The 57,671-nt window shown below is 40.7% G+C and carries 54 protein-coding genes (2 of these 54 cut by a window edge); 31 read left to right on the forward strand and 23 right to left on the reverse strand.

Annotated features, from left to right (window positions below; translation table 11 throughout):
- Positions 1 to 941 carry the 3' end of an ankyrin repeat domain-containing protein gene (locus AC1EU2_RS11845; protein ID WP_480298485.1) on the forward strand. 1,300 nt of this gene lie to the left of the window's left edge, so 941 of the gene's 2,241 nt are visible here — the last part of the coding sequence; its start codon lies beyond the left edge, outside the window; the stop codon is at positions 939 to 941.
- Positions 942 to 983: 42 nt separating this feature from the next.
- Here AC1EU2_RS11845 and mog read toward each other — a convergent pair whose 3' ends face one another.
- Positions 984 to 1,517, reverse strand: coding sequence for a molybdopterin adenylyltransferase (gene mog / locus AC1EU2_RS11850; RefSeq protein WP_480298486.1), 534 nt, complete (start codon positions 1,515 to 1,517; stop codon positions 984 to 986).
- Between the two features lie 91 nt (positions 1,518 to 1,608).
- Between mog and AC1EU2_RS11855 the strand changes: the two genes are divergently transcribed.
- Positions 1,609 to 1,989 carry a DUF1294 domain-containing protein gene (locus AC1EU2_RS11855; RefSeq protein WP_480298487.1) on the forward strand — a complete coding sequence of 127 codons (381 nt, stop codon included), beginning with the start codon at positions 1,609 to 1,611 and terminating at the stop codon, positions 1,987 to 1,989.
- Here the strand turns inward: AC1EU2_RS11855 and AC1EU2_RS11860 are convergent.
- Entirely contained in the window at positions 1,986 to 2,519 is a 534-nt protein-coding gene (locus AC1EU2_RS11860; RefSeq protein WP_480298488.1) for an SRPBCC domain-containing protein, read from the reverse strand. The genes AC1EU2_RS11855 and AC1EU2_RS11860 overlap by 4 nt on opposite strands.
- A complete protein-coding gene (locus AC1EU2_RS11865; protein WP_480298489.1) occupies positions 2,503 to 2,868 on the reverse strand; it encodes a winged helix-turn-helix domain-containing protein in 366 nt (121 codons plus the stop codon). The genes AC1EU2_RS11860 and AC1EU2_RS11865 overlap by 17 nt, the downstream gene beginning before the upstream one ends.
- A gap of 162 nt (positions 2,869 to 3,030) precedes the next feature.
- Here AC1EU2_RS11865 and AC1EU2_RS11870 point away from each other — a divergent pair, with 162 nt between their 5' ends.
- A complete protein-coding gene (locus tag AC1EU2_RS11870; RefSeq protein ID WP_480298573.1) occupies positions 3,031 to 4,932 on the forward strand; it encodes an alkaline phosphatase D family protein in 1,902 nt (633 codons plus the stop codon).
- Here AC1EU2_RS11870 and AC1EU2_RS11875 read toward each other — a convergent pair.
- The gene (locus AC1EU2_RS11875) at positions 4,929 to 5,924 is read right to left on the reverse strand and encodes a tetratricopeptide repeat protein (RefSeq protein WP_480298490.1); all 996 of its coding nucleotides are present in this window, start codon (positions 5,922 to 5,924) and stop codon (positions 4,929 to 4,931) included. The genes AC1EU2_RS11870 and AC1EU2_RS11875 overlap by 4 nt on opposite strands.
- Before the next feature lie 147 nt (positions 5,925 to 6,071).
- On the opposite strand from AC1EU2_RS11875, the gene AC1EU2_RS11880 reads away from it, so the two are divergent.
- The gene (locus AC1EU2_RS11880) at positions 6,072 to 6,389 is read left to right on the forward strand and encodes a hypothetical protein (RefSeq protein WP_480298491.1); all 318 of its coding nucleotides are present in this window, start codon (positions 6,072 to 6,074) and stop codon (positions 6,387 to 6,389) included.
- A 166-nt stretch (positions 6,390 to 6,555) separates the two neighbouring features.
- A complete protein-coding gene (locus AC1EU2_RS11885; protein WP_480298492.1) occupies positions 6,556 to 8,022 on the forward strand; it encodes a catalase in 1,467 nt (488 codons plus the stop codon).
- 73 nt (positions 8,023 to 8,095) lie between these two features.
- Here AC1EU2_RS11885 and AC1EU2_RS11890 read toward each other — a convergent pair whose 3' ends face one another.
- Complete coding sequence (locus AC1EU2_RS11890) at positions 8,096 to 10,006, reverse strand: methyl-accepting chemotaxis protein (protein WP_480298493.1); 1,911 nt, start codon at positions 10,004 to 10,006, stop codon at positions 8,096 to 8,098.
- Positions 10,007 to 10,327: 321 nt separating this feature from the next.
- On the opposite strand from AC1EU2_RS11890, the gene AC1EU2_RS11895 reads away from it, so the two are divergent.
- From AC1EU2_RS11895 to mutM, 5 genes are all read left to right on the forward strand, one after another.
- Positions 10,328 to 11,983 carry an AMP-binding protein gene (locus tag AC1EU2_RS11895; protein WP_480298494.1) on the forward strand — a complete coding sequence of 552 codons (1,656 nt, stop codon included), beginning with the start codon at positions 10,328 to 10,330 and terminating at the stop codon, positions 11,981 to 11,983.
- A 136-nt stretch (positions 11,984 to 12,119) separates the two neighbouring features.
- Positions 12,120 to 12,983 (forward strand): hypothetical protein, encoded by an 864-nt coding sequence (locus AC1EU2_RS11900; RefSeq protein ID WP_480298495.1) that lies wholly within the window; start codon positions 12,120 to 12,122, stop codon positions 12,981 to 12,983.
- Positions 12,984 to 13,470: 487 nt separating this feature from the next.
- Positions 13,471 to 14,019 (forward strand): molybdenum cofactor guanylyltransferase MobA, encoded by a 549-nt coding sequence (gene mobA / locus AC1EU2_RS11905; RefSeq protein WP_480298496.1) that lies wholly within the window; start codon positions 13,471 to 13,473, stop codon positions 14,017 to 14,019.
- 163 nt (positions 14,020 to 14,182) lie between these two features.
- A complete protein-coding gene (locus AC1EU2_RS11910; protein ID WP_480298497.1) occupies positions 14,183 to 14,635 on the forward strand; it encodes a hypothetical protein in 453 nt (150 codons plus the stop codon).
- A 135-nt stretch (positions 14,636 to 14,770) separates the two neighbouring features.
- Positions 14,771 to 15,586 (forward strand): bifunctional DNA-formamidopyrimidine glycosylase/DNA-(apurinic or apyrimidinic site) lyase, encoded by an 816-nt coding sequence (gene mutM / locus AC1EU2_RS11915; RefSeq protein WP_480298498.1) that lies wholly within the window; start codon positions 14,771 to 14,773, stop codon positions 15,584 to 15,586.
- A gap of 56 nt (positions 15,587 to 15,642) precedes the next feature.
- Here mutM and AC1EU2_RS11920 read toward each other — a convergent pair whose 3' ends face one another.
- From AC1EU2_RS11920 to AC1EU2_RS11930, 3 genes are all read right to left on the reverse strand, one after another.
- Positions 15,643 to 16,665: a hypothetical protein gene (locus tag AC1EU2_RS11920; RefSeq protein WP_480298499.1), complete on the reverse strand. Its 1,023-nt coding sequence runs from the start codon at positions 16,663 to 16,665 to the stop codon at positions 15,643 to 15,645.
- 398 nt (positions 16,666 to 17,063) lie between these two features.
- A complete protein-coding gene (gene coaD / locus AC1EU2_RS11925; protein ID WP_480298500.1) occupies positions 17,064 to 17,555 on the reverse strand; it encodes a pantetheine-phosphate adenylyltransferase in 492 nt (163 codons plus the stop codon).
- A complete protein-coding gene (locus AC1EU2_RS11930; protein WP_480298501.1) occupies positions 17,552 to 18,811 on the reverse strand; it encodes a mechanosensitive ion channel family protein in 1,260 nt (419 codons plus the stop codon). The genes coaD and AC1EU2_RS11930 overlap by 4 nt, the downstream gene beginning before the upstream one ends.
- Before the next feature lie 96 nt (positions 18,812 to 18,907).
- Between AC1EU2_RS11930 and AC1EU2_RS11935 the strand changes: the two genes are divergently transcribed.
- A complete protein-coding gene (locus AC1EU2_RS11935) occupies positions 18,908 to 19,309 on the forward strand; it encodes a TlpA family protein disulfide reductase (RefSeq protein ID WP_480298502.1) in 402 nt (133 codons plus the stop codon).
- Here the strand turns inward: AC1EU2_RS11935 and AC1EU2_RS11940 are convergent.
- Both AC1EU2_RS11940 and rhlB read right to left on the reverse strand, forming a co-directional pair.
- Positions 19,286 to 20,206, reverse strand: coding sequence for a Ppx/GppA phosphatase family protein (locus tag AC1EU2_RS11940; RefSeq protein ID WP_480298503.1), 921 nt, complete (start codon positions 20,204 to 20,206; stop codon positions 19,286 to 19,288). The two genes, AC1EU2_RS11935 and AC1EU2_RS11940, sit on opposite strands and share 24 nt — an antisense overlap.
- A complete protein-coding gene (gene rhlB / locus AC1EU2_RS11945) occupies positions 20,203 to 21,504 on the reverse strand; it encodes an ATP-dependent RNA helicase RhlB (RefSeq protein ID WP_480298504.1) in 1,302 nt (433 codons plus the stop codon). Before rhlB ends, AC1EU2_RS11940 begins: the two co-directional genes overlap by 4 nt.
- A gap of 272 nt (positions 21,505 to 21,776) precedes the next feature.
- Here rhlB and trxA point away from each other — a divergent pair, with 272 nt between their 5' ends.
- Together trxA and rho are read left to right on the forward strand one after the other, a co-directional pair.
- On the forward strand, positions 21,777 to 22,103 hold the full coding sequence (trxA, locus tag AC1EU2_RS11950; RefSeq protein ID WP_129945044.1) for a thioredoxin TrxA: 327 nt from the start codon (positions 21,777 to 21,779) through the stop codon (positions 22,101 to 22,103).
- A 222-nt stretch (positions 22,104 to 22,325) separates the two neighbouring features.
- Positions 22,326 to 23,591, forward strand: coding sequence for a transcription termination factor Rho (rho, locus tag AC1EU2_RS11955; RefSeq protein ID WP_480298505.1), 1,266 nt, complete (start codon positions 22,326 to 22,328; stop codon positions 23,589 to 23,591).
- Between the two features lie 71 nt (positions 23,592 to 23,662).
- Here rho and AC1EU2_RS11960 read toward each other — a convergent pair whose 3' ends face one another.
- Positions 23,663 to 24,100, reverse strand: coding sequence for a nucleoside deaminase (locus tag AC1EU2_RS11960; protein ID WP_480298506.1), 438 nt, complete (start codon positions 24,098 to 24,100; stop codon positions 23,663 to 23,665).
- A gap of 215 nt (positions 24,101 to 24,315) precedes the next feature.
- Here AC1EU2_RS11960 and prmA point away from each other — a divergent pair, with 215 nt between their 5' ends.
- The 6 genes from prmA to AC1EU2_RS11990 all read left to right on the forward strand — a co-directional run bounded on the left by prmA (position 24,316) and on the right by AC1EU2_RS11990 (position 31,548).
- A complete protein-coding gene (prmA, locus tag AC1EU2_RS11965) occupies positions 24,316 to 25,197 on the forward strand; it encodes a 50S ribosomal protein L11 methyltransferase (protein ID WP_480298507.1) in 882 nt (293 codons plus the stop codon).
- A 203-nt stretch (positions 25,198 to 25,400) separates the two neighbouring features.
- The gene (gene dusB / locus AC1EU2_RS11970; protein ID WP_480298508.1) at positions 25,401 to 26,363 is read left to right on the forward strand and encodes a tRNA dihydrouridine synthase DusB; all 963 of its coding nucleotides are present in this window, start codon (positions 25,401 to 25,403) and stop codon (positions 26,361 to 26,363) included.
- 23 nt (positions 26,364 to 26,386) lie between these two features.
- Positions 26,387 to 26,692: a DNA-binding transcriptional regulator Fis gene (gene fis, locus AC1EU2_RS11975; RefSeq protein ID WP_129945755.1), complete on the forward strand. Its 306-nt coding sequence runs from the start codon at positions 26,387 to 26,389 to the stop codon at positions 26,690 to 26,692.
- A 647-nt stretch (positions 26,693 to 27,339) separates the two neighbouring features.
- Entirely contained in the window at positions 27,340 to 28,983 is a 1,644-nt protein-coding gene (locus tag AC1EU2_RS11980; RefSeq protein WP_480298509.1) for a glycosyl hydrolase family 18 protein, read from the forward strand.
- 33 nt (positions 28,984 to 29,016) lie between these two features.
- The gene (locus AC1EU2_RS11985) at positions 29,017 to 30,240 is read left to right on the forward strand and encodes a Kelch repeat-containing protein (RefSeq protein ID WP_480298510.1); all 1,224 of its coding nucleotides are present in this window, start codon (positions 29,017 to 29,019) and stop codon (positions 30,238 to 30,240) included.
- Positions 30,241 to 30,273: 33 nt separating this feature from the next.
- Complete coding sequence (locus AC1EU2_RS11990; protein WP_480298511.1) at positions 30,274 to 31,548, forward strand: CinA family nicotinamide mononucleotide deamidase-related protein; 1,275 nt, start codon at positions 30,274 to 30,276, stop codon at positions 31,546 to 31,548.
- A gap of 52 nt (positions 31,549 to 31,600) precedes the next feature.
- On the opposite strand, the gene ppc is transcribed toward AC1EU2_RS11990, so the two are convergent.
- The 3 genes from ppc to AC1EU2_RS12005 all read right to left on the reverse strand — a co-directional run bounded on the left by ppc (position 31,601) and on the right by AC1EU2_RS12005 (position 35,311).
- A complete protein-coding gene (ppc, locus tag AC1EU2_RS11995; RefSeq protein ID WP_480298512.1) occupies positions 31,601 to 34,252 on the reverse strand; it encodes a phosphoenolpyruvate carboxylase in 2,652 nt (883 codons plus the stop codon).
- Between the two features lie 87 nt (positions 34,253 to 34,339).
- Positions 34,340 to 34,801 (reverse strand): GNAT family N-acetyltransferase, encoded by a 462-nt coding sequence (locus AC1EU2_RS12000; RefSeq protein ID WP_480298513.1) that lies wholly within the window; start codon positions 34,799 to 34,801, stop codon positions 34,340 to 34,342.
- Between the two features lie 171 nt (positions 34,802 to 34,972).
- The gene (locus AC1EU2_RS12005) at positions 34,973 to 35,311 is read right to left on the reverse strand and encodes a hypothetical protein (RefSeq protein ID WP_480298514.1); all 339 of its coding nucleotides are present in this window, start codon (positions 35,309 to 35,311) and stop codon (positions 34,973 to 34,975) included.
- A gap of 299 nt (positions 35,312 to 35,610) precedes the next feature.
- Between AC1EU2_RS12005 and AC1EU2_RS12010 the strand changes: the two genes are divergently transcribed.
- The gene (locus tag AC1EU2_RS12010; RefSeq protein WP_480298515.1) at positions 35,611 to 36,822 is read left to right on the forward strand and encodes a cyclic di-GMP phosphodiesterase; all 1,212 of its coding nucleotides are present in this window, start codon (positions 35,611 to 35,613) and stop codon (positions 36,820 to 36,822) included.
- Here AC1EU2_RS12010 and AC1EU2_RS12015 read toward each other — a convergent pair.
- Together AC1EU2_RS12015 and AC1EU2_RS12020 are read right to left on the reverse strand one after the other, a co-directional pair.
- The gene (locus AC1EU2_RS12015; RefSeq protein ID WP_480298516.1) at positions 36,816 to 38,186 is read right to left on the reverse strand and encodes an ATP-binding protein; all 1,371 of its coding nucleotides are present in this window, start codon (positions 38,184 to 38,186) and stop codon (positions 36,816 to 36,818) included. The genes AC1EU2_RS12010 and AC1EU2_RS12015 overlap by 7 nt on opposite strands.
- A 25-nt stretch (positions 38,187 to 38,211) precedes the next feature.
- The gene (locus tag AC1EU2_RS12020; RefSeq protein ID WP_480298517.1) at positions 38,212 to 38,904 is read right to left on the reverse strand and encodes a response regulator; all 693 of its coding nucleotides are present in this window, start codon (positions 38,902 to 38,904) and stop codon (positions 38,212 to 38,214) included.
- A 172-nt stretch (positions 38,905 to 39,076) separates the two neighbouring features.
- Here AC1EU2_RS12020 and AC1EU2_RS12025 point away from each other — a divergent pair, with 172 nt between their 5' ends.
- On the forward strand, positions 39,077 to 39,526 hold the full coding sequence (locus tag AC1EU2_RS12025) for a Spy/CpxP family protein refolding chaperone (RefSeq protein ID WP_480298518.1): 450 nt from the start codon (positions 39,077 to 39,079) through the stop codon (positions 39,524 to 39,526).
- A 76-nt stretch (positions 39,527 to 39,602) separates the two neighbouring features.
- Positions 39,603 to 40,472, forward strand: coding sequence for a cation efflux pump FieF (fieF, locus tag AC1EU2_RS12030; protein WP_480298519.1), 870 nt, complete (start codon positions 39,603 to 39,605; stop codon positions 40,470 to 40,472).
- Here fieF and AC1EU2_RS12035 read toward each other — a convergent pair.
- Positions 40,450 to 41,526, reverse strand: coding sequence for an FUSC family protein (locus AC1EU2_RS12035; protein ID WP_480298520.1), 1,077 nt, complete (start codon positions 41,524 to 41,526; stop codon positions 40,450 to 40,452). The two genes, fieF and AC1EU2_RS12035, sit on opposite strands and share 23 nt — an antisense overlap.
- A 100-nt stretch (positions 41,527 to 41,626) precedes the next feature.
- Here AC1EU2_RS12035 and AC1EU2_RS12040 point away from each other — a divergent pair, with 100 nt between their 5' ends.
- Both AC1EU2_RS12040 and glpG read left to right on the forward strand, forming a co-directional pair.
- Positions 41,627 to 42,376 (forward strand): alpha/beta hydrolase, encoded by a 750-nt coding sequence (locus AC1EU2_RS12040; protein ID WP_480298521.1) that lies wholly within the window; start codon positions 41,627 to 41,629, stop codon positions 42,374 to 42,376.
- Positions 42,367 to 43,215 (forward strand): rhomboid family intramembrane serine protease GlpG, encoded by an 849-nt coding sequence (gene glpG / locus AC1EU2_RS12045; protein WP_480298522.1) that lies wholly within the window; start codon positions 42,367 to 42,369, stop codon positions 43,213 to 43,215. The genes AC1EU2_RS12040 and glpG overlap by 10 nt, the downstream gene beginning before the upstream one ends.
- On the opposite strand, the gene elbB is transcribed toward glpG, so the two are convergent.
- The gene (gene elbB, locus AC1EU2_RS12050) at positions 43,212 to 43,865 is read right to left on the reverse strand and encodes an isoprenoid biosynthesis glyoxalase ElbB (RefSeq protein WP_480298523.1); all 654 of its coding nucleotides are present in this window, start codon (positions 43,863 to 43,865) and stop codon (positions 43,212 to 43,214) included. The genes glpG and elbB overlap by 4 nt on opposite strands.
- 382 nt (positions 43,866 to 44,247) lie before the next feature.
- Between elbB and polA the strand changes: the two genes are divergently transcribed.
- The 3 genes from polA (at position 44,248) to AC1EU2_RS12065 (ending at position 49,500) form a co-directional block, all read left to right on the forward strand.
- Positions 44,248 to 47,007 (forward strand): DNA polymerase I, encoded by a 2,760-nt coding sequence (gene polA, locus AC1EU2_RS12055; protein ID WP_480298524.1) that lies wholly within the window; start codon positions 44,248 to 44,250, stop codon positions 47,005 to 47,007.
- Positions 47,008 to 47,101: 94 nt separating this feature from the next.
- Positions 47,102 to 48,229 (forward strand): glutamate 5-kinase, encoded by a 1,128-nt coding sequence (proB, locus tag AC1EU2_RS12060; protein ID WP_480298525.1) that lies wholly within the window; start codon positions 47,102 to 47,104, stop codon positions 48,227 to 48,229.
- 11 nt (positions 48,230 to 48,240) lie between these two features.
- A complete protein-coding gene (locus AC1EU2_RS12065; RefSeq protein ID WP_480298526.1) occupies positions 48,241 to 49,500 on the forward strand; it encodes a glutamate-5-semialdehyde dehydrogenase in 1,260 nt (419 codons plus the stop codon).
- A gap of 597 nt (positions 49,501 to 50,097) precedes the next feature.
- Here AC1EU2_RS12065 and yihA read toward each other — a convergent pair.
- Positions 50,098 to 50,748, reverse strand: a complete 651-nt coding sequence (gene yihA / locus AC1EU2_RS12070) for a ribosome biogenesis GTP-binding protein YihA/YsxC (protein WP_480298527.1) — start codon at positions 50,746 to 50,748, stop codon at positions 50,098 to 50,100.
- A 167-nt stretch (positions 50,749 to 50,915) separates the two neighbouring features.
- Here yihA and AC1EU2_RS12075 point away from each other — a divergent pair, with 167 nt between their 5' ends.
- The 3 genes from AC1EU2_RS12075 (at position 50,916) to AC1EU2_RS12085 (ending at position 53,278) form a co-directional block, all read left to right on the forward strand.
- Positions 50,916 to 51,542: a c-type cytochrome gene (locus AC1EU2_RS12075; RefSeq protein ID WP_129945028.1), complete on the forward strand. Its 627-nt coding sequence runs from the start codon at positions 50,916 to 50,918 to the stop codon at positions 51,540 to 51,542.
- A 732-nt stretch (positions 51,543 to 52,274) separates the two neighbouring features.
- Positions 52,275 to 52,805 carry a Der GTPase-activating protein YihI gene (yihI, locus tag AC1EU2_RS12080; protein ID WP_480298528.1) on the forward strand — a complete coding sequence of 177 codons (531 nt, stop codon included), beginning with the start codon at positions 52,275 to 52,277 and terminating at the stop codon, positions 52,803 to 52,805.
- Positions 52,806 to 52,807: 2 nt separating this feature from the next.
- Positions 52,808 to 53,278 carry a DUF2489 domain-containing protein gene (locus AC1EU2_RS12085; RefSeq protein ID WP_480298529.1) on the forward strand — a complete coding sequence of 157 codons (471 nt, stop codon included), beginning with the start codon at positions 52,808 to 52,810 and terminating at the stop codon, positions 53,276 to 53,278.
- Between the two features lie 37 nt (positions 53,279 to 53,315).
- On the opposite strand, the gene AC1EU2_RS12090 is transcribed toward AC1EU2_RS12085, so the two are convergent.
- Positions 53,316 to 54,590, reverse strand: a complete 1,275-nt coding sequence (locus AC1EU2_RS12090) for a metal-dependent hydrolase family protein (RefSeq protein ID WP_480298530.1) — start codon at positions 54,588 to 54,590, stop codon at positions 53,316 to 53,318.
- A 190-nt stretch (positions 54,591 to 54,780) separates the two neighbouring features.
- On the opposite strand from AC1EU2_RS12090, the gene hemN reads away from it, so the two are divergent.
- Entirely contained in the window at positions 54,781 to 56,157 is a 1,377-nt protein-coding gene (gene hemN / locus AC1EU2_RS12095) for an oxygen-independent coproporphyrinogen III oxidase (RefSeq protein WP_480298531.1), read from the forward strand.
- 22 nt (positions 56,158 to 56,179) lie between these two features.
- Here hemN and AC1EU2_RS12100 read toward each other — a convergent pair whose 3' ends face one another.
- The 3 genes in view from AC1EU2_RS12100 to AC1EU2_RS12110 are tightly spaced (at most 52 nt apart) and all read right to left on the reverse strand, a layout consistent with a single transcriptional unit that may run on beyond the window.
- The gene (locus AC1EU2_RS12100) at positions 56,180 to 56,893 is read right to left on the reverse strand and encodes a cytochrome b/b6 domain-containing protein (RefSeq protein WP_480298532.1); all 714 of its coding nucleotides are present in this window, start codon (positions 56,891 to 56,893) and stop codon (positions 56,180 to 56,182) included.
- Between the two features lie 52 nt (positions 56,894 to 56,945).
- On the reverse strand, positions 56,946 to 57,638 hold the full coding sequence (locus AC1EU2_RS12105; RefSeq protein ID WP_480298533.1) for an ABC transporter ATP-binding protein: 693 nt from the start codon (positions 57,636 to 57,638) through the stop codon (positions 56,946 to 56,948).
- Positions 57,638 to 57,671, reverse strand: the 3' portion of a protein-coding gene (locus AC1EU2_RS12110; protein WP_480298534.1) for an ABC transporter permease. The gene runs 1,604 nt beyond the window's last position; only the last 34 of its 1,638 coding nucleotides appear in the window; its start codon lies off the right edge, out of view — the gene reads right to left on this strand; the stop codon is at positions 57,638 to 57,640. The genes AC1EU2_RS12105 and AC1EU2_RS12110 overlap by 1 nt, the downstream gene beginning before the upstream one ends.

A 57,671-nucleotide genomic window follows, 5' to 3' on the forward strand; every position in this document is an offset into this window, starting at 1 on the left:
GCGGTTTTGTATACATACCCTTTTTAACAGCTAAGCTTTTAGAAAACGAAACGACTCAAAAACTCAAAAATAAAGTGCAACAAGACGTAGCTATTTTAGGTTATTTATCTCCAGAAAAAATTAAAACGCTTACACCTTTGCTTGACCAGAAAGCATTATTAAATCAAGCTATTCGCAGATTTAAAGAGATCAGCTTGGACACTTTCAAAATTCTCGCTGAATTTGACGTTGATCTATTTAATACCATGAACACTCTACTCGTGGAGAAAGAAGACGGCTCAATCTCAAAAACCTCACTTATGTATGGTTTAATTACTCGATGCCCTGCGGAGGTTATAAAACTCTTTCTCAAAGATAAAAGTACTTTAGAACGCTCAACATCCCCAAGATCTGAGCTTGCTTCCTATAGAGCGCCCGTTTTATGTATGTTAGTAGGAATTGCTCCTCAGCTAGCTATCGAATTGATTAAAAAATACTCCCTAAATACAAACATAAAAGGTGCATTTGGTTCTCCACTTACTTTCTATGCAGCATATAATGAAACATCTGAAGCCCTCAAATTTTTATTACAAAATAGCACAACAGATTTAACAGCCACTTGCGATAATGGAAAAACAATACTCCACCAAGTAGCTTCATCAGGTTCCGTTAAGCTGACTAAATATTTAGTAGAACATCATGATGAGCTCGTATTATTAAAAGATGACTTAGGTAATACCCCTGCAACATTGATAAAAGCAGAAATATCAAAATGCGATACCCTAACAAGAAGCCAGAAACTGCAAGAGTGCCTTGACATCTTATTAGCAGAAGAAAGAAGAATGACCTCCGCATCATCAAATAAACGAACCAAGAGTAACGACATTCAGATGAAAAGTGTCACCCCAAAGAAAGAAAACGATAAAGAAGATAAAGAAGATAAATGGGTGGTAGTTTTTTAAGTACGCAATTTCAATTATTAACAATTACGCACTTAACACACTCTATTTAGCCTTAGGCCTAAATGGCTTAATCACACTTTCATCACACTCTAAAAATGGACCTTCCATTAAATCAATGCAATAAGGAATCGCTGGAAACACTGCGTCCAAACATTCACGAATAGACTTCGGTTTACCCGGTAAATTAACAATCAACGAACTGCCACGCAGGCCGGCTGTTTGGCGAGATAAAATCGCTGTAGGGACAAATTTTAATGATTCTTGGCGCATCAATTCACCAAAGCCAGGCATCATGCGATCGCATACAGCTTCAGTCGCTTCAGGGGTTACGTCTCGCTTAGCAGGGCCGGTTCCACCAGTTGTCACAACTAATGAACACAGCTCATTGTCTACCATGTCTTTTAGTGTCGACTCAATCAAGTCCTGTTCATCTGGGATCACTTGGTACACAGGCTCCCATTCGGAGGTGAGGTAATCATTTAGCGTATCAATGATTGCATGACCAGATAAATCTTCATATTCACCACGACTGGCGCGATCGCTTACGGTAACAATACCAATTTTTGCAACTGTCATAATAGGTTCTGCCTACTGCAATTTATTCATGGCTGTAGCATAATCGGCTTTCTATAAACTTTGCAATCGTTGCACTTGATTTAAGACAAGTATGAGCCGAACTGAACACTCTATTTCTTTATTTACTGCCTATAGCTTCATTCTTATTTTCAGTGTTGGCCTGTGCTTCAATCTTATTTCGAAAAAATTATTACTTTGGTATGGCTTGTTGTCAGTCATTTCATTCGCATTTTACTCATGGGATAAAATCCAAGCTAAAAAAGACGGCTGGCGAGTACCTGAAAAACATTTACACGTATTAAGCCTGATTGGAGGTTGGTTTGGAGCGCTGCTTGCGCAGCATTGGTTTAGGCATAAAACCAGTAAAGTGAGCTTCCGACGATTGTTTTGGCTCACGACTCTGATGAATATTGCCGGACTCATTTGGGTTCACTCCCGGCATTTCCAATGGTTGTTAACTGCCTATTTTTAAAAGTTTAGTGGTTCATCTTTTCGCTCAAAACCCCAATGCTCACTTAAGCATTTTTTCGGTGTCATAAATGCCGTCATTGAAATCATAGTTAAAATAAAACGATGCTTGAATGACGGTTTTCCCGTTTCAATAATATCTTTGAGCGTTTGCGTAATGAATTCGCCACCTTGCGCCATGTAATCTGCCGTTTTGGTTCCAACTGGCACACCTTCGTTAATGAGAGTTAACTCGGTTCCTGTCTCAACCTCTTTCAATTCATAGGTGACCTTACAATATGGATCATCTAAATTAGTAAACTTAAAGCTGTGACTGTATCGATAAGGTGGATTCCAATCTATTACTTCACCCACAACGGACGTGTATTTTCCACTGCGCATTCGTATTGGGTTACCCGGCTCCATCGAGGGAGTATCAAGCCGAGCATTAAAGAAGTGGGCACACAAACCTTCACGTTTCGTCAGCTCGTCCCATACCGTCTGAATAGGTGCTTTTATCACAACCTTAAACATTTGCTTAGGCAATCTTTCCATGGTGTTCCTCGTCATTTTGTTGAGTTTGTTCTTCTAATTGATTTTGCTCTACATAATCTTTGAAACTGTTCAACGGTGCTGAAAAAAACTGACTGTATTGATCGGTCCAACGATCATAGATGGTTTGAATTGGCATTACGTTAAAATAGTGCAGCTTGGTTCGCCCCGACTTTTCGATAAGTAACAACTGTGCCTTTTGCAGTATTTTTATGTGCTTTGCAACGGCGATACGGCTGCTCTCAAACAGGGCTGCAATCTCACCCGATGAGCAACCTGGAGTCCGATGTACAAAATCTATGATTTGACGCCGATGAGGGTGTGCTAACGCTTGGAATATTTCATCGATCATTACAACCTCATTGTGAAACCTATTGGTTACATATGATAACAATCGTTATCGTAATGATCAAATAGCAAAAATGTTACTTAACATTTACAAATATGATTTTCGTTTAGGAATTGATATATGATGCTATTTAAAAATAATAAGTGATTGTAAAAAACTATGGATATGCAGCGTAACGCTCAATTGGCAACCATTCTATGTGGTCCTGTTTTAAGGCATTGTGAGCAACAACAATTGACTATTTGGTTTGTGAGTAGCACCCTGCTCAATGAGCTAAGTTTACAGCTGCGCTTCGACAATCAGGTTGAAACTATCCAACTTAACGATGAACATCTTGGCCACATTAAACTTGGCGATCATGCGCATCAATATCTACTGTCAGTACCGATATCGGTCTTGCTTCCGCAAAATCAGAGTATTAGCTATGAGCTTTTTACCGCTAAAGGTGAACCTATATTTAGTGCGATATCAGACATCACTTATGATCGATATGAAACACCAAACTTTGTATTAAAATCAACGGTTGATCATTTACTTCATGGCTCTTGCCGCAATCCACACCATCCAAGTAAGGATGCACTTGTTATTGCAGATGCCCAGTTAGCGGAAGAACTTGAGCCAAATGACCGTGCCGCACTGTTAATGATGAGTGGCGATCAAGTTTATATCGATGACATCGCTGGCCCAATGCTTTACGCCATAAAACAAGTCATCGATAAGCTCGGGCTCGTTCAAGAACATTTTCCAGATGCCAACGTCTCCTCAAGTGAAGACATTCGCTATGGCAGTAGCTTAATGTATCAGCGGGACAGCAAACTTCTGCCCCACAATGAGTTTCCGATAGGGTTTCATATCTTACGCTGGTATCACAAGCAACCCACCTTTACCTCTCGTTTATCCCATAACCATTTGGTTAGTTTGGGGGAAGTGATTGCTCTGTATTTATTAATATGGTCACCAGAACTTTGGAAGCAAATACATATTCCAGAGACACTTGATGGGTTATCTCCTAAACACCAGCAACAGTGGATAAAAGAACGTGATGCTATCTTAAAATTTAAGGCCGGATTACCTCGAGTTAGACGCTTATTAGCGCACATACCTACTTATATGATTTTTGACGATCATGATGTCACTGACGATTGGAATTTAAGTGCAAAATGGGAGGTTGCAGCTTATGAGAATCCATTCTCCAAACGCATTATTGGTAATGCGTTAATTGGTTATACTCTTTTTCAAGGTATGGGTAATGCACCAAATAAATTTAATGCTTTAACGACTGACATTACTGACTTTTTTACTGCTCCCAATAGCCAAAAACAAGATGCACTGATTGAAAAATTATTACGATTTGAAGATTGGCATTATCATTTAGACACATCGCCTAGAATTGTGGTGTTAGATACTCGAACTCGCCGCTGGCGAAGTGAAATTAACTTAGCGAAACCATCAGGGCTGATGGATTGGGAAGCCTTAATGGAAATGCAGCAGTTAATGATTGGGCAAGACAAAGTGATTATTATCTCTGCAGCCCCCATGTTCGGCGTTAAGTTAATCGAAACCATTCAACGCATCGCAACCTATTGCGGGTTGTCATTGCTGGTTGATGCTGAAAATTGGATGGCTCATCAAGGTGCTGCCACCAGCTTGCTCAGTATTTTCAGCCATCGAAAAACACCACAAGAATTCATCATTTTGTCGGGTGATGTACATTACTCCTTCGCCTATGACATCAATGTACGTTTTCGCCACTGTAGCCCGAATATTTATCAAATTTGTTGCAGCGGTATTAAAAATCAATTTCCTGAAAAATTGCTTCCGATATTCAACCGCCTTAATGGTTGGTTGTTTGGTCATTTCTCACCACTTAACCTATTAACGAAGCGCAAACGGATGTCAATTCGTGGTCGTCGGCCGAATGGCCACAGAAGTAATCGCTTGGTCAATAACAGCGGTATTGGTGTGGTTAGAATTGCTGATAACGGTGCGCCATCAGAAATAAGCGTCATGCACAGCGATGGTTCAAAAACGACATTTGAACCACCACGGAATACTTATTGGGATTAAATTCGTCCCTTTTTAATAATGCGCTTCGCTTGTTTTCTTAATTTGCTATCATCACTGCTGGCTCTTGCTTGCTTCGCCAACGCTATCGCTTGCTTTTTTTGCCCCATAAGCAGGCGTATTTGTGCTTCACGTAGCACAGGCCATTGCTCATAATTGGATATCAGCTTTTCAGGTGCATTCTTGAAGTTATCAAGTGCTACGAGTGCTTTTTCTAAGTTTGACTTCGTTTTTACGCTGTTTTTTGCCAAGGCATAATGCAGCATAAACCACTCATTTTTTTGCGCTTCATCTTCAGGCACTGACCAAGACAACGCATCCACTAAGTGCTGATGATTATCTTGATAACGCTCTTGCCTGTCATAAAAAAACGCTGCTTGCACGGCCAGTTCGTGATTTTTAGGGTAAGCCTGCTGCATTTGTTTGAACTTTTCTTCAGCTTTCTCAGGTTTATCTGCAGCTAGGTAACCTTGAGCAACCATCATTCCAGCTTCAAATGGGTGATGCTTTTCTAATGCAATCGACATTTCTATGGCTTTTTCCACGTCGCCACCAACGAAGCCTGGCGCATTTCGGTAAAAACCAATGAGCCCTCTATTTGCTTCTAAATCATCAGGCAATAATTTGTGGGCTTTTTTAAAAGCCTCAAGACTGTCTTCGGCATAACCTGCTGCCGTGAAAATACTGGCGTCCATCGCTTGGCTAGCAAACACATTGCCTTTTTGCATCCACTCTTTGGCTAACGCTTCACTATTCTTTGGATCTATTTCAGCAATACGGCGATCCAACAATACAATGGCATCATCAAAATCTTCGAGGCGCACCATAGATAACGCTTTATATTTAGCGATATCATGAGGAGCAAAGTCATCCACTTCCTCGATGATTTTAGCGTACTTGTTCTCTTCAAATAATTGTTTTACTTGCGCCTCGTTCAAGTCATTCGCCATGATTGAACTACTGAGTAGCAATGCACTAAACCCTAACCATTTCATATTCAACATCCTGTTTGTAAACGTTTTGTAAATGCATAAGTGATATGATGACAAGATATAACCAAAGTTCAATCACTTATCAGAATATTCTCCTGAATTTCGGCATATACTACACTTAGGACACGGTATTTCTCAGGGTATGAGCACATGAATCGCCAAGCTTTCGCTGACTTTTGCTTTCGTCAGTTAGTTGAACTCTTTAAAGAGTCTCAACAAAACCTTTGTAACGAACGTAAGAAACATCATATTGAAGGCCTACTTCATGCTGGCGTATTAATGAATGTATTCACAAATGGTCAAGCTCAATTGATGATGGAACAGGCCCATGTCGAAGTATTTGGTGAAACCATCGAAGAACGCCAACACAATAAGACAGCGTTAAAACAAGCCATTGCGGATGGAAATGATGACTATATCGATATTCCAGCGTTTATTCGTCAAGGTGGTGGTAGTAACCTAAATTAGTTCAATGAATAATCTTTAATAGAAAAGTATTGTCTAATTCATTCCAATTCAAGCTTATCAAATATCACTCGTTGTGATTTAGTCAAAAGTCCAATAACACGTTATTTCTTTTCTACACTTACTAAATACCATCACCACAAAATCAATCCGTAACGGAGTGTGTACTATGTCAGATAAAAAGCTCACCACAGCTTTTGGTTGCCCAGTTGCTCACAATCAACATACAGCTACCGCAGGACAGCGAGGCCCACAATTATTACAGGACGTTTGGTTTCTAGAGAAACTGGCTCACTTTGACCGAGAGGTTATCCCTGAGCGTCGTATGCATGCAAAAGGCTCTGGTGCCTATGGAACCTTTACTGTAACGCATGACATTACTCAATATACTAAGGCCGCTATTTTTTCTCAGATCGGTAAAAAAACAGATGTTTTTGCTCGTTTTACAACAGTCGCCGGTGAGCGAGGTGCTGCGGACGCTGAACGCGATATTCGAGGCTTTGCGGTTAAGTTTTATACCGAGCAAGGCAATTGGGATATGGTGGGTAATAACACGCCGGTTTTTTTCTTAAGAGATCCGCTCAAATTCCCAGATTTAAATCACGCCGTAAAACGTGATCCTAAAACTAATATGCGCAGTGCAAAGAATAACTGGGATTTCTGGACTTCACTTCCCGAAGCCTTGCATCAGATCACCATTACTATGAGTGATCGCGGTATCCCAGCAACGTATCGCCATATGAATGGCTATGGAAGCCACACCTTCAGCTTTATTAATGCCGATAATGAGCGCTTTTGGGTTAAATTCCACTTTAAAACTCAGCAAGGTATTAAGAATCTCACCGACGCTGAATCAGAAAGCATTATCGGTAAAGATCGTGAAAGTCACCAAAAAGATTTATTTGAAAGTATTGAACAAAACAATTTCCCTAAATGGGCTTTTAAAGTTCAAGTGATGCCAGAAGCTGATGCTCATAAAGTAGAATACGACCCGTTCGATTTAACTAAAGTGTGGCCGCATGAAGATTACCCTCTTCTTGATGTTGGAGTACTTGAGCTGAATAAAAACCCTGAAAACTTTTTTGCTGAAGTGGAGCAATCGGCATTCAATCCAGCCAGTATTGTTCCTGGTATCGGCTTCTCTCCGGATAAAATGCTCCAAGGTCGCTTATTTTCTTACGGAGACGCCCAACGTTACCGCTTAGGGGTCAATCATCATTTGATCCCGGTAAATGCGCCTCGTTGCCCAGTCAACGCCTATCATCGAGATGGCGCAATGAGGGTTGATGATAATCAAGGCGGAAAGCTTGGCTATCAGCCCAACGATCAGAATGAGTGGGAAGAGCAGCCAGAATATGCTGAACCAACACTCTCGCTCGAAGGTGATGCTGGACATTGGCCTCATGTTGACGATGATCATTTCACTCAACCCGGAAACCTGTTCCGTATGTTTACTCATGATGAGCAGCAACGGTTATTTGAAAATACGGCAAGAGCAATGGATAGTGTTCCAGTAGAAATCCAAATACGCCACGTTTTCCACTGTTTAAAAGCCGATAAAAATTATGGTTTAGGCATCGCTAAAGCCATTAACCTTGAACAAAAACAAATTGATGAGTTACTCAAAAAAATCTAGAGAGAAATGTGCCAGAGAGACATTAACTCTCTGGCTTTTTTGTAACGATATGAGGTCGATTAAATGCCAACGATTACTTCAATTTAAACTTAGCCACAATTGCCTTCAACTCAGAGTTTGAACCTGCTAAGCTTTCTGTTTGCTTAATATTCACTTCACCATTCATGGATAGCTCATTGGCCATTTCACTAATGGCAGCCATATTACGAGTGATCTCATCTGAAACAGAGCTTTGCTCTTCAGCTGCAGTTGCAATTTGACAGTTTAAATCATTAATCTGCGTCACCGAACCAACAATACCATCCAAGTCTACTGCAACTTGATCTGTCGCTTCAGCCGTTTGTTCACATGTCACCTTAGTCGCATGCATTGCTGAAATTGCAGAGTTCGAAGCATTTCTTAACTTATTAATGGTATCTTCAATTTCTGCTGTACTTTGCTGAGTTCGTGCAGCAAGCGCTCTTACTTCATCTGCTACTACAGCAAAACCTCGTCCTTGCTCACCTGCTCTCGCCGCTTCAATAGCTGCGTTTAATGCGAGTAAGTTTGTTTGCTCTGCAATCTCACCAATAACTCTTAACACATTGGTAATTTCAACAGTATCACGATCGATTTCTGCAATATTTTCAGATGTGGCCTCAACTTCTTGTACAAGCTGCGCTACTGTACTGGTCGCATGTCCCACCACACCTTTTGATGTTAAGGCTTGCTCATTAGTCGTTTGGGTAAATGCAGCGGTTTCGCTACCGTTACGTGCAACATCATTCGCCGTTGCGCTCATTTCTTCAATCGCAGCAACAATCTGTTCAGTTTCTTGAGTATGTGCATTTAAAATTTGTTTGTTCGCATCGGCTTCTGATTTAAGCCTGTCGATACTGGTATCGATAGAACTTGAAGAGTGTTGAACTTCCAGCATCAATTGTTGTAATTGAGCGATAAAGGCATTGATGCCTCTAGCCATTTTTCCAAGATCATCTTTAGTATCAATATCAAGACGACGGGTTAAATCACCGTTACCTTTTGATAAATCTTGAATCATAGCAGTTAACTGAGTGATTGGACGATACAACACATTCAATACAATCAGTAGTAAAATGATACCCACTGCGAGCATGAGTAAAGACGAAATGACGGCTTTGGTTAATACAGGTGTTAATGATGCATAAGCAATGGACTTATTGACGCCAATAAACAAGTACCAGCTTTTGCCATTCACAAGTTCAATTTGTTGAGTAAACGCAATTTTATCGTCACCTTCGATGGTGTAATTCTGCATAGTAATTTTTTGAGCAAGCATGTTTCGCTCAACTTGCCCCATACCAAAATCTCTAAAATAGCTGCCTTTGCCAACGACAGCTGAATTAGACGCCATGACTTTACCGTCGGTGTCCGTGATCACAGTCACTGCGCCAGGGTAATTAATCTCAGCAACCGTCTTTTTCAAAATGGATAGTTCAATATCAATTAACGCAACGCCGTCTCCCATCGCTTTGATGATTGACACAACATCATGTCCAGTGGTGGCATCTGGATAGACTTCTGTGACGTCGGTGACTTGGGCGGCTTTGCCTTGACTGTACCATGGGCGTTGTAAAACTTCATATTGCCCGCGGATGGCTTTACCATTATCCCAAGCACCACCTACGGCAGATGAATAGGCGTTGCCGTCATCAAAACCAATATAGACACCAGAGCCTTCACCAACCGAGTTGGCGACGCGCGCTATAGTGGCAAAATCACCTTGGTAAACTCCTCGCTGATACGTTTCAGCTAAACCATTAACAATGGCGGCCTTAGAGTGAAACCAGGTTTGAATTTTTTTTGCCTCAGACTCTACGATTCGCTTAGACGTTTGATTCACTTCATTAATCGTAGTTTGACGTATTTCACGATAGGATAACCAATTAGATAACAGTAATGATCCCATCATCAACAAGATCATTGAAGCGATTAATGCTCGCTTAAAACCCAAAATTTTCAACACGACGACACCCACTTATTTTATTCGTACAACATCCGTGTTGAATTTTAATTATATTTCCAGAGTTATAACCCAGCATAAGTCACATTTATAGCTGAATTTTAACTTTACAGTAATATTAGCAACATTTATAAATCGATAAACGCAAATTTTTCTAATGCTTTTGACATACACCTTCTTATCGGCACTGAAATTAATATCTGTTGTCTTTTCGATTTTCAGGTTTATGAGGGTTGAATTTATTCGTTAATTTGCGATGCTTCTCAAAAATAGCCATACTTGTGAGCTATTGCTCTAATGCAAAACACATCTTGGGGAAACTCTATGACAACAATTAAAACACCTGTCGAGTTGCTCGATCATTGGGCTGAAGTACAAGGCGATAAAGTCTATTTAAAGCAACCCATCAATGGACAATTTGTTGAGTTAACATGGCAACAAGTTCAAACTCAAGTCAGGCAGATTGCTGGTGCATTGCGTCATTTAGGTCTAAAGCCTGGCGATAAAGTTGCTTTGTTATCAAAGAACTGTGCAGAATGGTTCATTACTGATTTGGCTTTGATGTATGGCGGCTATATCAGTGTCCCGATTTATCCGACAGCAAACATTGATACCATTAGTTATGTGTTAGAGCACAGCCAAGCCAAAGCCATTTTTGTTGGCAAACTCGACTACTGGTCAGAGCAAGACCCTGCAATTCGAGGAGATATTCTCAGGCTGGCGCTGCCTTATGAAACCATGCCAGCGCAATATCAGTGGCAAGATTTACTCACTTTGAGCGAGCCATTAGTAGATATTCCGTATCCTTCTCTCGATGATACTATGACTATCATCTATACCTCAGGCTCAACAGGTAAACCTAAAGGCGCTATCCAAACCTTTGGTAGTTATTGTTGGACATGCCAAGCGGCAACCAAAGACATTGCCATTACTCAAAAAGATCGCTTACTTTCTTATTTACCATTGGCTCACATTACAGAACGTGTGGCGATGGAAGGTACCTCGTTTTATTCAGGCACCAGTGTCGCATTTGTTGAAAGCTTGGATTCATTTGTCACGGACGTGCAACGAGCAAGACCAACAGTTTTCTTCTCAGTTCCAAGACTTTGGAGTCTATTCCAGAAAAACATTATTGAAAAAGTGGGCGGTTATAAAAAGCTTAATACACTATTAAGCATTCCAATCATCAGCTCGTTGGTTAAACGAAAAATTAAGAAAGGTCTTGGTCTGGATAAGTGCCGTATCTTTGGTTCTGGTTCTGCACCAATCCCACAAGCGATTTTAAGTTGGTATCACAACATTGATATTCACATTTGTGAAGCTTGGGGGATGACGGAAAATTGTGCTTACTCCATAATCAATTATCCATTCAACCCTAATAAACTGGGTTCGATTGGTCGTCCAATTGAAGGCTGCCAAATAAAACAAAGTGATAAAGGTGAATTACTTGTAAAAAGCCCGGGATTAATGCGTGGCTATTACCTAAATAAAGAAGCCAATTCAGCCTTATTCGACGAAGACGGTTTTTTCCGAACAGGAGATGTTTGCGCCGTTGATGCCGAGGGTTATGTCAGTATCACTGGCCGAGTAAAAGATAACTTTAAAACCTCTAAAGGTAAGTATGTAGTCCCTGTTCCGATAGAGCGAAAGTTAGCACAAGACCCTCACATCGAATTGCTCTGCGTCATTGGTGCTGGTTTACCACATCCGATTGCTTTAGTTCAGCTTGCAGAAGGAGCTAAGCTCATGCCAAGAGAAGAGGTTCGAGCCTCGTTAAAGCAAACCATCGAAGACATTAATCCGACACTAGAGTCACACGCAACCTTAGATGCACTCATTGTTGTAACTGAACCTTGGACAGTTGAAAACGATGTTTTGACGCCAACGCTTAAAATCAAACGCCACGTCTTAGAGCAGAGATTTACTTCTATGGTGGAAGGTACTAGAGGAAATATTGTTAAGTGGCAGGACGAACTTTAACTTGATTTAATAATAGTCAGCCGTTCTGACTTTCAGGCGGCTACTGAGACAGTTGCTACTTTTTTAATTATCAATTTGAATTAATGGTCTTTTTCTACAACCATTAAGTATAGAATACCATCGTTTTTGATTTGATATGCTGCCACCTAAAGTTCATTGGAACCTTCAACGCCAACAAATTGAGGAAGAAGAGCTATTTCCTGATATAGCTAAAAATTCAACTCACAAAAAAATTCTTGTTATCGTTCCAAGCGAAACAGATAGCCAACCTAAAGAAATCCTTTACAACATATCTTATGTTTTTAATTCTTGGAGCGTCTACCCATCCAGCTTTTCAGATTTTTTTACTGCAAATCTACAAAAGCAACGCATCAGGTCGTCGCTTAGGCATAAACTGAATAACCCTTACCCTATACTTTTCGACTATACGCTAATTGCCTCTCCTGTAGGCCAGCAGGAACCCATTTTACAAACCATCAATTGGATCGATGCGCTCTTAGAAGCACATAAGTCGGAACGAAAATCTTGCACAAAGCTTGATATAGAGCTGACTCAGCATTTCCCGAAGCAATTGCTAGAAAGTAGCTATTTTGTTGTAGTTCCAGACCCCACTCCCCTTCCAGTTCCTCCAAAAGATCATTTTCCCGTTGATTGCTTTGCTGTTTTAGATAAATGCGCTGCAATCACCTACAAAGATACTTACTTTATTCGAGAATCTAAGCTTTCTAAGCTGGATATACATTTTCATGAACTCATTCATGTTATTCAATGGGATGTTTTAGGCCCAGAATCTTTTATTCTTCAATATTATTTTCAAGCCGCAAACTATAAATCACACGATAAGCTGCCCCTTGAAGATATGGCTATATGTTTTACCGAAAACTTCAATGACAAAGAGCATCCCCCAAGTTACTACCGCAATGTCGTCACTGAAACAAAGAAATTTAAGTCAGATTTTATTATTCCGGATAGCGATAAAAAAACAACTGAAAAAAATTGAACAAAAAACTTGCAAACACAAATGATAATGATTATTATTTAATTGCGTTCCAAAGCTCACTCTCGAAAATACTTATGAGGTATGAGTATTTTCTTGAGCTGAGTCTGCAAGCACAACATTGCTCACACACTCTTTAAAGCCGGCTTCACACACCGGCTATTTTTTCTTTATACAATCCAATAGCTTAACCAAAAAATTGTTGCTTTATTTAGTTATGACCCTGTCTTGTTTTTGGCAAAATCGACCTCTCCTACCATAAAATCGATTATTGCTTTTAAGTGTCAAAAAAACTCTTGCACAATCAAGTGATAATGATTATCATTTGCATGCGTTCCAAGGCTCACTTAAGAAGTGCAATTGAGGTAACTGTGTTTTCTTAAGTTGTGCCCGTAATCACAACATTGCTCACACACTATTTATGGCCGGATTTCTTAATCCGGCTTTTTTTTTGTTAGACTTCAATCACTCTTTTCTAATCAACAAAATTATGTTCTCAATAGATGTGTTTATTCTAGCCGGTGGCCAAGGTCGTCGTATGGGCTACCAAGATAAAGGCTTGGTCTCGTATCAAAACAAATCGTTAATTCATCACGTTATTGATAAGCTCAAACCACAATCCAGCTCGATTTATATTATTGCGAATCAAAATATGGAGATATACGAATCATTTGGATTTCCAGTTTTTGAAGATTTAGAATCCGGCTTCCAAGGCCCGCTTATGGGGATGCTAACGGCAATGACTTATTCTAAAGCTGATGCCATTTTGTTTGTTCCCTGTGATACCCCTCATCTACCGTCTAATTTATTGTTAGAAATGATTCAAGAGTTTCAGCGTACTTCTGCAGAAATCGTGGTCGCTATTGATGATACTAATAAAGAACACGCTGTTACTTGCTTAACAAAACGCTCTCTAAAAGGTGAACTGGCTCAATTTCTTAAAAATGGAAATCGAAAAGTCATGCAGTGGAATCACAGTCGAAAGCTGGCATCAGTGAGCTTTGAACAAGCGCACTTTCTGAATGTAAATTCACTCTAAAATCGAAGAATATAGAAATTGAGCGGTAATGTGTATCTAATGTTACACTCATATTATTCAACATAAAATGAACATCAACTCCAAATGTGTTGAGATTGCAACGCTGTGACTTCAATACCGATGTTCAACTGATAATACTGTTAATAGATACGAATGGAATAATATGGCCTTAACATCTAGGCAAAGAAATAACGTCATCATTTTAGTCAGTGCAGTTATGATCATTGCACTGTCCATCATGAATCGCATCACAAATCATATCCCCAGTGATGCCCACCCATTATTTGATCGCTCAACTCAGTTAGAGCAATTGCAACTCGGCCAACTCTGGTTAGCACGACAAAAAGATGAGTGGGTTTGTGACGACAAAGTGTTGAACTGCTCAACTTGGGCAAAAGCATGGGAAAAGATAAAAATCTCCCCTCTTGATGGTACTCCTGATACCCATGAGGTCGCTGAAGAGTTAGTAATAAAAATCCGTCATCGCACAGCAAGCCAAGTATGGCTCTTTTTCCCCAATGACGGGTTACTCAAAACTGAAAATAATAATTGGTATCAAATACCTGCCAGTTTAAAAGATAAACTCATTCCGATTACAAACGTCAAACCTAAATAAATAGATTTAGGACTATATTAATATATCACCAACTCTCACTAGTGCGACCGAAAGTGGCAACACTTTAGCGCACTAAAGGTGGACGTGAAAAAGTGATAGAATACGAACCGTCAGTTACTTAATAATCATAATACCATGCCTGAGTTACCTGAAGTTGAAGTTACCCGCCAAGGAATTACACCACATATTTTAGAGCAAATGCCCACGAAATTAGTCATTCGTAATCGAAGCTTGCGATGGCCAATTCCTGATGTCGCTGAAAACATTGTTGGCCACACCATAAAGTCAGTTAAACGTAGGGCCAAATATCTTTTGCTTGAAACGGATGCGGGAACAACCATTATTCACTTGGGGATGTCAGGTAGTTTACGAGTTCTTCCTGAAGGTACTGCGGTTGAAAAACATGACCATGTGGATCTTATCCTAGGCAATAATCAGATCCTTCGTTTTAACGATCCAAGGCGCTTTGGCGCATGGCTCTGGTACGAACTGCCTATCGAGTCACACCCTCTATTACAAAAGCTCGGTCCTGAGCCGTTAACTGAAGCCTTTAATATAGAGCAGCTGACAGCAGCATTAGAAAATAAAAAAAAAGCCATCAAGCTATGTTTGATGGATAATCATATCGTGGTCGGTGTCGGTAATATCTATGCCAACGAAGCGCTTTTTAGGAGTCAAATTCACCCTCAAACGCCAGCAAATAGAGTCGAACAGGACAAATTAATGGTATTGGTTGAAGCGGTTAAAGAAATTTTAGCATTTGCCATAAAACAAGGTGGTACCACGTTAAAAGATTTCACCAACGCTGATGGCAAACCTGGTTATTTTGCTCAAAAACTCCATGTGTATGGTCGAGGCAATCAGCCGTGTACAGAATGTGGGACTTTATTGTCTGAGATCAAGCTCGGACAACGCACCACCGTATTTTGTGAGCACTGCCAAACTACATAATATGAGATATTTAATACAATAATTGGTAAATAATACTTAATTAGATTGTATTACCTTTAAAGAGCTTCATTTGTACATGGGCTATTTTCGATAGCTCTCTGCAACTGTTGTGGCGAAAGTTGCATGAAAAAAGATAAAAGATATCTTTTGTGTATCTTATTTTCCTGAGCATGCTCTGAGAGACTGATATCGTTCACCCGATGTTCGGAAGCCATATTGTCAAACATGATGCCTTCCCCAGCCAAATATGGGACGGTAATATGTGTATCAGGCTGAATTGTGTCCTTTTGAAATACTCCGAGATGATAAGCTCTAACTTGAGAATTATAGGTTTTATCATCTAATTTTGTCCCAAATGAAAGTTGCCCACCAACATAATCCTTTGAGCATACCCCGGCAAATTTAGAGGTATCTGTTTGAGTAAACTCTGCATCACATTCACCACCTTGATTAAGAGGTAATGGTTCAGGTTCTGGTGGATTTAATACTGAGGTTACACTTAAAGAGTTTGCATCATAATGCCAATTAAAATCACTTAAGGTACTCTCATTATGTGTACTGAGTTGATAGTTCATTAAGGCGATGTAAGCATAAACAGTATCCCCACAAAGTACGGCTGCTTTTGCAATATTAGGTAGTGCCTCTAATATCAATGGCTTAAGATAATCTGCAACTTCATTTTTTTGCCAAGAATCATAAATATCTTGTATATTTTCAATACTGCCTGTTTCAGTAAATGAAATTTTACCGTAACTAACACTATTATTATTAGATTCACCAAAATTTAAAATATAACTATCTAAGGTATTAACCTTCGCAACTTCTCTCTTTCTAGGAGTGTACCTAATGTGATAACAGGAGGCAGGAACGCCTTTATCAGATTGATTTAAACTAACAATAGCTTTGCGTAATGAATCTGGTTGATACAACGGAACTCTAACCAAAAAGCTTTTAGAACCACTCGGAAAGTTCCAAGTAACAGTCTCCCGCCTTTCTTTCCCGTTAACAACTGCACCGAATTTAATCTTTTCCCGGATACGATTCTCTGGTTGATACTCTAATGCGGATGGTATGCTCATATAAAAATACTAAAAACCAACATAGGTTAAATTATAACCACTTCAACAATTAGCATAATTAAAGTTTGTTAACTATTAGGGTCAGTTGATCTTTCGTGATCGTTTTTGCAGCGATAAATTGGTTATTTTATGCAAGGCAGCGCTTGTGCGGTTTGGTGATTACCGACAAATAAAACTGTCGTTACTTCGTTTCCAAATAAACAAGCGATAACGCAGTACTTTTTATTTTGAAAGAGCGACCAATTTTTACTTTCTCTGTCTTCGATGCTTTTGAGCGCTCACTGTTTTGTGTTGTGACCAGCTCACTTAGATGACTAAGCTTCACTGCTCACGCCTTGAACAGGTAAACGCTAAAATAGCACAACATTTAATCCTGAAAGCTCAACAGACTCTAATACTTATATCATCAATTCCTTCATATATTTTTCTATCATTACATTAACACTCGATGGCACAAACTGGCTGATATCACCACCATGTCTCGCCACATCTTTTACTAATGTCGATGAGATATGACCCAGTTCTGCTTTGGGCATCAACAGCACAGTTTCAAATTCTTCACTGAGCGCTCGGTTCATATTGGCGAGTGCCATTTCATATTCAAAGTCAACCGTGGTTCGTACGCCACGTAGTAATATTGATGCATTATGTGCTTTTGCAAAATCCACTAGTAAACCTGAGAAACCAACCACTTCAACATTATCAAAGCTTTTAACGACCTCAGTAACTTGAGCAAGACGCTGTTCAAGGTCAAACATTGGATGCTTAGCACTGCTTTTAGCAACACCAATGACCACTTTATCGAACATCTTTGTACCACGTTCAATCAAGTCAATATGACCATTCGTTATAGGATCGAATGTACCAGGATAAATGGCGATTTTGCTCATACTGCGGTTCCTATTTGTCTTACATCATTGCCTGATGGCGCTTGATATACTTTTAGACCAAATTGCGGCAGGATAGCAAAGATATGGTCAAAAATATCGGCCTGAATATCTTCATAGTGATTCCAATTGGTATCATTGGTGAAGATATATAATTCAATGGGAACACCCATTTGTGTTGGGGCAAGCTGTCTCACCAATATCGTCATCCCTTTATGCACTTTAGGGTGAAAAGTTACAAACTCTCTTAGGTATGCCCTGAATGTACCTAAATTCGTTAGGCGACGCCCATTTACTATATTATCAATATCCTCAACAGTCTCGTTGTCTGCAGATATCTTCTGTTCAATTTCAGGTAAATAGCGTTTAAGGTGATTAATTTTAGCCAGCCTAATTTTGTCTTCGCCTGTTAAAAAATGAACCGTATCGATATCAATATTAACGGCACGTTTAATGCGACGCCCACCAGATTCCGACATGCCCTGCCAGTTTTTAAACGAATCTGAAACTAACGCATAAGCAGGGATCATGGTTAAAGTATTGTCCCAGTTTTTGACCTTAACGGTAGTTAATGACACTTCAACCACAGAGCCATCTGCACCATACTTGTCCATTTGAATCCAGTCACCCACGCTGATCATACGATTAGTTGCCAACTGAATGCCTGCCACAAAACCTAAAATGGTGTCTTTAAACACCAACATGATCAAACCAGTGGCAACACCTAAACCACTTAAAAAGAAGAATGGAGATTCTTTGGTTATCGCTGCAGTCGCGAGAATTACCCCAATAAAGAATAAAAACAACTTTACTAACTGTACGAAACTTTTAATTGGTAAGCGCCGAGTGAGGTGACTGACTTCGGCAATTGCATGTCCAGCATCTAGCGCAGAATAAATAGCTCTAACAACGAGAACAACGACTATCAAGCTCAGCCCTCGTTGTGCAACCGTCGCCGCAACAGCATGTTCTGAGAGCACGTAAGGCATTAATTCCGAGAGAACCAAAACAGGCAAAATAACAATAAGCTTGTCAAATACTTGGTATTCAACGAAAACATCATCCCATTTTGCCTTAGTGTGCTTAATAAGAATATGTACAAATTTAACGATAACTCGTTTAGCAACCAGATACAGAAACCAGACGAAGATAAAACTGACAAAAAGCATAAACGTTGCAGATAGAATCGAAGCGACATTTGCATTGAGACCATAGCTCATTAGCCACTGTGCAATATCAATAGGAAAGTCTTTTTCCATAAGTTTATTCCCTTATCAGCGAACTCGAAAAAGTATCTGTTGAGTTTACACACAAAGCTCTGCATTATGCAGTAAAAATTAATGAAGAAGTAAATCATGTTACTCGGAAAAATAAATCCAACTGTGCTGGACAAAAAGCTCAGTGAATACCCTGATTATGATGGTAATTATCAAACTAACCCTGAATTTATACAACCTCTGAAAGACGTAAGCACTGACACTCATATTGCTGTTATTATCGGAACTTGGTGCCCAGACTGTCACCGTGATATTCCACGCTTTATGAATGTGCTTAACGATGCAGGTAATCATAAAGTCACTGTTGAATACATTGGTGTTGATAGAGAAAAGGTTGATCCGCAAGCAGAAAGCCAAGCTTATGACTTTACTCGTCTACCAACGTATATCGTAATGCAAGATGGCAGAGAAGTGGGCCGTATAACAGAGCGACCAGAAACAACATTAGAGCAAGATTTAGCGGCTATCTTGAGCCAATGATTCTTGGGCAAGTAATTGCAAGACACCTTCACGGAGCGCACCGCCGGAAAGGTTAATGGACTGTAATTCAAGCAACTCAAATAGCGCTAACAATATGGCTACACCCGTTGCTAACGTTGGCGCTCTTTCTTCTGTTAATCCCTCTATTTCAGAAAACTTAGGGCACGTTTGTTCAAGGATTTCTTGTTTCATTTGCTCAAGAAATGCCACGGAAATACGTTCATCATGACCACGATGACGTAAAAGTTCCATAATGGTCTGGATAGTACCTGAGGCACCCACCGCATCATGGCAACCGTAAGCATTAATTTCAGCTAAATGCTCAGCAAGCACCTGCTTAACTTGTAACGCTAATAAATCAAAATCCCCTGATTTATGCGGGAAGTGAGAAAAATGCGGCGTTAAATAGCTTACACAACCAATCGGCAAACTTTTTTTGTAAAGTACCTGCTCACCATCACCGATGATAAACTCAGTGCTCGCGCCACCAATATCGATGACCAAGCGGCGATGCTCACCTTGAGTATGATGAAACATACCAAGATAAATGAGCTCAGCTTCTCTATCACCTGAGATAATTTCAATGGGAAAAGGTAAAATGTTTAAAGCTTGTTGACAAAAGTCGTTGGAATTTGAAACCTGCCTCAATGTCGCAGTCGCAATAACCTTAACATGAGTGATTTGGTGTTGATTTAGTTTGTCAGCAAACATAGCCAAACACGCCAAACCATCTTTTATCGCCGCTTCACTCAATATGCCCTGAGTATCAATACCAGAAGCTAATCGCACTTTCTGTTTATACTTGGCAACAACTTGAGGAACACCGTCCTCCAGTGTTGCCACCAGCATATTAAAACTGTTTGAGCCTAAAGTGATGGCGGCGAAATCTTTACTCATGAATGTCTACGATTACGATTATTCCTAGGTGGGCGACCTGAGTTTCCGCCGGATGGTTTACCTGTTCTTCGCTCACGAGTATTACGTTGAGGTTGTTTTCGATGTACCGCTACCGGCTTAATGTCCGTCAACAAAGCTTCTCGGTCATAACCTGATACAGGAATCGAATGCTCAATGTACTGCTCAATGGCAGGTAAATTCAGCGCATACTCTTCACATGCAAAACTGACTGACATCCCTTTTTGCCCAGCACGGCCTGTACGACCAATTCGGTGCACATAATCTTCACAGTCATCAGGTAAATCGAAGTTATACACATGAGATACATCAGAGATATGCAGTCCACGTGCTGCGACATCGGTTGCGACTAAAAAGTCCAACTCACCTTTAGTGAAGCGATCTAAAATGCGTAAACGCTTTTTCTGCGGCACGTCACCTGTTAACAATCCAACACGGTGACTATCACCTTCCAACCAAGACCATAGCTTTTCACACATGTGCTTTGTGTTAGCAAAGATGATGGCTTTTTCCGGCCAATCTTCTTCAATCAAAGTCAGCAGTAGTGGAATTTTGTCTTCACCTGACGGATGAAACAATTCCTCTTGGATATTTTTTGAGGTTTTTTCATCAGGCGCAATTTCGACTTTAACTGGATCATTCATATGATCGTATGCCAGCTCTTGCACTTTCATAGAAAGCGTGGCTGAAAACAACATATTTAAACGCTGTTTCGCATCAGGCATACGACGGAATAAGAATCGAATGTCTTTAATAAAGCCTAAATCAAACATACGGTCTGCTTCATCAAGTACGACTGCTTGGATTGAGTTAAGACTGATGACACCTTGGCGAACATAATCGATAATACGACCTGTGGTACCAATTAAAATATCAACGCCCTTCTCTAAAACCTTCATTTGGGTTTCGTAGCTTTCACCACCGTATACGATGCCGACTTTTAACTTTGTATGCTTTGAAAGCAGTTGTGCATCTTTGGCAATTTGAATCGCAAGTTCACGAGTCGGTGCCATGATGATCGCACGAGGCTGATTGATGGCTCTCATCTCTGACGCAGGCGTCGTCAACAAATGGTTAAACGTTGCCACTAAAAAAGCCATTGTTTTGCCAGTCCCGGTTTGGGCTTGACCTGCAATGTCTTTATTTTGCAATAAGACGGGTAAAGATAAGGCTTGAATCGGAGTACAATGTTCGAATCCGTTCTCTTCTAGTGCTGATAACACCTTAGGTGCTAAAGAAAGATCAGCAAACTTTTGATTTGATAAATGTGTTTCGCTCATAGCGTAAGCATACCAGTTAGGGTTGCAACAAGATACTTGATCGTTTGTAATATCTAAACTACAAATTCGGTCTTTACTCTCAAATACTGTGTTTTACCAAAAGAGAAACGCTAACTCATTAAGTTTGAAATAAAAAACTTGTTGAAGCTTTCATCTTCCAATAAAACAACATAAATTATTCGTAACGACCAACTTGAAAATCAAATTGGTTAGCCCAATATACAGGTTAAGCCATTAACAAACCAGCAATGGCAACCTAACTGGAGAACATCATGAGCGATAAAATTGTATACCTGAGCGATGACAGCTTTGAAAATGACGTATTAAAAGCTGACGGCGTAGTACTTGTTGATTTCTGGGCAGAGTGGTGTGGCCCATGTAAAATGATTGCGCCAATCCTAGACGATATCGCTGAGGAATACGAAGGAAAAGTAACAGTAGCTAAGCTAAACGTTGACCAAAATAACGTTTCACCAGCTAAATATGGTGTACGTGGTATTCCAACACTATTACTGTTCAAGAACGGTGAAGTTGCAGCAACCAAAGTAGGTGCAATGTCTAAAACTCAATTAAAAGAGTTCATCGACGCTCAAGTGTAATTGTTAGGAGAGCAACTCCTCAATTACTCAACACTTGGTGCAATTTATAAATAATTGCACCAAGTTCAGCTAAATTTCTGGATCTTCGCCCTGCTTAGTGCTAGTTTGTAATCAAACAACATCTAACTACATTCACCTTCTCATAAACGACCAATAATCTGGAACACATATTATTTATACTGAAACGTCAGTGCATATAGTCGTGTAACACAAGACCCCAACATGAATTTATCAGAACTTAAAGAAACCCCCATATCAAAGCTAGTTGAACTGGCTGAGAGCATGAATCTCGACAATATGGGTCGCTCGCGCAAACAAGACATCATCTTTTCTATCCTAAAAGCTCACGCTAAAAGTGGTGAAGATATTTTTGGTGGCGGCGTATTAGAAATTCTCCAAGACGGTTTCGGCTTTTTACGTAGTGCCGGTGGCTCTTACCTAGCGGGCCCTGATGACATTTATGTCTCTCCAAGCCAAATTCGTCGTTTCAATATGCGTACGGGTGACACCATTCACGGTAAAATCCGTCCACCAAAAGAAGGTGAGCGTTATTTCGCACTATTAAAAGTTAATGAAGTTAACTTCGATAAGCCGGAAAACTCTCGCACCAAGATCTTATTCGAGAACTTAACACCACTGCACGCTGATGAACGTATCCGCATGGAGCGTGGTAATGGTTCTACGGAAGACATCACTGCACGTATTTTAGATTTATGTTCGCCTATAGGTAAAGGTCAGCGTGGTCTTATTGTTGCACCGCCAAAAGCGGGTAAAACACTGCTTCTTCAAAACATCGCTCAATCCATCAGTTATAACAACCCTGAAGTGGTATTGATGGTACTGCTTATTGACGAACGTCCTGAAGAAGTTACCGAGATGCAACGCTTGGTTAAAGGTGAAGTGATTGCTTCAACCTTTGATGAACCAGCAAGTCGTCACGTACAAGTGGCTGAGATGGTTATCGAAAAAGCTAAGCGCTTAGTTGAGCACAAGAAAGACGTTGTGATTCTGCTTGACTCGATCACTCGTTTAGCTCGTGCATACAACACCGTCATCCCATCATCAGGCAAAGTACTGACTGGTGGTGTTGATGCGAACGCATTACATCGTCCAAAACGTTTCTTTGGTGCAGCACGTAACATCGAACACGGCGGCAGCTTGACCATTATCGCTACAGCGTTAGTTGATACTGGCTCTAAGATGGACGAAGTCATTTACGAAGAATTTAAAGGTACAGGTAACCAAGAGTTACACCTTTCTCGTAAAGCGGCAGAAAAGCGTGTATTCCCAGCGATTGACTTCAACCGCTCAGGTACTCGTCGTGAAGAGAAACTCACAACGCCAGATGAACTTCAGAAGATGTGGATCCTGCGTAAAATCCTAAATCCAATGGATGAAGTGAGTGCGATGGAATTCTTAATCGATAAATTGGCCATGACCAAGACTAACGATGAATTCTTCACTGCAATGAAGCGTGCTAAGTCATAAGATTGAACACCATGCAGTTAAAAGCCAGTCTACCGACTGGCTTTTTTATTTCTGCTCACCAAGAAGTCGCACTATTCACCGATATCTTCATTCCACAGCTCAGGGTTTTCGTCGATAAACTGTGTCATCATTTCAATGCACTCTTGATCATCGAGTAATTCAATCTCCACTCCACGGCTTTTCAATAACTCTTCATCCCCCAAGAAAGTTTGGTTTTCACCAATAATCACTTTAGGGATCTCATACAACAAAATAGCACCGCTGCACATTGAGCATGGAGACAACGTAGTATAAAGTTCACAACGTCGATATTCCTGAGCCGTCAATCTGCCTGCATTCTCAAGCGCATCCATTTCACCATGCAATACACAACTGCCATTTTGCACTCGACGGTTATGTCCTCGCCCAATGATTTCACCCTCTTTAACTAAAACCGAACCAATAGGGATCCCACCTTCAGACAGCCCTTTCTTTGCTTCTTCCACCGCAGCTTGAAAAAATAAATTCATATCATCAGCCCCTCTACTCACCCGTTATTCAAATTCATCGCTCAGCAAAAGCGAAAAGCTTCCATTGCAAATGTGTATCAACAAATAAAAACAGATCTTTATCAACTTCGTTGCTATTTCAGCTGCTTCCAGAGCTCTGAGAAGATCACATTCGAATGTGGATGGGTAATACTATACAATTGCGCCATTACGAAATGTCAGTATAGGACGTAAACATGGCTTGGATACAACTGGTATTCCATTCAGACAATCTACACGCTGAAGCGCTTGGCGATTTGTTAATGGAACACGAAGCGCTTTCAATCACAATGGAAGACGGTAAAGATCAGCCCATTTTTGAACCAAAACTCGGTGAAACCCCTCTTTGGAACGACACCATAGTCACCGCATTATTTGAAGCGGATATGGATCTCAATCCTGTCGTTGATATGCTCAAAATGCATCCTGATGTTGATGACAATTTAAAATACAAGATTGAGCAAGTCGAAGACAAAGATTGGGTTCGAGAATGGATGGATAACTTCCACCCAATCCAATTTGGTACCCGCTTGTGGATCTGCCCAAGCTGGCGTGACATTCCTGATCCTGAAGCGATTAATGTCATACTCGATCCCGGTCTTGCATTTGGAACAGGCACACACCCAACCACAGCATTATGTTTAGAGTGGTTAGATGGCTTAGACTTATCAAACAGCAATGTCATCGATTTCGGATGTGGTTCTGGCATTTTGGCCGTTGCAGCACTAAAGTTGGGTGCTAAGACAGTGACGGGAATTGATATCGATTATCAAGCCATTGAAGCCTCAAAAGCCAATGCAGAAAGAAATGCGTGTAATGATCGTCTTTCTTTATACTTACCGGAAGACACACCTCCGAACTTGAAAGCAGACATTTTAGTCGCCAATATTCTTGCTGGTCCACTTAAAGAACTGGCACCACAAATCGCTAGCCACTTGAATTCAGGTGGAAAACTTGCACTCTCTGGTTTGCTCAGAGAACAAGCAGAAGAGCTAAAAGACTTTTATAGTCAATGGTTTGAAATGGATGCACCTCAACACAAAGATGACTGGAGCCGTTTGAGCGGGATTCGCAAATAGCCTAGCTGCTCACAAAACAAGCGAAACGTCATTGACCTCTACAACTCAAAATTGTAAACAGACTGTGTAAATGCCGTTGTTACTGAGATCACAGGAAATAAAAGTCAAGAAAAAAAGTTTCGCTCAGGTCATTTATTAACCTTTTCATGTGTGTCAAAAAGGGCTAATATAGCGCCCCTTTGACGCACAAGGTGACTAAAACTATGCAAATTGGACCCTATCAACTGAAGAATCAGCTGATCGTGGCACCAATGGCTGGCGTCACTGATCAGGCTTTTCGAAACCTATGTTTACGTCACGGTGCTGCATTAGCAGTATCTGAGATGCTGTCGTCTAATCCCGAGGTTTGGGACTCAGACAAAAGCCGGCATCGTATGGCGCACTCTGGCGAAGAAGGTTTACGATCTGTGCAGATAGCAGGCAGTGATCCAGAGTTAATGGCGAGAGCCGCTCAGTTCAATGTAGAACAAGGCGCTCACATCATTGACATTAATATGGGCTGCCCTGCAAAGAAAGTGAATAAGAAGCTCGCTGGTAGTGCGCTCATGCAAGACCCAGAACTTGTAGAACGCATCGTTAATGCTGTAGTAAGCAGTGTTGATGTACCAGTCACGCTGAAGATTCGCACGGGATGGGACCCAGAACACCGTAATGGTATTCAAATTGCCATGATAGCTGAAGCCTGCGGAATAGCCGCACTCGCCGTACATGGGCGAACGAGGCAGTGTATGTATAAAGGTAATGCCGAATACGACACAATAAGCGCAATTAAACAGTCGATCTCGATCCCTGTAGTTGCTAACGGCGATATAACAAGTCCTGAAAAAGCACGTTATGTGTTGGATAAAACAGGCGCCGATGCACTCATGGTTGGTCGAGGTGCGCAAGGACGCCCTTGGATTTTTAATGAAATTCAGCATTACTTAGAAACCGGAGAAAAACTGGCGCCAATCAGCCAGGAAGTCAAACGGCAAGTGATGTTGGAACATTTAACCAAGCTATACGACTTATATGGCGAATTTAAAGGAGTAAGGTTCGCTAGAAAGCATATAGGTTGGTATTTCAACCAAGAGCAACAACGCCAGTTTCGAGCCGAGTTTAATCGACTGGAAAGTGCGACAGAGCAGTATTCCATGGTGGAATGCTATTTTGAAGATTTAGATTAGATTTATTAAAGAGCAGAATACGAATGTTTGATCAGACAACTAATACAGAAGTTCATCCTCTTACCGTAGGTAAAATCGAAACAGCTAACGGTACTATTAAGCCACAATTATTACGTGACGCTGTAAAGCGCGCTGTAGCTAACTTCTTTCAACAGTTAGACGGTCAGGATGCTCAAGAAGTATATGAAATGGTTCTATGTGAAGTAGAAGCACCACTTCTTGACATCATCATGCAACACACTCGCGGTAACCAAACTCGCGCAGCGAACATGCTAGGTATCAACCGTGGTACTTTACGCAAGAAGCTAAAGAAATACGGCATGAACTAAAATCAAAGTCTTAACGCTTTGTAAATAAATGGGTTATACAGCAATGTGTAACCCATTTTTGTTATACAAATAAAAAACGCCTTCAAGGAATCAAAACATTCGGCTCCACATTGTTCCTCTCCATTTTATGGTTTTGAAACATGGAGAATGATTTTTCCTCTTGCTAACCCACTTTCGCTTAAACAGAAAGCTTTCGAAATATTTTGAATTCAACCCCCTCATAATCAAAAATTAATTTAACGAGAGCCTGTAGATCAAAATACAGATGTGCCTAAAAATATTAATACACAAAAGAATTGATTATTTATAGACTATTTTTAATTTTTAGATGGATTTAGCTGCAGCTACTTTCTTCAATCGCAATTCAATTGTGATGATATTACTCAAAAAGTAATGAGTTAGAAGTTCAACCTAAAGGACGTAAACCATTTTAATTAAAAGTTCCCCAAAATAGCTTAATTATTGGTGAATAATATTTCATTGTATTGTCCTTTTATTCCTAGAACATATAACAAATAATGTCTCGGCATCATGAGTCTTCAAATCCTTAGCTTTTGTCTAAATGAACTACATAGTTTTCTCGTATCAAGACATGTGATGCTTAATAAAAGTCAGCTCACATTAATACTTCTTGCTGGAGAAACAACATGTTGCGGAAGTCACTTTTACACACATTGATATTATCCTCTTTATCTTTCATTCCTTTTACTCACGCCTCAACCATAGATGCCAAACAGCACCCTGATTGGGTTCCAAATGGAAAGTGGGTAGGCGGTTTTTACGATGACTGGTCTTATTGGAAAAAGCCTGCTTCAGTCAAAACTCTAATTATGAATGGCCAAGAAAAACCCAACTTTATAACCTATGCATTCTTAAGCATAAAAAACTCTCAAGATACCGCTGAGCAACAATCTTATGGTGGTATGCCATACAATTCGATTGCCAGTAAACCTGATGGAACCGTATATAACTTAGATAACACTTTAGAGGGCAACATTAACAGCCAAATACAACAATCTTTAAGCAATTATGCCAGCAATAATAATATCCCTTTGCTGGCCTCGATAGGTGGTTGGAGCTTTGCTCAACAGTTTGAAAATATGTACCAAGACGCCAAAAACCAGGCTGTCGATGGTACTCATATTACTACAGATAACCCCATTGTAAGCACTTTTGTAGAAACAGCTTACAACTATGTTGTCGATCATAGTTTAAATGGGCTTAATATTGATTGGGAGTACCCTGGTTTTGTTAGAGGCAAGCCATCAGCCACCCCTCAAGAAATCAAAAATGAAGGGGCTTTCTTTACGTTACTAATACAACAATTGAGAAAAAAATTAGGAAAAAACTACTTACTCACTGTAGCTTCTAGAGCCATTATAAGTAATAAAGATGGTAAAGCAGCTAGCAGAATTACCGCCGATGGCTCAATCGATTGGGGAACGTTATCTGACGATCTTGATTGGATTGATTTGATGTCGTTTGATATTCATGGTGAATTTGATGCATACGATAAGAGTGGTACAGCTCAGTCAGCAACAGCACTTAGCGCCATCAACGCTAGCTTACAAATTTACTTTGACCAAAAGGTGCCACACAACAAGATTATTTTAGGTATTCCAGCCTACTCAAGAATGATGCTTGTTAAAGACAAACCGACTAAGAGCAATGATTACGGATATAACGATTCTTTGCAATATAACGGTATAGACGAGATTTTTACAGCCTTTAAAGATAATTACTACGGAGCTAATAGCCCTTATCAATACGCTTACAATGCGAACCCTGAACCCTACTATCCTATAGGTGGTATGGTTGACTTCACAGGTGCTTATAATTATCAGTGTTTCTTACAATTGGCAAATCAAGATATACAGCCAGGGCCACAAATCGGTGATTGTCCGCTCAACACCCCAAAGGATAACCGAGGAAATATAGGTGTAGAATTACCAAGTCTTGCGATTGCATATCCAAAAACGTCAGATGGCGATGTTGTCGCTTGGGCATACAACCAGACGCCTAATAGTGTACCTATGCTCTTTACGAAAGCACCAACCGACTACTATGATGCTTATCCTGTATATAGTATCGAAACCCCAAAAACAGTTCGCTTTAAGGTTAACCAAATCGTGAAGAAAAATAAGCTTGGAGGAGTTTGGTTCTGGACGCTTACCAATGATTCTATTGCTCAAGGGCACAACTACACACCGGGCGGCAAGCAACCACCTGCAGCTCAACCTGAATTTTCACTATTCCATGCCGCTTACCAAGCGTTAAATGGTCAATCTTAATTAAATATAAAACGCACTACTCATGGACGAGCAGTGTACTCCCTAAGGCAAGTTGCAAGCTATTACCTTAACGGTATACTGAGTTACCTCTTCCCTGTAATTAATAATATGCATCATAGACTCTTTTTCAGCACATTGTTAACCAGCTTTTTAACCATTCCGAGTGCTTTTGCAAACACACTGCCTTCACTGCCTGAAGCGGTTGCGAATAATTCAGTGGCAAAAGTAACCGTCGACAAACAAGATTATTTGTTGAGCTTTATGGGGCTTTCTCAAGGTAAAACTTATAATGATGTGCACAACAAAGCTTGGGCTTTAGCAGTAAAAGCAGATGCTAATTGGCAAATCACACCAGGTGGTGATACGACTAAATGGCAAACCTTGCCGCCCGTGCCTCATATCGAAGCATTAAAAGGCCGTTTAGCTTCGATTGCCATTGGTATCAAAGATACCGCTTATATCTTTGGTGGTTATACGGTTGCCGCTGATCACACTGAAGTCAGCACCAAAGACAATTATAAATTCGATATTAAAACTCAATCATACCAACGGATTGCCGACATGCCTGTCGCAGTAGATGACACAACTGCTATAAATTACCAAGATCGTTATATTTACCTGTTCAGTGGCTGGCACCAAAGTGGCAATGTTAATTTAGTGCAAGTTTACGATACGAAAACAAACTCCTGGGCACAAGCGACTCCAATGCCTATCCCCGCTACTTTTGGTCTAGCCGCTGGTTCTGTTGATAGAGAACTGGTGCTGTGTGATGGCGTAAAAGTGACAGCGCAAGAAAACAAAAAACGAACCTTTGAGTCTTCACCTAAATGTTTGTATGGCATCATCGATGAAAAAGATCACCTCAATATTCATTGGCAGGCGATTCCACACTTTATTGCTCCGTTATCGAAAACCAAAACGACTTCTAACATAGGCTATTATCGAATGGCCGCGGTAGGTGTCCCAGACGCCAATAATGCTGGTCAAATTGTGTTTATTGGAGGGAGTGACAACCCATACAACTACAACGGTATTGGTTATAACGGTAAGCCAAGTAAACCTTCTGCTTGGATGAACCGTTTTGATTTAGCGACCCATCAATGGTTAGTACCACAAAAATTGCCACAACCCTCAATGGATCATCGGGGATTAATTCTTTACAACGAAAGTTTGATCCGTATCGGTGGCATGACACAAAACCAGCACGTTACTGATAAGGTCTTCGTCGACCCCGTACAAAATCTGCGTTACAAATAGCCTCACTATAAGTCATCGTCAAAAGGACAAACCATGAAATTAGAAATGATCTGCACCGGTGAAGAAGTTCTCGCAGGACAAATTGTAGATACTAATGCCGCTTGGGTCGCAGATACGCTCATGGAACAAGGAATTGAAATGCAAAGACGCATTACCGTCGGTGATCGTCTTGAAGATTTGATTGATGCGTTTATTGAGCGCAGTAAGTTCGCCGATGTCATTATTGTGAATGGCGGTCTGGGCCCCACCAGTGATGACATGTCTGCTGAAGCGATGGCGCTCGCTAAAGGCGAAGCACTGATTGAGAATAAAGAATGGAGTCAACGACTCAGGGAATGGTTTGCCAAAAACAATCGCCCAATGCCAGAAAGTAACCTAAAGCAAGCCATGTTACCTGAGTCAGCCATTATTGTTGATAACCCTGTGGGTACCGCTTGTGGGTTCAGAGTTAAACTCAATAATGCATGGCTATTCTTCACACCTGGAGTGCCGTTCGAACTCAAGCACATGATTCATGAACAGTTTATTCCGTTTATTAAGCAAACCTTTGAAGTTGAAGAAAAGGTAAAGTTAAAAAAGCTACTGACATTAGGTGCAGGAGAATCAGCACTCGCTCAAGAACTCGAGAAGCTCAATGTACCAACAGGCATCACTATTGGTTATCGCTCTTCAATGCCGCATATTGAAATCAAGCTGTTCGCTCGTGGTGATGATGCCATTTCCGCACTACCTAACTTTACTCAAACAGTAAAAGATTGTTTAGGTGAAAGTGTCGTTGCTGAAGATGTACCAACATTAGCGGAAGCAATACACAATCAATTATTCGAGAGTAACTCTACTTTAGCTCTCGCAGAGTCCTGCACTGGCGGCATGCTTGCTAGCCAATTGATCGACTTTTCAGGCAGTTCAAAGTACTTAAAGCACTCTGTTGTCAGCTACAGTAATCAGGCCAAAATGCAGTTATTAGACGTACCAGCGACAACATTGGATAGCCATGGAGCTGTATCGATATCAACGGTAGAAGCTATGGCTGAGGGCGCGAGGAAAGTACTCGATAGCGATTTTGCGTTAGCCACAAGTGGTATTGCAGGCCCTGATGGTGGCAGCGACGAAAAACCCGTTGGTACAATTACAATAGCCCTTGCTTACCGTGGTGGTGTTGAAAGTCAAATGTTACGTCTGCCAAGAAGGTCGCGCAATTTAGTACGTAAACTTACCTGTGCTATTGCCTATGACATGTTGCGACGCAAATTGAATGGTGAGGCTGTAATCGCAGACTACGCATCATACTTTAGGGTTGAGCAATAATCATAAAAAAGGCGCAATTTAATTGCGCCTTCCTCAAATCAATAGGCGTTTGCTATCCCGTATTGCGCATGCCTGCGGCAACTCCAGCAATTGACAACATTAATGCTAATTCTAGATCCACAGAAGAATGCTCATTTTTTCGAGTACGTGACAACATTTCTACTTGTAAAAAGTGCAGAGGATCAATGTATGGATTACGCAAATTGATCGACTCTCGACTCCATGGCGTCATCGACATTAGCGTATCTGAGCCGCTGATCTCAAGTAGGGTATCACGGCCGTTATACAAACGTTCCCGCAATTTATCACCTAAGTGGTGTAATGATTTATCCACTAAGTAGGTTTCATAGTATTTGGAAATATCGGGCTCAGCTTTAGCATACACCATTTCTAACATTGACAGTCGTGTCGTAAAAAATGGCCATTCCCACTGCATTTCTTTCAAAATAGGCAGATCGCCATCGTCCACCAGCTTCCTCAGTGCTTCACCAGCACCTAACCAAGCCGGCAGCATCAAACGATTTTGCGACCAAGCAAAAATCCAAGGGATAGCACGTAAGCTTTCAATACCACCATCGACACGACGTTTCGCTGGTCGACTGCCTAACGGCAATTTACCAAGCTCGACTTCTGGCGTCGCACTTCTGAAATACTTAACGAAATCAGGTTCACCTCGTACAAAGTCACGATACGTTTTCACTGAAACTTTGGACAGCTTATCCATGGCTGCACGCCAACTCGGTTTAGGAGCCGGTGGTGGCAACAATGTCGCTTCAATGACTGCTGATGTGTATAAGCCTAAGCTCTTGCAGGCTTGCTTTGGCAAACCAAATTTAAAACGTATCATCTCACCTTGTTCAGTGACACGGATACGACCATCTACCGATCCCGGAGGCTGAGACAAAATAGCTTGATGAGACGGACCACCGCCACGTCCAATAGAACCACCGCGACCATGGAATAATGTCAGTTTAACCTCTGCTTTCTCACACACATCAACCAACTCTTCTTGTGCTTGATATTGTGCCCAAGCAGCGGCCATGGCTCCAGCATCTTTTGCAGAGTCAGAATAGCCAATCATCACCTCTTGTAGGCCTTGGGTATAACCTTTGTACCAATCAATTGCGAGTAAACGACCAATACAGTCTGCGGCTCCATTTAAATCATCTAAAGTCTCAAACAGTGGTACGATTCGCATTTGGTGTGGGCAGCAAGATTCTTTCAATAACAATAATACTGATAGGACATCTGACGGATTACTTGCCATCGAAATAACATATGAGCCCAATGCTTCTTTTGGTTGTTGTGCTACAAGCCGAGCGGTATCAATCACTTCCTGAACATCGGCAGACGGTTGCCAATTTGACGGGATCAGCGGGCGTTTACTTTGCAGTTCTTGCAGTAAAAACGCTTGTTTTTCCTCTTCCGTCCAAGACTGGTAATCACCTAAGTCGAGATAATCTACAATCTCCTCAACCACTTGAGTATGACGAGCAGAGTCCTGACGTATATCAAGTTTCAGCATGTTTACGCCAAAACAAGCAATGCGTCGTAATATATCCAACAATTTACCATTCGCAACAATTCGCATGCTGTTTTCACACAAACTGTTATACAGCATCATTAATGGCTTTCTTAGATCTTCCACTTGCCATATCAAAGTGTGCTTATCAAGATCTGGCTGGTGACCTTCTAGTCTGGCATCAAGGTATCCGATGGTTTCTTCAAGCTTGGTTCTGAGGTTTCTCAATACGAACCGATAAGGTTCAGCTTTGCCCTCAACATAATCTTGCAACTCCTGATTGGCTTGCTCCATCGACAGCTCACCAACCAACTCATTAATATCTTCGATATACAGTTCTGCAGCAGCTTTACGGTTTCGTACCAAAACTTCTTTGGTGACCTTTGCGGTCACAAAAGGATTGCCATCTCGGTCTCCCCCCATCCAACTTGAAAAACGGATAGGAGCGATATCAATCGGTAATTGCTCGCCAAAATGATGTTCGAGTTGATCGTTTAATTGCCTAAAAAATTCTGGCATTGCTTGCCATAATGACGTTTCAATGGTCGTTAACCCCCATTGCGCTTCATCAATCGGAGTTGGACGTTGGCTGCGAATTTCATTGGTATGCCAAATCTGTGCAATTAGCTCTCTCAACCGCAAAGTCACTTTGCGTTGCTCAATTTCTGATAATTTTGGGTTTTCTTGTTCTGCAAGACAGTCAACGACAGCGGCGTATTTTTGAATCAAAGTACGACGAGAAATCTCCGTTGGATGCGCCGTTAGCACCAAGTCGATTTCCATTTCTTTTAAACAATCAATAAAATCAGATTTCGCATGTGTCACTTGATTTTTTATCTTATGGAAAACTTGTTCCATCGGATCAGGCGCACACACTTTTTCATCACAATCACGACTGATCGAATGAAATTGCTCAGCCATATTGGCTAGGTTCAAAAACTGGTTAAACGCTTTTGCAAAAGGAATGAGCTCTTCATCAGGCAAGTCGGTCAATAATTCGAGTACTTGTTTTTTTGCATCATCATCACCTTGGCGTGATTGCTTTGCGAGTACTCTGATTTGCTCAACCTTATCAAGAAACTCTTGACCTAGATGAGCTTTCATCGTCTCACCTAGGATTTGCCCCAGGTTACTTACGTTTGCACGCAACGATGAATACATATCAACCGAATTTGGTTCCATAACTTCTCCGAACTTGTGAAAGAAACTTACAGCTTGCCTCTACTCTACAAGATTATGTAAAAAATGAAAGCTACGGATAAGTATGTTTTATGCGACTTTTTTTGCCAGTAACATCTTGTATTCAGAGTAATCTTGACTCTCAGTATTTATGTCTAAAACCTGATATTGATGTTTTATCAGCATCGACAACATGCCGTTATATCGGTTCTGTGTCTTAACTTGAAGAATTTGATAGCCTTTATCTTTTACCCAGTTTTCCTGAGCAATAAGTAAGGTTTGTGCAACCCCGATTTTACGGAAATCTTGTGCTACACCGCCAACCCAGCTATAAAAAGTTTTTTCATCTATCTCATAACCAAATTTATATCCTGCAACCTCACCTTCAATAAAAGCCAACAACAACAGAAATGGTTTATCTGCAATGCGTTGCTTTATCTCTGCGAGTGATACTCCCATATCTAGTTCAGGGATTTGTTTATTTAATTCATCCAAAAACTGAATATTGAGGTCTGTGAGTGATGTTACAGCTTTAATCGTAGTTTTATACATAAAACGGCCAAAGTTTAAGCAAAAACCAATGATATCAGATATCAAACGAACTGGTAATACCAGTCTCAATTAATGCTATAAACATCACAATAGGTCCTCATGGCATTTTTGATTTAGAAAGACGCTAACTAAATATTCATTACCTTGTGTTTACTTTAAACAGCAAAAAATCTAACTACCTAATTTTAGATTTAAAAATGTTTTTAGGCTCGTTTTTATGTGATTGGCGAATAAACCGAATGGACCTGAAGAGCTAACAGTGAGTTTGACTTTATCCTGCTGTAGCTTTTTAACCTCAACTAAAGGCTTTGCAACCACTGGCTTTTTATTTAGATATGTGATGCCTTCCACTCTCATTAAAAACCGATAGCTTTTATTTACTGGCAACTTTTTAACACAATCGTAAAGCTTACCATCAGCAAAACAAACATTCGACCTACCAAACCGACGGTTTGCCGCACTACCTTCAAACGTAACAGAGTGAACAGGAATAGGATTGATTGAAGCCATAAAGGTTAACTCTTTTTGGTGTAGCGTAAATCCAAATGTAGCAGAATCATCATGTCTTCAATGTTGCCATCTAATGAAAGATATTTCATATTACTCTTTGTGTTTCACTCTATGAATAATTAACAAATAATTAACTATTTATTTGATTTTAGGGATCGATTTTATATTTTTGATTAATAACTTCATTTTTTGCTCACAAGTTAGTCAAACAGCCGTTTTAACGACGTTCTGCACACAAAAAGGTGGTAATATTTCATTCGGTATAATGGATTTCATCCCATCATTGGAGGTTGTCTGCTGTGAATGAGCAGTCACAAGTCGCTGCACAGGTATTCAAATTACCTGTTACTAAACTGAATATTGGAATGTTCATTACGAAAATTGAGACCACCAGCAATAAGATAGTGATCTCTAATGCAGGTCAAATTAGAAACCTCGGTGATATCCATAAATTAAGACAACACAAAATTAAATTTGTATGGGTTGATGCAGAACGCTCAGCTTCGAACTGCGGTTTACCAACACCAAAGTTAGCAAATCATACACCTAAAGGTATAGATCCAAATACATCAGCAAACGCTTCACTATTATCACGTGAACAAAAGCACGAAAATGCCAAAGAATTAATCGGTGAAGCCAAGGGGTTGATCAAAAAGGTACTTGCCGAGACCTTTGAAGGAAAAGCCATTGAGGTTGCACCTTTTGAAGTATTAGCAGATAACATGATCGAATCAATGATCAAAGATTCTGATGCCATGCAATGCATCGCCGCATTAAGAACAAAAGACGCTTATTTGTTGGAGCACTCCATCAATGTTGCTTTCTTATTGGTTACTTTTGGTCGTTTCTTAAAACTTGATCGAGATGTCCTCAAGCAGCTTGCTGTTGGTGGGTTACTGCATGACATCGGTAAAGTTTATATTAATGATGCCATCCTGCACAAACCTGGCAAACTGACTGATGAAGAATTTGCCGAAATGAAAAGCCATCAAACTCATGCCATTGATATCGTGGCTCAAACACCAGGCCTTTCTCACATTACTCAAGATGTATGTTTAATGCATCATGAAAAACTGGATGGTAAGGGCTATCCAAGAGGTTTGACTGCTGAGCAAATTCCAATGCACGGTCGCATGAGTTGTATTGTTGATATTTATGATGCTCTGACAGCAACCCGTTGTTATAAAGAAGCCATGAGCCCTGCTGCAGCCTTTAAAATACTGCTTAAATTGACACCATTCCATCTCGATAAGGAGCTGGTGTATGATTTTATTCGCTGTATTGGCGTCTATCCAGTTGGCTCACTTGTTGAGCTTTCCGATGGACGAGTAGGTATCGTTTGGGAAGCAAAAAATCGAAACGTCCTCCACCCTGTGGTCAAGTGTTTCTACTCATTGACTTACAAACGCTATGTCCAAGTAGAGAACGTCGATTTACTGAAAAGTGATCTCAATATTGAGCGAGGGATCTCTCCAAGTTCATTGGATGTTGACCCGACACCATTCTACTGATCTGCAATGCCATTGATTGGCAAAAATATGTTGATCTCTAAACCATGCGACTCAATATTTTTTGCCGAAATTTGACCATGATGGGCTTTTATCGCCGCAGCCGTAATTGCTAAGCCCAAACCCCAACCTCCTGTAGACCTATCTCTGGCACTATCAGGTCGATAAAACGGCTCAAAAATGGCGTTGAGCTCTTTCTCGTCAATGCCAGGACCATCATCATAAATTTGAATGAATAAATTTTGGCTTGATTGAGTCACGGCAATCGTCACTTTATTTTCAGCATATCTAACTGCGTTACGAAGCACATTTTCTACGGCACGTGATAGCAGAGTTGGATAGATAAACATTTGTAAATCTTCAATATCTGTATGCGCAAACAATACCTTCCCTTGCTGTTCTGCCTCAAACTCAGCATCATCAATCACTTGCTGTAGTACATTGATAATGATGGTTTGTTGTCTTAAACGGGACTGACTGATTGTCGCTCTTGAGAGTGTTAATAGCTCCTCTATCAACTCTTCGAGCTGCTGTGCTTCATAACCAATACGTTCAATCTCGCTGCTTTGTTGACCCTTTTTTCTCGCCAACGCCAATGCCAACTGTAAACGAGTAAGTGGCGTTCGCAGTTCATGGGAGACATTACCAATCAGTTGTTGCTGCTGATTTACCATCGCTTCAATTGCATTCGCCATTCCATTAAAAGCACGAGCAAGCTGACCAATTTCATCACCTCGATCAGCTGTTTTTTGAATCACACGGTTACTTAAGTCACCTTGTGCTAATTTATCTGCGCTTTGCTTTAACTGCTTTAACGGCTTACCTAAGTGCCACGCCAATACACTGCATAACAAGCCTGAGAGCAAAATAGCAATTAATAAAATGGAAAGCTTGTTGTCCGCAAAATACAAAAACCACGGCTTGGGATGACGATTCTCAACTTGCCCATATAAGCTGTATTCGCTGCCATTGAGCATGAATTTGTAGGGCCCAAAAAATAATTGCTTGCGAAATTGATGCTTTAACGGTTGCCCCTCTTCTTCCACCAAAAACATAAAGTGTCTGAGCAAACGACTGTTTCGAGTGTAATTTAAAATGTTACCTTCACCATCTACGAGATACAACTTAAGAGGCCGACCTTCATAATCTCGGACTTTTTGCCATCGATGGAATTGTTTTTTAGTGAGTAATAATGGTTGTTTTTGAATACGTTTGCTGGTCTTTTTTAAGATTCGCTGCAGGTGATTCGGTAAAGGTGCTCTGTCGTGTTGTTCTTGTAACAAAGGCAACAAGGCCACGGCGCCCAGTGTAATAGAACTGCACAACCAAAAACCTAGGAGCAGTTTGATGAATATTCGGTTCGGCATCTGCAAGCGACCTCTTTAATTCTTTTTAAGGCAACCAAATGTATCCCTTGCCACGTACGGTTTTCACTCGTGGACGTTGATCTTTTCTTTCTGGTAACTTTTTTCTTAAGTTTGATAAGTGCATATCTAGACTGCGATCAAAGGGCATCAACTTCTTGCCCAACACTTTTTCACTGAGTATTTCTTTACTGACCATTTCACCTGTGTTTTCAACCAGCTCATATAAGAGCGCAAACTCGCTACCAGTAAGTTCGAGCAGTTGCTCATTGCAATAGGCTTCTTGCCGGCGAGGATCCAGAGTTAAATCTTCGTACGACGTCGTTTCATCTGATAATGCGGTTTCGCCAGCGGCGGTAATTAAACTGCGACGTAATATCGCTCTGACTCTTGCCACCAACTCCCTATCATTGAATGGCTTGGGTAAATAGTCATCTGCTCCTATCTCTAAACCCACCACGCGATCAATTTCATCGCCTCTTGCTGTTAACATCAGCACCGGGGTTTGTTTCTTAAGCCTGAGTTGTTTTAGCAAATCAAAACCATTCATCTTAGGTAACATGACATCCAACAGAATTAGATCATAATTTCCAGTTAACGCTTTATCCAGACCTTGCTGACCATCATAGGCCAGTGTCAGTTCAAATCCTTCCAACTCTAACAACTGAGCGAGCAAATCAGCTAAACCATGATCATCATCAATCAGCAATATTTTATTCATGGCTACCTCTTCTTGTTGAATGGTTAAATCAGTTTGAACGTACTATTGATAGTAGCATTTTAACAATAGCTTTAAATTGATAATCAAACATTTACATACCTTTACTTAACACCGAGTCAACCTTACGTTCAGCTCTGTAAGCTTAATCCCAGACAAATGAAAGGAGCACGATATGAAAACTTCAACTAAAGCTAAATTAACGGCATTAATGATCGCATTTGGCGCCACAAGCATTGCACCAACGGTACTAGCAGGTCAAGGACACGATCATTATCGAGGGCACCACAAAGTACCAATGGTGAAAATGATGCGTAAACTTGATCTAACGGATGAACAAAAGCAACAAGCTAAAAGCTTAGTAAAGAGCTATAAAAAAGAAATGAAGAGTAGCCGCGCATCCGTAGATGATCGTCAAGCACACTTTAATCAAGTTCAGGCATTAGTAAAAGCGGACAATTTTGATGAACAAGCAGCCAAAGACTTGGTTTCTCAAAACAGTGGCAAACGCCTTGATAATGCTGTTGCTCGTATCAAGTTACAACACGATCTTTATCAACTACTGACGCCTGAACAACAAGCTAAAGCTGAAGAATTAAAGACGAACTTCAAAAATAAGCGTTAATTATTTCTGGTTTATTGGCATAAACTAAGGCCGTTGTTTACTATTATGAATACTGTAACCATCTTAGTTTTATGCCATGCACCAATCCTCAAATTATGATTTTTGGGTCAAACTCGCCAGCCGAGCTTCAGTGATTGTGGCTCTGATCCTGATCGTCGTTAAATTATTTGCTTGGCTCTATTCTGGCAGTGCCAGTATGTTGGCCTCACTCGCCGATTCATTCGCTGATGCAGGTGCTTCAGTCATTAACTTTATTGCACTTCGCTATGCCATTACGCCAGCTGATGACGATCATAAATTTGGTCATGGTAAAGCAGAACCATTAGCCTCATTGGCACAATCCGCATTTATATTAGGCACGGCATTTTTATTACTTTTTTATGGTGGAGAACGCCTTATCGGCCCATCTGGTGTGACTAATACCACGATTGGCATATGGACCAGTATCTTTGCCATTATTCTGACTCTAGGATTAGTACTTCTACAACGACAGGCACTCAAGCACACAAACAGTAAAGTGATTAAGGCCGACTCGGTACACTACACCAGTGACATCATGCTTAATGCAGCGGTGTTAGTTGCTTTATATCTTGCTCAATATGGTTTTTGGTGGGCAGATGGTTTGTTTGCTGTTCTAATAGCGCTTTATCTTGGTTGGCAAAGTCTTGACTTAGGTTACCACTCGATCCATGAGCTCATGGATCGAGATTTAGGCGAAGAAGCACAACAGCGAATTATCAAAATTGCTACTGAACATCCCAAAGTTGAAGGCTATCATGACTTACGTACTCGCCAATCAGGCAAGACAGTATTTGTTCAAATGCATCTTGAACTTGATGGCAACCTAAGCTTAAGAGAAGCTCATGATATTGCAGACCAAGCCGAGAAAAGCATTTCTGCAGAATTTGAATACGCCGAAGTGATCATCCATCAAGATCCTCGTTAAGCTTAAATAAACGGTCGCTTAGAATAATACAAATTAAGCTGATAATGCCGCCCTCAGCGTTGCCTAAGGTTCTTTGCCAAGCAATATCAATTGATTGAACATGTGCACCACTGACACCTGTTAACAACATAATGGTGACTAATCCAGCCTGAAAAAAGAAATATTTCCTAGATGGTTGCCACCACATCAACAGCAAATAAATGCACAACCAACCTTCAAGTATCCACACCCAGTTAATCTGCAATTGGTAATAATGAATCACTTGTAATGTCGCTAACGAAAAAAGCACGCCTAAACCGGCACCAAAGACTCTATGGAAAAATTTAGTATGACTGTGCTCAAAAGTCAGCTGTATAGAGACAACTGCAGCACCAATCAGTGCCTGCACCGTCAAAGATTGCAACCCGGAAATTTGATTAACTATAACGACCACAAAAAATATTAATATGATTCGGATAGATTTAATTAAGGCTTTCACATCCCAAATAAATGACTTTCGAAACGAACTGCGCTGCTTTAGCGAGGTTGTCAGTAATTCGATTTCAAAACGAATGTTGTCAATCGGAGCAACCCTGCCAATATCTTTCCAGCTTTTCACTAAAAGGTTAGTCGAAACCGCAATGGCACTTCCTAGTAGTACATCCAAGGTCCAACTCTCTCCCAGCGAGAGCGCAAAGCTGGCAGATGAATTCAATTCAGCGGCCATCGTGAATGCCAGAACAATCGAACAAATAAGCATTGCATATGGGCGAAAACGAATAAAATACAAATAAAAACACCCCAAAATTGCTATCAGAAACAACGCCTGCTGTATCAGAATAAAGTTACTTCCTAAACTCACAATCAAATTTAAAATGAAAATACCGAGAAGCGCTCCAGTGATTCGCTCAGTAGTTTTTAAATAGATTTCATGGGCATAGATATTGGTCAAAATATAACAAGTAATAATGCACATGTACGGAGAAGGCATTGACCATTTAGAAGATAACCAAGCCGCAATACTGGTTGAACTGAGTATCAGTATCGGATTTGTTGCAGGAGAAGTTTTCGACATTGCGCTCATTTTTCTTTGATATCTATCATGATGAAAATTATAGAACTTGAGAATAAATCCGTTACACTGCTTTCATTTATGGATAAAAATGTAAGTGGCCATGGTAACCCTACGATCCTTGTTTGTACTCATTTGCCTACTCTTTTCTTTCTTCTCACAAGCGACACAACAGGTTCTTTTTGATGCAAATCGGCAACGTCCAATTTCGATTACGATTGCATTGCCAGAAAAGAACAACTGTAAAGCATCATCACCTTGTAACGTTGCAATAATAAGTTCTGGGTATGGTGTATTGCACACAGAATACCAATTCATTACTGACACGCTGTTGAATAACCAGTTCGCTGTGGTAACTGTTCAACACCAACGAGAAACCGATCCACCATTATCAACCGCCCAACCATACCTAGAAACTCGTGCAGAGAACTGGCAGAGAGGAGCTGAAAACTTACGTTATGTCATTAAAACACTACCCTCTACATTTCCTGAGCTCAACTTTGAGCATTTAACTCTGGTCGGTCATTCAAATGGTGGTGATATTGGTGCTTGGTATATTCGAAATATCTCTAATCACGTTCATACATTGATCACTTTGGATCATCGCCGTGTTCCGTTACCTCGTGTAAAAGACATTAGGGTGCTATCAATCAGAGGTTCTGACTTTCCGGCTGACCCTAACGTGTTATATACAGAAGAAGAACTTAAACGATATCAGGCTTGTGTGGTGACAATTAAAAAATCCCGCCATAATGATATGACAGATCATGGTCCTACTTGGTTAAAAGTAGCGATAAAACAATCAATTAATCGTTTCCTCAATATAAACAGTGTGGATAGCCTATGCATTTAATTGGACTTTGCCCAAATGAAAGGGTTGCTCAAACCTTTTATGATTATATGAAGCAACACAATGTTGAGTGCCATCTCAATGCGCTTGAATCTGGTGTAGAGATATTCATTGCAGACCAGAATATGGTTAACGAGGTTCAAAATGAATTTGAAGCCTTTATGCAGCAACCATTTCATTCAAAATATACCCAGTCTTCTTGGGAAGTTGGTGATACCAACACTCAGTTCAATTATGGTTCGTCAAGCACGCCTTTAGTGAGACAGTTTTTAGCTGAAAGTGGCCCGTTTTCATTGTCTATTTTCTTTATTTGTGTGGCTATTTTTGCTTTGATGAACATAGGGTTTGGACAGGAGCTGTATGAAAGTTTATCGTTTTATGGTGCCACAAATTCCGACAATTCGGGTCAAGTTTGGCGCTTAATCACCCCCATTTTCATCCATTTCTCGCTCAGTCACATCTTGTCTAATCTGCTCTGGTGGTGGTATTTCGGTGGGAAAGTCGAAAAAAGAATCGGCATCACGCCACTCTTAACACTGATCATTGCGGGGGGAATTCTACCCAATGCCGTGCAATACTGGATGTCAGGCCCAAATTTTGGGGGCCTATCAGGTGTAGTTTATGCATTATTGGCTTACGTCTGGGTTATCAGCCGAAAACGGCCTGACTATGGTCTGATTATGCCACCAGCATTAATCATCGTGTCTGTAGCTTGGATCGTTTTAGGATTGAGTGGTTTATTACCTTTACCGATTGGTAATGGTGCTCACTTAGCTGGTTTTGTCGTAGGTTTAATTCAAGGCTGGGTAGACTGTCGACGTCCACCCAAAGATAACGTTTAAGTCATTTCAATGACTTTATTCACTAACTTACTGATCCCTGCGTTCGCTTCTAAAATTGAGTTCGCCAGCATATAAGCTGGTGTACTCACAATTTTATTTTCTTCATCGATCACAATGTTATCAACAGCCGTTGATTCATGCTGACCACCCATACAGTTGAATGCAAATGCCGTATCTTCGTCATTACCAATCGTCGCCTTGGCTTTAGGACCATATATTCTTGGGATCATAATTGGCGCAATGCACATAAACCCAACTGGTTTATTGGCTGTTTTAAATTTATCTATAGCTTGAACTACCTGTGGCTTTACTTCACAGTCAGCACCACTTACCGCATAATCACTTAAATTTTTTGCTGCACCGAAACCACCAGGAACAATCAAAGCATCAAACTGTTCGACATCAATCTTACTTACATCGCTGATCTCCCCTCGAGCGATCCGAGCAGATTCAACGAGAACGTTTCGTTGTTGAGATTCTTCAACCTCACCAGTCAAATGATTCACCACATGCATTTGAGCTTCGTTTGGCGCAAAACACTCGTACTCTGCCCCAGCCTGTGCAATGGCTAATAATGTTAATACGCCCTCGTGTACTTCAGTTCCATCAAAAACACCACAACCACTCAGTAATACAGCGACTCGTTTCATAACTCCTACCTATAAATCTAAAATTTGTTAAAAGTTGGTTAATTTATGATTGATTTGTCTAAAAATCATGCTAACTTATTTAAATGCCTTAAGGCTACAAGATCTTAATAACATTTCATGGATGAAAATAATGATCAAAACAAAATCCACATTTTTCGATGATAATTCCAGCTAAACTATCCTTTAGTAAAAACAAATACTAATATTTATTTTTCAATTAGTTACAGCTAAAGCAGATATTAGATCATAGATCGTTCAACAGGATCACTCATTAAAACCCACAGACTTATCCACAGGCTGAAGGTGTTTTTTCGTAGCTGAATTTTATTGTCTGTGGCAGACTATTCCACTATTCATCTTCTTTTTAAACTATTAATAACTTATGCCTACGATTGCTGAAAACCCACTCGTCCTAGTAGACGGTTCTTCATACCTTTATCGTGCTTATTATGCGCCGCCACATTTAACCAACTCAAAAGGTGAAGCAACGGGTGCCGTTTATGGTGTCGTAAACATGCTTCGTAGCTTATTAAAACAGTACTCTCCGTCACATATTGCAGTCATTTTTGATGCTAAAGGCAAAACCTTCAGAAATGACATGTACAGCGATTATAAGGCTCAGCGCCCACCCATGCCGGACGATTTACGCTCTCAAATAGAGCCACTTCATCGGATCATCAAAGCAATGGGATTGCCATTAATTTCCATACCCGGCGTAGAAGCTGATGATGTCATTGGTACCATCGCCGTTAATGCCAGTAAAGAAGGTCGAAATGTCCTGATTAGTACCGGTGATAAAGATATGGCGCAATTGGTTGATGAAAACGTTACTCTCATCAACACAATGACGGACACCATTATGGGAGCAAAAGAAGTCACCAATAAGTTCGGCGTTGGCCCGGAATTGATCATCGATTTGCTGGCGCTAATGGGCGATAAAGCCGATAACATTCCGGGGTTGCCTGGCGTCGGTGAAAAAACAGCATTAGCGATGCTTCAAGGTGTTGGTAGCGTGGCGAAGTTACTCGACGATCCGGACGCAGTCACTCAAGTGACTTTCCGTGGTTCAAAGTCGATGCCAACTAAAATTAGAGATAATGCTGAAGCACTTCAACTGTCTTACGATCTTGCGACCATCAAAATTAATGTCGAACTTGAACAACCTTGGCAAGAACTTATCCACAAAGAACAAGATAAAGATGAACTGATTAAATGCTTTGGGGAAATGGAATTTAAACGTTGGCTCGCAGAGCTGCTTGATTCCAGTTCAGGCGTTGTTAATCACCAAGCTGAAGTCACTGACGATGATGAAGCTCAGCCTGAAGCCATTGACGCTGAATACGATACGATCTTAACTGAAGAGTCATTAAGTCAGTGGTTAACACAACTCGAAGCTGCTGAGCTAATTTGCTTAGATACAGAAACCACTAGCCTCAATTACATGGATGCGAAGCTTGTCGGACTGTCCTTTGCAATAGAAGCAGGTAAAGCCGCTTACTTGCCGTTAGCTCATGATTATTTAGATGCACCACAGCAACTGGATTTTAACGGCACGATTGCCAAACTAAAACCTATTTTAGAAAACCCTGCCATTAAAAAAGTTGGTCAAAACCTGAAATATGATATCGCCATTCTGGCGAATGTGGGTATTGAGCTGAAAGGCGTTGAATTCGATACCATGCTAGAGTCTTACGTATTTAATTCCGTTGCTTCTCGTCATGATATGGACGGTATGGCGCTGAAATACCTAGGCCATAAAGCTATCAGCTTTGAAGAGGTTGCAGGTAAAGGAGCTAAACAGCTCACTTTCAATCAAATCTCATTGGAGCAAGCAGCCCCTTATGCCGCTGAAGATGCCGATATTACATTACGTCTTCACCAGCATTTATGGAGTCGCTTAGAAAAGTCTCCTGAGCTTACCAACATCTTTACCGATATCGAAATGCCAGTGTTATCAATCTTATCTAAAATGGAGCGCAATGGTGTTCTGATTGACAGCATGCTTTTGGGTCAGCAAAGCCAAGAGTTAGCACAAAAAATAGATGAATTAGAACAACAAGCATATGAAATTGCCGGTGAAAAGTTTAACTTGAGTTCACCAAAGCAACTTCAAGCTCTGTTTTTTGAAAAACTCGGTTATCCGATCATCAAAAAAACCCCCAAAGGCGCACCTTCTACTGCAGAAGACGTTTTGGTAGAACTTGCGCTAGATTACCCTTTACCTAAAATCATTCTTGAACACCGCAGTCTATCTAAATTAAAGAGCACTTACACTGACAAGTTACCACTGATGGTCAATGGCAAAACAGGCCGTGTGCACACCAGCTATCACCAAGCCAATGCAGCTACAGGGCGTTTATCTTCCAGCGACCCGAACTTACAGAATATTCCAATTCGAACTGAAGAAGGCCGACGTATTCGCCAAGCCTTTATCGCTCCTGAAGGTAAATGCGTTCTTGCTGCGGATTACTCACAGATTGAACTGCGCATCATGGCGCATTTATCTCAAGACAAAGGCTTGCTCGATGCTTTTGCAGAAGGTAAAGACATTCACCGCGCAACAGCGGCTGAAGTATTTGATGTTGATTTTTCTGAGGTAACAACGGAGCAACGTCGCCGTGCTAAAGCCGTGAATTTTGGTTTGATCTACGGTATGTCAGCTTTTGGTTTAGCCAAACAGTTAGATATCGCACGTGCAGAAGCGCAATCGTATATCGACACCTACTTTGCAAGATACCCGGGTGTAAAACGTTATATGGAAGAGACTCGAGCACTGGCGGCAGAAAAAGGCTATGTTGAAACGTTATTTGGCCGCAGATTATACTTGCCAGAAATTAATGCCCGAAATGCCATGCGACGACAAGCGGCAGAACGCGCAGCGATTAATGCTCCTATGCAAGGGACAGCCGCTGATATCATCAAAAAGGCAATGATAATCGTGTCAGACTGGATTGAGTCGGAAACTCATGGTGAAATCACTATGTTGATGCAGGTACACGATGAATTGGTGTTTGAAGTTGATGCTGCACATGCTGAATCATTACAACAAAAAGTATGTGAGCTAATGGCTAAGGCTGCTGAACTCGATGTCCCCCTACTTGCAGAAGCAGGCCTGGGAGATAACTGGCAACAAGCACACTAAACTGCATTAAAAGAATATTGTAAAACTAAAATTAATTTTACAAGTCCGCTGAATTTTCTATGCTCATAGTTAGGGTTCTCCAAACTATGAGCATATGAATCAACACGCCGGACTTCCTGCTCGTCAATTTACACTCGTCATTAAAATTGGTACTAGCGTCTTAACCACTGGTACTCAAGCACTTAATCGTGCTCATATGGTTGAGCTATCTCGTCAATGTGCGCAACTAAAATCATCTGGTCATCGAGTCGTATTGGTCTCATCTGGTGCCATTGCAGCTGGCCGTGAGCACCTTGAGTTTCCTCATCTTAATAACTCTATGGCAAACAAGCAGCTACTTGCAGCCGTAGGTCAAAGCCAACTTATTCATACATGGGAGACGCTTTTCGGATTGTACGATATAAAAATCGGCCAAATGCTATTAACCCGTGCTGATTTGAAAGACAGAGAGCGTTTTCTGAATGCCCGTGACACGGTCCAAGCACTACTGACTCACAATATTATTCCTATTATTAACGAAAATGATGCCGTCGCCACCAGCGAGATAAAAGTGGGCGATAACGATAACCTTTCAGCACTTGCAGCGATTCTATGCGGCGCAGATAAACTGCTAATGCTAACTGATCAACAGGGTTTATTCAGTTGCGATCCGAATAACAACCCTGACGCTAAGCTAATCAAAAGAGTAAATGACATTGATGATGATTTAATGAGAATTGCAACTTGCAGTAACTCGACACTTGGCACTGGCGGAATGCTGACTAAATTGCAAGCCGCTAATGTAGCTACAAGAGCCGGCATTGAAGTGATCATCACATCAGGCTTATCCAGCAATGCGATTTTAGATAGCTTAGTTAGTGGTGCTGATTGCACTACTATTTCAGCCTCTAACACTGCACTCGAAAATCGTAAAAAGTGGATTCTGGCAGGGCCAACTGCATCAGGCGAACTGACAATTGATGATGGTGCAATAACGGCAATAACACAAAACGGCAGCAGTTTATTGGCTAAAGGTATCACTCAAGTCTCTGGCACATTTAACCGCGGCGAAGTAGTACGCATTAAGAGTCTTCAAGGCACTTTAATTGCTCGAGGGCTTATCAGTTACTCCAGTGACGACTTAACCAAGATCATTGGTCATCACAGCAATGAAATCCATGACTTATTGGGTTATGACTATGGCACTGAAGCCCTGCACCGAGATGATTTAGTGATTTTCTAAGGTAACGTTATATGAAAGAGCAAAAATTAGAGGCCATCGGAGAAGCAGCAAAGCAAGCCAGTATCGAGCTAGCAAGTCTTCCAACAAAAGTAAAAAATGATGCGTTAGCCATGATAGCAAAAGAGATAGAGGCTAACACTGACCAAATTCTTGCTGCAAACGCTAAAGATATGCAGCTTGCAGCACAAGTAAAGACTCCGAGTGCTTTACAAGACCGTTTACTGCTCAACCCTGAACGTCTTACAGCCATCATCAATGATATTCGCCATGTCATATCTTTGGACGACCCTATCGGCTCTGAACAAAACTTAAGAGTGCTTGCGAATGGCTTAACTCTCAGCCAAAGAAGTACACCACTTGGTGTGATTGGTGTCATTTATGAAGCAAGACCAAATGTCACCATTGATATTGCCACTTTATGTTTAAAAACAGGTAACGCCTGTATCTTGAGGGGTGGTAAAGAAACATTACATTCGAATATCGCATTAATTCAAGTTATTCATAAGGCATTATCAAAAGTAGGTATTTCAGACTCAGCGGTTCAATATATTGAGAATACCGACAGACAACTGATTGCTGACTTATTAAAACTGGACACTTACATCGACATGATTATTCCCCGAGGTGGCCCTCTACTTCAAACTATGTGCAAGGAGCAAAGTACCATCCCGGTCATTATTGGTGGCTTTGGTATTAGCCATATTTTCGTCGATGAAAGTGCAGAAATAACCGAATCAGTTCAACTCATTAACAATGCAAAGCTGCATCGTCCATCGGCATGTAATTCACTTGACACCCTTTTAGTTCATGAAAAGATTGCTAGTCAGCTTTTGCCAACACTACAACAAACACTTTCAAGCAAAGTATTCTTTGTTGTTGATAAAGCATCAGCTAAAGCAATGATTAACAATGACAATGTCCGTTTAGCAGAACAAGGTGATTACGATAAAGAATGGTTAAATAATACGCTAAGTATTAAAATTGTTTCAAATATTGATGCGGCCATTGCTCACATGCGTGAACATAATGCGAGTCACTCAGACAGTATTCTGACCAACAACTTACAGCATGCTGAACAGTTTCTCAATCAAGTTAACTCTGCCGCAGTGTACGTGAATGCTAGCACTCGATTTACTGATGGCGCTCAGTTTGGATTAGGCGCTGAAGTCGCTGTCTCTACACAAAAATTACATGCCAGAGGCCCTATGGGGCTAGAAGCACTCACAACATATAAATGGATAGGTAAAGGTGATTACTTGATTAGAACCTAGATCGAGTTCACATAATTGCATCGTTTTTGTAAAAACTGTTTTTCAATTTGAAACAAAGCGATTAATATTATCGGCGTAGGGTACAGAGGTTAAGATGTTCTATCTTTCAGACCTTTATTTAATCACTTTAAGTGATAAGCCAAATTCTGGCGCCTCAGCTTTTAGCTGGGGCTTTTTTTCGTCTGTAATTTATCATTTATCAATATTCATATTCTTCTAGATCACAATTTCTAATATTATTTCAGACATCACTCCCATCAAATTTAGTCATGCGAAGACAAAAGAATTACATAAGTTCAAATGGTTATGAAGCGTTTAAAACAACAGTATTAAAATACGTTTAAATAGCCATTTAAACTCACAAAAACAGTTTAGAGTTTTTACTTTAATTTTTGAAATTTTCAGGTATGCTGTGTCTTGTTGAGCGCCATCAAATGTATTTGATGGAACTTGAGTCTTGTTGAAATTTTTAGCTTCTCCCCAAAAGAGCTAATTTATTTTTTACCGGTAACGATTGTTACCGGTTTTTTTATGCCTAAACATTTTTCAATAAAAAAGCCGACAATGTATGTCGGCTTTCATCGAGCGAAGTTAAAATCATTCTGATGCTTCAGGCTCAATAGTATCCATATGATTTTGATACCAAGAATTAAGTACATTATATACTTTAGGCTTTCCAAAACCTTTCGTTGACGAAAATGGCTCAACAAGCACTTTTGTATCAAAGCTAGCCAGTTTTTTTCGAACTTCATTAACTGCTTTCATACGAGCACTTTGCGCTAACTTATCGGCCTTTGTCAGCAAAGCCAGAACAGGTAGCTCACTCTCTACAGCCCATTCGATCATTTGCATATCAAGATCTTTCAAAGGGTGACGGATATCCATCAACACCACGACTCCGGCTAAACTTGATCTCTCTTGTAAATACTCACCTAAGGCTTGTTGCCATTTTTTTTTCAAAGCAAGTGGGACTTGAGCAAAGCCGTATCCTGGTAAGTCCACCAAACGACAATGTTCATTTATTTCAAAAACATTGATTAATTGAGTTCTACCTGGTGTTTTACTGGTTCTTGCTAAGCTTTTTTGTTCAGTCAGTGCATTTAGTGCACTCGACTTACCTGCGTTAGAACGCCCAGCGAAAGCGATTTCTATACCCTGTTCAGCGTTCAAATGCTGATCCAAATGTGCAATGTCTGGGGCACTGATTAGAAACTTAGCTTTACGAAAATCTAACTCTTGGTCAGCCACTATTTACTCCAATTTTCAATCGCAATACTATAATTATTCAAGGATTGCTTACTTTTCCACGTTTTCGTGTAGAATATTAGCTTGATCACAATATTTGTATGTTATCACGCTTGCGGGTCATCCTAGTAAGCTCAGGACAATATTTCTTAAAAAGAAGTAGGAACGCCATGAAAAAGTTAGTTTTAGTGCTGTCTGTTATCTTTGCCGCACTTTCTGTGTCTGCACAAGCTGCAGAAGGTAACGCAGAAGCCGGTAAAGCAAAAGCTGCCATCTGCGCCGCCTGTCACAGTATGGACGGGAACAGTATGGTACCTCTGTACCCTAAGTTAGCCGGTCAACACGCCCCTTACTTAACCAAACAATTACATGACTTTAAATCAGCAGCTACCTCTGGTGGCAAAGAAGGTCGTAATGACCCTATTATGGCTGGTTTTGTTATGGCATTAAGCGATCAAGATATGGCTGATCTAGCCGCTTACTTCGCAAGCCAAAAAGTTACTCACACTCCTGCAGCTGAATTTCCTGCAATAGGCAAGAAACTGTACGAAGCAGGTGACGCTGAGCGCGGCATCCCAGCTTGTATGGCATGTCACGGTCCAGCCGGTAAAGGTATGGGACTGGCAGGCTTTCCTTCTCTTACAGGTCAACACGCTGTTTATATCAAAGCACAGCTTAATAAGTTCAAAGCTGGTCAGCGTCATAATGATCTGAATGGTATGATGGAAGGTGTTGCGAAAAAACTTAACGATAGCGATATCGATGCCATCACTAAATATATTGCTTCTTTAAAGTAATAAGTGATTGATTAAAAAAAGGGTGTGTTGTGACACCCTTTTTTAAAACCAACAGACTATCGTTTACGTTAACGTCAATTTAAATTTAAATTTATTGACATTTTTTTGTAACTTGGGTTTAATGCGCCCTGTACCGAGATAAGCCCAACTGTTCATAAAAAAATAACATTTATCTATTGAACAGATTTCGGACACAACATTTAAGATATAAGAATAAAGTTAAACTAATAATAATAACATTCGTTAAAACCGCTCTCTAAAAATAATAAGAGTCGAGGCTTTCATTTAAAGCCCAGGTTATCAACATTGTAAGGAACGACTAATTTTAGTCACTTCGCATTTTTGCATTGCCTTACGCCCTTTGAGGTATTTACTTTTTCGAGTTGAAGGATTCAGCAAGAGCAAGCTAAATGCACTCACATCAACAATAACATGGATGGTTTATTTTGCATCACAGACGATGTACTGATGACACATGTCGTCAATCTAAAAGTCACGGTAGTGACACTAACAAAAAGCGTCTGGAAGACCAATAATAATAAGTTCGATGCAAGGAAAGCTGTTAGTCAAGATACCGACCGGGAGCGTCGCTACGCAAGTATGGATACTTGGGATCAAGAATAAGGTGTCCTTGACACTCAAAACTATAGGCTGCAGAGTCAAATCTGCAGCCTTTTTCTTTTGTGATACAATACGCTCAATTTCCTATCCATTAGCTCTCTGAAGAACACTATGGCACGCAGTAAAAAAACTCGTAAAGTAAATGAAAATGCACCTAAGCATGCGCCAAGAACCAAAAAAGCCGATCGCCAAGTGATCGGAAAGAAACGTAATAATGGTAAAAAGCCAGGAAGCCGTCAAAACGAAGCCCAGTTGAAATCTGACTCACGTGTTGCTGGCACAGCAAAAGATCCACGTCACGGCAGTAAAAAAGCTGTTTCGTTAACAGTTGAAGCCCCTAAAAAAGTCGCTTCTTCACCAAAACCCAAACAACCAAAGTTGGGTGATCAACAGCGGTTACTGCAATTGGAAGAAGATCCAAGACTTAACCAATTACTGGATCAGCTGGAAGAAGGTCGTGTATTAGCTGCTGAAGATGAGAAGTGGTTGAATACTCAATTAGACGAAATGGAGCGTCTAATGGACAAATTAGGCTTAAGTGCTGAAGATGATATTAAACCAACACCGACGGATAAAGACGAACAGCTGTTACAACAGTTTGAGTCAGGTGAGTCAGCGTTAGATATGTATCGTCAGGACTAATTATGGCTACGGCATTATTGATTGTTGGTTTCATCATTATTGTGGGTCTTACAGCTTATGCCACCAAGTTGTTGTTACAGCTGCGACAGCAGACACAAGCCAAGGAACAGCTTAAACAGCAAAAGCATGAACAAGCTAAGGCTAAGAAAGAGTCTATCTTAGAAGACGTTCGCTATATTGCTGCGGCTATGCTTGAAGATCGCTGTGAGCTGTCTGAAGGCGTCGTGCGGATTGCTCGATTATTTGAAGTTATTTCATTAACTGAGCAAGTGAATGTTCGATATCCAATGCTTTATCAACACTTTGAGGTGATCCGTGAGCATCCCATTATGGAGCACCGTAAAGCATTGCCGAAACGTGAACGTATGCAATTGGATATGCAGCGCATGAAATCTGAGGCTGCGTTAGAAGCTGAGATTTTAAAAGAAGCAGAAAGCTTACAACATTTTAAATTGGAAAGTGTACTCCATTAATGAGAAAGAGCAGCTTAAGCTGCTCTTTTTACACCATTCACTGTTTTAAAACCTTGCCCGCTTTAATGATCAGGTTTGGCGTCTCTAATAACTCAACCTCTTGCAAAGGGTCACCAGCTACACCAACTAAATCGGCCCACTTTCCTTTAGCAATATGACCAATATTGACTTCACCAAGTCGCTCTGCCGCTACGTAAGTGGCACTTCTAATAGCTTCAATTGCAGGCATTCCGGCATCAACCATCAATTTGAATTCTTTGCCATTCTCACCATGAGCAAATACACCAGCGTCTGTGCCAAACGCAATAGTTACTCCGGCTTTATATGCTTTAGCAAAAGTTTCTTGAATTTTAGGACCGATAGTGGCGGCTTTTGGACGAACCACTTCAGGGAAGAATCCATCTATTTTTGCTTTTTCTGCAACATAAGCACCAGCACTTAATGTTGGAACAAGCGCCACATCATGCTTCTTCATTAAACTGAATAGCTCATCATCAAGGTAAGTCCCATGTTCAATGGTATCAACACCAGCAAGAATGGCTCGTTTAATGCCTTCTTTTCCATGACCATGAACGGCGACTTTAAAGCCATAGTCTTTTGCTGCTGCCACAATAGCCTCAAGTTCATTATCTGTAAATTGAGGATTTTGACCGCTTTTGGCTACTGATAATACACCACCTGTAGCAGTAATTTTAATGAGATCAGCACCTTCTTTATAACGTTGTCTAACGGCCTTAAATGCATCCTCGACGCCATTGATAACACCATGTTTAGGTCCAGGATCACCCATTAACTCAAGGTTGCGACCATTAGTATGATCAGCATGACCACCGGTCGTTGCAATCGATGTTCCTGCGGTATAGATTCTCGGGCCTTGAATGTAGCCCTTTGCGATAGCGGTTCTTAACGCCACTGAGGCATTTCCCGAGTCGCCTAAATCACGAATCGTGGTAAAGCCGGCATCAAGTGTTTTTTGTGCATACAAACTGCCACGAAGCGCAATATCAGCAGGGTTCAGTGTAAATGGCTCCATGTAAGACTTAGGACCACCTTGATAAGATAAATGCGTATGCATATCGATAAAGCCAGGCATCACTGTACCCTGTCTATAATCAATAACAACATCATCCGTTGAAGGTGATGTAAACCCTGCTTGGATGGCGATGATCTTGTCATCTTTTATCACAATGGTCTTATTTTTAGATGGCACGGCACTTTTACCATCAATGAGCTGACCGGCATAAATAAGGGTATCTGCCAATGCATTCACACTGATCATCGTTAAGCTGGCTGCAAGTAGGGTTCGTTTCATACTATTTTTTCCGTTTTTTCTTGTTTTATAACATCCTATCGTAAATTTTGAGTTATTAACAAACTGTAAAAAGCACATGATTTATATCACTGTCAAATTCACAACCTGCTTTAGATCAAAGTTTTGAAAGTAGAGTTAAGGCATACTTCGCACAATTCAATAGATTTACCCTAAAGCCGGAGGAAAGGTTTTGAGTCATTTACCTACAATTAGCTGGGATCAGTCAATGATCGAGAAGTACAACTACAGTGGTCCTCGCTATACCTCTTACCCAACGGCTTTAGAGTTTGATGACAGTTTCAGCCACCAGCAGTTATTGACGGCGATTGAAACCAGTAAAAGCCGTAAGTTATCGCTTTATATCCATATCCCATTTTGCGCTAAGCTTTGCTATTACTGCGGCTGCAATAAAGTGATCACTCGGCATAAGCATAAAGCTGAGCAATACCTTGAGTATTTAAAAACAGAGATAATCAAACGAGCGCCTTTGTTCAAAGACTATCAAGTAACACAAATGCACTGGGGCGGTGGTACGCCAACCTATTTAGAACCAGAACAAATTTTGTGGCTTACTGAACAACTCAAATCTGCTTTTAACTTCGCTGATGAAGGTGAGTATTCGATTGAAATTGACCCTCGTGAAATTAAGTTGTCTATGTTGGATACACTCAAAGAAGCCGGTTTCAACCGTATTTCTGTTGGGGTTCAAGACTTTAATAAACAAGTTCAAGTTGCAGTAAACCGTGAACAAGACGAGCAATTTATTTTCGATCTAATTGGTCGAGCTAAAGCTCTGGGATTTGTTTCGACAAACGTTGACTTGATCTACGGTCTACCGCATCAAACACCAGATAGCTTTGCTAAAACCATTGACCGCATCATCGAGTTATCCCCTGATCGTTTATCCGTGTTCAATTATGCTCATTTACCTGCTCGTTTTGCAGCTCAGCGTAAAATTAAAGATGCAGATATGCCAACCCCAGCCGCTAAACTCGAAATATTGCATCAAACCATTGAATCTTTAACAGGTGCAGGTTATCAGTTTATTGGCATGGACCACTTTGCTAAACCTGACGATGAGCTCGCTCGCTTGCAGCGTGATGGTAAACTTCACCGTAACTTCCAGGGCTATACCACTCAAGAAGAATGTGATCTGCTTGGTTTAGGTGTTTCTTCCATCAGCCAAATTGGCGATTGTTATGCGCAAAACCAAAAAGAAGTTCGTGAATACTATCGAGCGATTGATGATCAAGAACACGCACTTTGGAAAGGTTGCTTACTGGATCGTGACGATGAAATTCGTCGTGCAGTCATAAAACAGCTGATTTGTCACTTTGAACTGGATATGACCAAGATGGAGCAACAGCTTGGTATTGAGTTTGAAAGTTACTTTGCAGAAGATCTAAAGCTGCTTCAAACCTTTATCAATGATGAGCTTGTAAATCTAAATAACCGAGTTCTGACCGTGAGCGCTACTGGTCACCTGCTTATTCGCAATATTTGTATGTGTTTTGATAAATATTTCAGAGAAAAAGCACGTCAGCAACAATTCTCAAGAGTGATTTAACTCATCTCTTTTAAGGCTGAAGTTATTCATCTTCGGCCTTACCTTCTATTGGTTTATTCCCTGAAAACATCGCTGAGATTATGCCAGGGTGATGTTTAATTTCTGTTTTTACCGCTGCCAAAATGTGCATAACGATCAAGAACATTAATAAGTACACCGAATAGCGATGTACATTCCCCATCAATGATTTAAAGGGTTCAAGCTGCTCCTTCGCAGCCGAGTCAACAAACGTAGCATCATAAGGGCGAATCTTAGAGGGCATTTCTCCTCGCTCTGCAATGAACGTTTGAACCGTTGAACCAAAAGGAGGGTAATAAATATCCGTACCTGCTCTCACTAACCCCGTAATCATTATGGTAATCAGTAATACAAACATGATCACGACCGATATGCGCCCTAGAGGCGTATGACCAATATATTGAGGCCGATGTCCTTCAGCCTTCTTTGTCTGATATTGTGAAATTTCAGTTAGTGTTACTCGTCTGCGGATAAGCGCTGAATGCCTTGGTGCACACCAGCCCCACAATAAACGAATGATAAGGTTTAGTGTGAAACCATAACCAATGAATACATGAAGTTTTTTCAGACCAATTTTCGCATCTGTGCCAGTAATTCCTAATGAAGCTTTATTCATCATTAGCAATCCGAGCGCAATCAATGCAAAAACAAAAATAACATTGAGCCAGTGGAAAATACGACGAGGTAAATCCCAAACGTTGTGAACCTTAATGGACAAAGGAAAAACTCTAATCTAAAAAGCCATACTTCAGATTATATAAGACAAAAGCTTAACCTACCGTTAACGCACGCTTGATGGTTCCACTTTCCATTTCAGCAACTTTATCAGCAAAGACTGTTGCCTCTTGCTGAGAGTGGGTAACAAAAATCACCGTGATCCCTTGAGCCTTAAAAATCATTCTCAACTCTTTCATGATGCTTGATTTTAAGTGATTATCGATATTCGAAAAAGGCTCATCCATTAATAAAATATTGGGCTTGGGAGCCAGCGCTCTGGCGACGGCTACTCGTTGTTGTTGTCCGCCAGAAAGCTCATGAGGATAACGGTCACGATAGTTTTGCAAGTCCACTAACTGCAAACATTCATTAACTCTTTCTGCTTGTTGTTTCTTAGGTTGTTGACTTAAACCAAAGGTAATATTTTCAGCTACTGTTAAATGTGGGAACAGTGCATAGTCTTGAAATACGAAACCAATATTGCGCTGTTGTGTCGGCACAAATTGTTTGCCTTCTACGTATTGCCCTGCAATGACAATACTCCCTCTATTAGGCTTTAAAAGCCCTGCCACCAATTTTAATACCGTCGTCTTACCGCAGCCGCTGGCACCGAGTAAGCACAAAATTTCACCGGCATTCAATGACAAAGATAAATCAGAAACAATCTGGTTACCTTCAATTTGATAATCTAAATTTTCTAGCTTCAAAACAGGAGCATCAATCACTTGTTGTTGGTCTTGGGTCATTAGAGTTGCTCCATTTTCTTAGAAACAAAAATT

This window comes from Parashewanella sp. 2304DJ23-3 (assembly GCF_056591695.1).

What these genes read in the sequence shown, in the direction of transcription:
- mog (WP_480298486.1), bottom strand. Translation starts at nt 1,517, where the DNA reads ATGACAGTTGCAAAAATTGGTATTGTTACCGTAAGCGATCGCGCCAGT.
- AC1EU2_RS11855 (WP_480298487.1), top strand. Translation starts at nt 1,609, where the DNA reads ATGAGCCGAACTGAACACTCTATTTCTTTATTTACTGCCTATAGCTTC.
- AC1EU2_RS11860 (WP_480298488.1), bottom strand. Translation starts at nt 2,519, where the DNA reads ATGGAAAGATTGCCTAAGCAAATGTTTAAGGTTGTGATAAAAGCACCT.
- AC1EU2_RS11865 (WP_480298489.1), bottom strand. Translation starts at nt 2,868, where the DNA reads ATGATCGATGAAATATTCCAAGCGTTAGCACACCCTCATCGGCGTCAA.
- AC1EU2_RS11870 (WP_480298573.1), top strand. Translation starts at nt 3,031, where the DNA reads ATGCAGCGTAACGCTCAATTGGCAACCATTCTATGTGGTCCTGTTTTA.
- AC1EU2_RS11875 (WP_480298490.1), bottom strand. Translation starts at nt 5,924, where the DNA reads ATGAAATGGTTAGGGTTTAGTGCATTGCTACTCAGTAGTTCAATCATG.
- AC1EU2_RS11880 (WP_480298491.1), top strand. Translation starts at nt 6,072, where the DNA reads ATGAATCGCCAAGCTTTCGCTGACTTTTGCTTTCGTCAGTTAGTTGAA.
- AC1EU2_RS11885 (WP_480298492.1), top strand. Translation starts at nt 6,556, where the DNA reads ATGTCAGATAAAAAGCTCACCACAGCTTTTGGTTGCCCAGTTGCTCAC.
- AC1EU2_RS11895 (WP_480298494.1), top strand. Translation starts at nt 10,328, where the DNA reads ATGACAACAATTAAAACACCTGTCGAGTTGCTCGATCATTGGGCTGAA.
- AC1EU2_RS11900 (WP_480298495.1), top strand. Translation starts at nt 12,120, where the DNA reads ATGCTGCCACCTAAAGTTCATTGGAACCTTCAACGCCAACAAATTGAG.
- mobA (WP_480298496.1), top strand. Translation starts at nt 13,471, where the DNA reads ATGTTCTCAATAGATGTGTTTATTCTAGCCGGTGGCCAAGGTCGTCGT.
- AC1EU2_RS11910 (WP_480298497.1), top strand. Translation starts at nt 14,183, where the DNA reads ATGGCCTTAACATCTAGGCAAAGAAATAACGTCATCATTTTAGTCAGT.
- mutM (WP_480298498.1), top strand. Translation starts at nt 14,771, where the DNA reads ATGCCTGAGTTACCTGAAGTTGAAGTTACCCGCCAAGGAATTACACCA.
- AC1EU2_RS11920 (WP_480298499.1), bottom strand. Translation starts at nt 16,665, where the DNA reads ATGAGCATACCATCCGCATTAGAGTATCAACCAGAGAATCGTATCCGG.
- coaD (WP_480298500.1), bottom strand. Translation starts at nt 17,555, where the DNA reads ATGAGCAAAATCGCCATTTATCCTGGTACATTCGATCCTATAACGAAT.
- AC1EU2_RS11930 (WP_480298501.1), bottom strand. Translation starts at nt 18,811, where the DNA reads ATGGAAAAAGACTTTCCTATTGATATTGCACAGTGGCTAATGAGCTAT.
- AC1EU2_RS11935 (WP_480298502.1), top strand. Translation starts at nt 18,908, where the DNA reads ATGTTACTCGGAAAAATAAATCCAACTGTGCTGGACAAAAAGCTCAGT.
- AC1EU2_RS11940 (WP_480298503.1), bottom strand. Translation starts at nt 20,206, where the DNA reads ATGAGTAAAGATTTCGCCGCCATCACTTTAGGCTCAAACAGTTTTAAT.
- rhlB (WP_480298504.1), bottom strand. Translation starts at nt 21,504, where the DNA reads ATGAGCGAAACACATTTATCAAATCAAAAGTTTGCTGATCTTTCTTTA.
- trxA (WP_129945044.1), top strand. Translation starts at nt 21,777, where the DNA reads ATGAGCGATAAAATTGTATACCTGAGCGATGACAGCTTTGAAAATGAC.
- rho (WP_480298505.1), top strand. Translation starts at nt 22,326, where the DNA reads ATGAATTTATCAGAACTTAAAGAAACCCCCATATCAAAGCTAGTTGAA.
- AC1EU2_RS11960 (WP_480298506.1), bottom strand. Translation starts at nt 24,100, where the DNA reads ATGAATTTATTTTTTCAAGCTGCGGTGGAAGAAGCAAAGAAAGGGCTG.
- prmA (WP_480298507.1), top strand. Translation starts at nt 24,316, where the DNA reads ATGGCTTGGATACAACTGGTATTCCATTCAGACAATCTACACGCTGAA.
- dusB (WP_480298508.1), top strand. Translation starts at nt 25,401, where the DNA reads ATGCAAATTGGACCCTATCAACTGAAGAATCAGCTGATCGTGGCACCA.
- fis (WP_129945755.1), top strand. Translation starts at nt 26,387, where the DNA reads ATGTTTGATCAGACAACTAATACAGAAGTTCATCCTCTTACCGTAGGT.
- AC1EU2_RS11980 (WP_480298509.1), top strand. Translation starts at nt 27,340, where the DNA reads ATGTTGCGGAAGTCACTTTTACACACATTGATATTATCCTCTTTATCT.
- AC1EU2_RS11990 (WP_480298511.1), top strand. Translation starts at nt 30,274, where the DNA reads ATGAAATTAGAAATGATCTGCACCGGTGAAGAAGTTCTCGCAGGACAA.
- ppc (WP_480298512.1), bottom strand. Translation starts at nt 34,252, where the DNA reads ATGGAACCAAATTCGGTTGATATGTATTCATCGTTGCGTGCAAACGTA.
- AC1EU2_RS12000 (WP_480298513.1), bottom strand. Translation starts at nt 34,801, where the DNA reads ATGTATAAAACTACGATTAAAGCTGTAACATCACTCACAGACCTCAAT.
- AC1EU2_RS12005 (WP_480298514.1), bottom strand. Translation starts at nt 35,311, where the DNA reads ATGGCTTCAATCAATCCTATTCCTGTTCACTCTGTTACGTTTGAAGGT.
- AC1EU2_RS12015 (WP_480298516.1), bottom strand. Translation starts at nt 38,186, where the DNA reads ATGCCGAACCGAATATTCATCAAACTGCTCCTAGGTTTTTGGTTGTGC.
- AC1EU2_RS12020 (WP_480298517.1), bottom strand. Translation starts at nt 38,904, where the DNA reads ATGAATAAAATATTGCTGATTGATGATGATCATGGTTTAGCTGATTTG.
- AC1EU2_RS12025 (WP_480298518.1), top strand. Translation starts at nt 39,077, where the DNA reads ATGAAAACTTCAACTAAAGCTAAATTAACGGCATTAATGATCGCATTT.
- fieF (WP_480298519.1), top strand. Translation starts at nt 39,603, where the DNA reads ATGCACCAATCCTCAAATTATGATTTTTGGGTCAAACTCGCCAGCCGA.
- AC1EU2_RS12035 (WP_480298520.1), bottom strand. Translation starts at nt 41,526, where the DNA reads ATGTCGAAAACTTCTCCTGCAACAAATCCGATACTGATACTCAGTTCA.
- AC1EU2_RS12040 (WP_480298521.1), top strand. Translation starts at nt 41,627, where the DNA reads ATGGTAACCCTACGATCCTTGTTTGTACTCATTTGCCTACTCTTTTCT.
- glpG (WP_480298522.1), top strand. Translation starts at nt 42,367, where the DNA reads ATGCATTTAATTGGACTTTGCCCAAATGAAAGGGTTGCTCAAACCTTT.
- elbB (WP_480298523.1), bottom strand. Translation starts at nt 43,865, where the DNA reads ATGAAACGAGTCGCTGTATTACTGAGTGGTTGTGGTGTTTTTGATGGA.
- polA (WP_480298524.1), top strand. Translation starts at nt 44,248, where the DNA reads ATGCCTACGATTGCTGAAAACCCACTCGTCCTAGTAGACGGTTCTTCA.
- proB (WP_480298525.1), top strand. Translation starts at nt 47,102, where the DNA reads ATGAATCAACACGCCGGACTTCCTGCTCGTCAATTTACACTCGTCATT.
- AC1EU2_RS12065 (WP_480298526.1), top strand. Translation starts at nt 48,241, where the DNA reads ATGAAAGAGCAAAAATTAGAGGCCATCGGAGAAGCAGCAAAGCAAGCC.
- AC1EU2_RS12075 (WP_129945028.1), top strand. Translation starts at nt 50,916, where the DNA reads ATGAAAAAGTTAGTTTTAGTGCTGTCTGTTATCTTTGCCGCACTTTCT.
- yihI (WP_480298528.1), top strand. Translation starts at nt 52,275, where the DNA reads ATGGCACGCAGTAAAAAAACTCGTAAAGTAAATGAAAATGCACCTAAG.
- AC1EU2_RS12085 (WP_480298529.1), top strand. Translation starts at nt 52,808, where the DNA reads ATGGCTACGGCATTATTGATTGTTGGTTTCATCATTATTGTGGGTCTT.
- AC1EU2_RS12090 (WP_480298530.1), bottom strand. Translation starts at nt 54,590, where the DNA reads ATGAAACGAACCCTACTTGCAGCCAGCTTAACGATGATCAGTGTGAAT.
- AC1EU2_RS12105 (WP_480298533.1), bottom strand. Translation starts at nt 57,638, where the DNA reads ATGACCCAAGACCAACAACAAGTGATTGATGCTCCTGTTTTGAAGCTA.